This window comes from Vibrio sp. 1F253 (assembly GCF_041439295.1).
GTDB classification, from domain to species: Bacteria; Pseudomonadota; Gammaproteobacteria; order Enterobacterales; family Vibrionaceae; genus Vibrio; species Vibrio tasmaniensis_A.
On record NZ_JBGONU010000004.1, the window covers coordinates 115344 to 173014 of the forward strand.

The 57671-nt window shown below is 43.5% G+C and carries 49 protein-coding genes and 3 pseudogenes (2 of these 52 cut by a window edge); 21 read left to right on the forward strand and 31 right to left on the reverse strand.

The annotated features are described in order from the left end of the window. Together ACED28_RS03540 and ACED28_RS03545 are read left to right on the forward strand one after the other, a co-directional pair. On the forward strand, positions 1–1651 hold the 3' portion of the coding sequence (locus ACED28_RS03540) for a chitinase C-terminal domain-containing protein (protein ID WP_371709297.1). Its footprint begins 1517 nt before the window's first position; 1651 of the gene's 3168 nt are visible here — the last part of the coding sequence; its start codon lies beyond the left edge, outside the window; the stop codon is at positions 1649–1651. 292 nt (positions 1652–1943) lie between these two features. Then, positions 1944–3407 carry a diguanylate cyclase domain-containing protein gene (locus ACED28_RS03545; RefSeq protein ID WP_371709325.1) on the forward strand — a complete coding sequence of 488 codons (1464 nt, stop codon included), beginning with the start codon at positions 1944–1946 and terminating at the stop codon, positions 3405–3407. Between the two features lie 90 nt (positions 3408–3497). Here ACED28_RS03545 and ACED28_RS03550 read toward each other — a convergent pair whose 3' ends face one another. After that, entirely contained in the window at positions 3498–3752 is a 255-nt protein-coding gene (locus tag ACED28_RS03550) for a YgjV family protein (RefSeq protein ID WP_009845500.1), read from the reverse strand. Positions 3753–4020: 268 nt separating this feature from the next. Between ACED28_RS03550 and ACED28_RS03555 the strand changes: the two genes are divergently transcribed. The 3 genes from ACED28_RS03555 (at position 4021) to ACED28_RS03565 (ending at position 6436) form a co-directional block, all read left to right on the forward strand. Continuing rightward, complete coding sequence (locus ACED28_RS03555) at positions 4021–4605, forward strand: DUF4136 domain-containing protein (RefSeq protein WP_371709298.1); 585 nt, start codon at positions 4021–4023, stop codon at positions 4603–4605. 178 nt (positions 4606–4783) lie between these two features. Beyond that, positions 4784–5968 (forward strand): serine hydrolase, encoded by a 1185-nt coding sequence (locus ACED28_RS03560; protein ID WP_371709299.1) that lies wholly within the window; start codon positions 4784–4786, stop codon positions 5966–5968. Between the two features lie 174 nt (positions 5969–6142). Beyond that, a complete protein-coding gene (locus ACED28_RS03565; protein ID WP_012600484.1) occupies positions 6143–6436 on the forward strand; it encodes a YkgJ family cysteine cluster protein in 294 nt (97 codons plus the stop codon). 51 nt (positions 6437–6487) lie between these two features. On the opposite strand, the gene ACED28_RS03570 is transcribed toward ACED28_RS03565, so the two are convergent. Continuing rightward, positions 6488–7384, reverse strand: coding sequence for a LysR family transcriptional regulator (locus tag ACED28_RS03570; protein WP_009845496.1), 897 nt, complete (start codon positions 7382–7384; stop codon positions 6488–6490). Between the two features lie 116 nt (positions 7385–7500). Between ACED28_RS03570 and ACED28_RS03575 the strand changes: the two are divergent. Then, positions 7501–7882: pseudogene (locus tag ACED28_RS03575) on the forward strand (DoxX family protein). Positions 7883–7962: 80 nt separating this feature from the next. Here the strand turns inward: ACED28_RS03575 and ACED28_RS03580 are convergent. From ACED28_RS03580 to ACED28_RS03605, 6 genes are all read right to left on the reverse strand, one after another. Next, a complete protein-coding gene (locus ACED28_RS03580) occupies positions 7963–9645 on the reverse strand; it encodes an RluA family pseudouridine synthase (protein ID WP_371709300.1) in 1683 nt (560 codons plus the stop codon). 150 nt (positions 9646–9795) lie between these two features. Beyond that, the gene (locus ACED28_RS03585; RefSeq protein WP_009845492.1) at positions 9796–10416 is read right to left on the reverse strand and encodes a glutathione S-transferase family protein; all 621 of its coding nucleotides are present in this window, start codon (positions 10414–10416) and stop codon (positions 9796–9798) included. A 34-nt stretch (positions 10417–10450) separates the two neighbouring features. Continuing rightward, entirely contained in the window at positions 10451–11482 is a 1032-nt protein-coding gene (locus tag ACED28_RS03590) for an NADP-dependent oxidoreductase (RefSeq protein ID WP_371709301.1), read from the reverse strand. A 137-nt stretch (positions 11483–11619) separates the two neighbouring features. Further along, positions 11620–12210 (reverse strand): TetR/AcrR family transcriptional regulator, encoded by a 591-nt coding sequence (locus ACED28_RS03595; protein WP_009845490.1) that lies wholly within the window; start codon positions 12208–12210, stop codon positions 11620–11622. A gap of 162 nt (positions 12211–12372) precedes the next feature. Further along, on the reverse strand, positions 12373–12846 hold the full coding sequence (locus ACED28_RS03600) for an FKBP-type peptidyl-prolyl cis-trans isomerase (RefSeq protein WP_012600489.1): 474 nt from the start codon (positions 12844–12846) through the stop codon (positions 12373–12375). A 42-nt stretch (positions 12847–12888) separates the two neighbouring features. Continuing rightward, positions 12889–13515 (reverse strand): thiol:disulfide interchange protein DsbA/DsbL, encoded by a 627-nt coding sequence (locus tag ACED28_RS03605; protein WP_017097500.1) that lies wholly within the window; start codon positions 13513–13515, stop codon positions 12889–12891. Positions 13516–13786: 271 nt separating this feature from the next. Here ACED28_RS03605 and ACED28_RS03610 point away from each other — a divergent pair, with 271 nt between their 5' ends. Further along, on the forward strand, positions 13787–14380 hold the full coding sequence (locus tag ACED28_RS03610) for an OmpA family protein (protein WP_032499738.1): 594 nt from the start codon (positions 13787–13789) through the stop codon (positions 14378–14380). A 108-nt stretch (positions 14381–14488) separates the two neighbouring features. Here ACED28_RS03610 and ACED28_RS03615 read toward each other — a convergent pair whose 3' ends face one another. Both ACED28_RS03615 and norR read right to left on the reverse strand, forming a co-directional pair. Next, on the reverse strand, positions 14489–14848 hold the full coding sequence (locus ACED28_RS03615; protein ID WP_371709302.1) for a glutaredoxin family protein: 360 nt from the start codon (positions 14846–14848) through the stop codon (positions 14489–14491). Positions 14849–14937: 89 nt separating this feature from the next. Next, positions 14938–16530: a nitric oxide reductase transcriptional regulator NorR gene (gene norR, locus ACED28_RS03620; RefSeq protein WP_371709303.1), complete on the reverse strand. Its 1593-nt coding sequence runs from the start codon at positions 16528–16530 to the stop codon at positions 14938–14940. Positions 16531–16879: 349 nt separating this feature from the next. Here norR and hmpA point away from each other — a divergent pair, with 349 nt between their 5' ends. Continuing rightward, positions 16880–18076: an NO-inducible flavohemoprotein gene (gene hmpA / locus ACED28_RS03625; protein ID WP_371709304.1), complete on the forward strand. Its 1197-nt coding sequence runs from the start codon at positions 16880–16882 to the stop codon at positions 18074–18076. 140 nt (positions 18077–18216) lie between these two features. Here hmpA and ACED28_RS03630 read toward each other — a convergent pair whose 3' ends face one another. Together ACED28_RS03630 and clcA are read right to left on the reverse strand one after the other, a co-directional pair. Then, positions 18217–19197 (reverse strand): TDT family transporter, encoded by a 981-nt coding sequence (locus tag ACED28_RS03630; RefSeq protein ID WP_371709305.1) that lies wholly within the window; start codon positions 19195–19197, stop codon positions 18217–18219. Between the two features lie 301 nt (positions 19198–19498). Beyond that, complete coding sequence (clcA, locus tag ACED28_RS03635) at positions 19499–20905, reverse strand: H(+)/Cl(-) exchange transporter ClcA (protein ID WP_029225590.1); 1407 nt, start codon at positions 20903–20905, stop codon at positions 19499–19501. 540 nt (positions 20906–21445) lie between these two features. On the opposite strand from clcA, the gene ACED28_RS03640 reads away from it, so the two are divergent. From ACED28_RS03640 to ACED28_RS03650, 3 genes and pseudogenes are all read left to right on the forward strand, one after another. Further along, positions 21446–22429, forward strand: coding sequence for a GTP-binding protein (locus ACED28_RS03640; protein ID WP_102249993.1), 984 nt, complete (start codon positions 21446–21448; stop codon positions 22427–22429). 182 nt (positions 22430–22611) lie between these two features. Further along, positions 22612–23898: a DEAD/DEAH box helicase gene (locus ACED28_RS03645; protein ID WP_012600498.1), complete on the forward strand. Its 1287-nt coding sequence runs from the start codon at positions 22612–22614 to the stop codon at positions 23896–23898. Between the two features lie 136 nt (positions 23899–24034). Next, positions 24035–24654, forward strand: a pseudogene (locus ACED28_RS03650) (LysE family translocator). 264 nt (positions 24655–24918) lie between these two features. Here the strand turns inward: ACED28_RS03650 and ACED28_RS03655 are convergent. Continuing rightward, complete coding sequence (locus ACED28_RS03655; protein ID WP_371709306.1) at positions 24919–26946, reverse strand: PhoX family phosphatase; 2028 nt, start codon at positions 26944–26946, stop codon at positions 24919–24921. 252 nt (positions 26947–27198) lie between these two features. Between ACED28_RS03655 and ACED28_RS03660 the strand changes: the two genes are divergently transcribed. Then, positions 27199–27540: a YggL family protein gene (locus ACED28_RS03660; RefSeq protein WP_371709307.1), complete on the forward strand. Its 342-nt coding sequence runs from the start codon at positions 27199–27201 to the stop codon at positions 27538–27540. 267 nt (positions 27541–27807) lie between these two features. Here ACED28_RS03660 and ACED28_RS03665 read toward each other — a convergent pair whose 3' ends face one another. Together ACED28_RS03665 and ACED28_RS03670 are read right to left on the reverse strand one after the other, a co-directional pair. Further along, positions 27808–28263, reverse strand: a complete 456-nt coding sequence (locus ACED28_RS03665; protein WP_029222913.1) for a hypothetical protein — start codon at positions 28261–28263, stop codon at positions 27808–27810. A 158-nt stretch (positions 28264–28421) separates the two neighbouring features. Beyond that, on the reverse strand, positions 28422–29351 hold the full coding sequence (locus tag ACED28_RS03670) for a DMT family transporter (RefSeq protein WP_371709308.1): 930 nt from the start codon (positions 29349–29351) through the stop codon (positions 28422–28424). Between the two features lie 149 nt (positions 29352–29500). On the opposite strand from ACED28_RS03670, the gene ACED28_RS03675 reads away from it, so the two are divergent. Further along, the gene (locus ACED28_RS03675; protein ID WP_102250017.1) at positions 29501–29959 is read left to right on the forward strand and encodes an Lrp/AsnC family transcriptional regulator; all 459 of its coding nucleotides are present in this window, start codon (positions 29501–29503) and stop codon (positions 29957–29959) included. 236 nt (positions 29960–30195) lie between these two features. Here the strand turns inward: ACED28_RS03675 and ACED28_RS03680 are convergent, their stop codons facing one another. Together ACED28_RS03680 and ACED28_RS03685 are read right to left on the reverse strand one after the other, a co-directional pair. Next, positions 30196–30438 (reverse strand): hypothetical protein, encoded by a 243-nt coding sequence (locus tag ACED28_RS03680; RefSeq protein WP_009845471.1) that lies wholly within the window; start codon positions 30436–30438, stop codon positions 30196–30198. 260 nt (positions 30439–30698) lie between these two features. Then, the gene (locus ACED28_RS03685; protein ID WP_012600510.1) at positions 30699–31274 is read right to left on the reverse strand and encodes a hypothetical protein; all 576 of its coding nucleotides are present in this window, start codon (positions 31272–31274) and stop codon (positions 30699–30701) included. A gap of 96 nt (positions 31275–31370) precedes the next feature. On the opposite strand from ACED28_RS03685, the gene ACED28_RS03690 reads away from it, so the two are divergent. The 6 genes from ACED28_RS03690 to ACED28_RS03715 all read left to right on the forward strand — a co-directional run bounded on the left by ACED28_RS03690 (position 31371) and on the right by ACED28_RS03715 (position 38184). Continuing rightward, positions 31371–32051: an SH3 domain-containing protein gene (locus ACED28_RS03690; protein ID WP_371709309.1), complete on the forward strand. Its 681-nt coding sequence runs from the start codon at positions 31371–31373 to the stop codon at positions 32049–32051. 567 nt (positions 32052–32618) lie between these two features. Then, positions 32619–33359, forward strand: a complete 741-nt coding sequence (locus tag ACED28_RS03695) for an SDR family oxidoreductase (RefSeq protein ID WP_371709310.1) — start codon at positions 32619–32621, stop codon at positions 33357–33359. A 26-nt stretch (positions 33360–33385) separates the two neighbouring features. Then, the gene (locus ACED28_RS03700) at positions 33386–34597 is read left to right on the forward strand and encodes an acetyl-CoA C-acetyltransferase (protein ID WP_371709326.1); all 1212 of its coding nucleotides are present in this window, start codon (positions 33386–33388) and stop codon (positions 34595–34597) included. Between the two features lie 132 nt (positions 34598–34729). Further along, positions 34730–35077: a phasin family protein gene (locus tag ACED28_RS03705; protein ID WP_012600514.1), complete on the forward strand. Its 348-nt coding sequence runs from the start codon at positions 34730–34732 to the stop codon at positions 35075–35077. Between the two features lie 73 nt (positions 35078–35150). Beyond that, the gene (phaC, locus tag ACED28_RS03710; RefSeq protein WP_371709311.1) at positions 35151–36962 is read left to right on the forward strand and encodes a class I poly(R)-hydroxyalkanoic acid synthase; all 1812 of its coding nucleotides are present in this window, start codon (positions 35151–35153) and stop codon (positions 36960–36962) included. Between the two features lie 259 nt (positions 36963–37221). Next, positions 37222–38184, forward strand: a complete 963-nt coding sequence (locus ACED28_RS03715; RefSeq protein ID WP_017101828.1) for a DUF2860 domain-containing protein — start codon at positions 37222–37224, stop codon at positions 38182–38184. Between the two features lie 181 nt (positions 38185–38365). Here ACED28_RS03715 and ACED28_RS03720 read toward each other — a convergent pair whose 3' ends face one another. The 12 genes from ACED28_RS03720 to napF form a co-directional block, all read right to left on the reverse strand. Then, a complete protein-coding gene (locus tag ACED28_RS03720) occupies positions 38366–39673 on the reverse strand; it encodes a sensor histidine kinase (protein WP_371709312.1) in 1308 nt (435 codons plus the stop codon). Between the two features lie 2 nt (positions 39674–39675). Further along, a complete protein-coding gene (locus tag ACED28_RS03725; protein WP_371709313.1) occupies positions 39676–40356 on the reverse strand; it encodes a response regulator transcription factor in 681 nt (226 codons plus the stop codon). After that, a complete protein-coding gene (locus tag ACED28_RS03730) occupies positions 40346–43501 on the reverse strand; it encodes an efflux RND transporter permease subunit (RefSeq protein WP_371709327.1) in 3156 nt (1051 codons plus the stop codon). Before ACED28_RS03730 ends, ACED28_RS03725 begins: the two co-directional genes overlap by 11 nt. After that, complete coding sequence (locus ACED28_RS03735) at positions 43491–44717, reverse strand: efflux RND transporter periplasmic adaptor subunit (RefSeq protein ID WP_371709315.1); 1227 nt, start codon at positions 44715–44717, stop codon at positions 43491–43493. The genes ACED28_RS03730 and ACED28_RS03735 overlap by 11 nt, the downstream gene beginning before the upstream one ends. A 1-nt stretch (position 44718) precedes the next feature. Then, positions 44719–45927, reverse strand: a complete 1209-nt coding sequence (locus ACED28_RS03740; protein WP_371709328.1) for a TolC family protein — start codon at positions 45925–45927, stop codon at positions 44719–44721. 406 nt (positions 45928–46333) lie between these two features. Further along, a complete protein-coding gene (locus ACED28_RS03745; RefSeq protein WP_009845458.1) occupies positions 46334–47533 on the reverse strand; it encodes an HD-GYP domain-containing protein in 1200 nt (399 codons plus the stop codon). Between the two features lie 409 nt (positions 47534–47942). Next, on the reverse strand, positions 47943–48080 hold the full coding sequence (locus ACED28_RS03750; RefSeq protein WP_009845457.1) for a TIGR02808 family protein: 138 nt from the start codon (positions 48078–48080) through the stop codon (positions 47943–47945). Positions 48081–48091: 11 nt separating this feature from the next. Next, positions 48092–48673, reverse strand: coding sequence for a NapC/NirT family cytochrome c (locus tag ACED28_RS03755; protein ID WP_009845456.1), 582 nt, complete (start codon positions 48671–48673; stop codon positions 48092–48094). Between the two features lie 29 nt (positions 48674–48702). Then, on the reverse strand, positions 48703–49164 hold the full coding sequence (locus tag ACED28_RS03760) for a nitrate reductase cytochrome c-type subunit (RefSeq protein ID WP_009845455.1): 462 nt from the start codon (positions 49162–49164) through the stop codon (positions 48703–48705). Positions 49165–49289: 125 nt separating this feature from the next. Then, on the reverse strand, positions 49290–51779 hold the full coding sequence (gene napA / locus ACED28_RS03765) for a periplasmic nitrate reductase subunit alpha (RefSeq protein ID WP_009845454.1): 2490 nt from the start codon (positions 51777–51779) through the stop codon (positions 49290–49292). Further along, on the reverse strand, positions 51776–52081 hold the full coding sequence (locus tag ACED28_RS03770; protein ID WP_009845453.1) for a chaperone NapD: 306 nt from the start codon (positions 52079–52081) through the stop codon (positions 51776–51778). The genes napA and ACED28_RS03770 overlap by 4 nt, the downstream gene beginning before the upstream one ends. 23 nt (positions 52082–52104) lie before the next feature. Next, the gene (gene napF, locus ACED28_RS03775; protein ID WP_017101835.1) at positions 52105–52584 is read right to left on the reverse strand and encodes a ferredoxin-type protein NapF; all 480 of its coding nucleotides are present in this window, start codon (positions 52582–52584) and stop codon (positions 52105–52107) included. 253 nt (positions 52585–52837) lie between these two features. Between napF and narQ the strand changes: the two genes are divergently transcribed. Further along, entirely contained in the window at positions 52838–54568 is a 1731-nt protein-coding gene (gene narQ, locus ACED28_RS03780) for a nitrate/nitrite two-component system sensor histidine kinase NarQ (RefSeq protein WP_009845451.1), read from the forward strand. Then, entirely contained in the window at positions 54555–55187 is a 633-nt protein-coding gene (locus ACED28_RS03785) for a response regulator (RefSeq protein WP_009845450.1), read from the forward strand. Before narQ ends, ACED28_RS03785 begins: the two co-directional genes overlap by 14 nt. A gap of 219 nt (positions 55188–55406) precedes the next feature. On the opposite strand, the pseudogene dcuC reads toward ACED28_RS03785, so the two are convergent. Both dcuC and ACED28_RS03795 read right to left on the reverse strand, forming a co-directional pair. Continuing rightward, positions 55407–56773, reverse strand: a pseudogene (dcuC, locus tag ACED28_RS03790) (anaerobic C4-dicarboxylate transporter DcuC). 566 nt (positions 56774–57339) lie between these two features. Beyond that, a protein-coding gene (locus ACED28_RS03795; RefSeq protein ID WP_004731293.1) for a GntR family transcriptional regulator crosses the window boundary here: on the reverse strand, positions 57340–57671 show its final stretch. The gene runs 385 nt beyond the window's last position; only the last 332 of its 717 coding nucleotides appear in the window; the start codon falls outside the window, past its right edge — the gene reads right to left on this strand; its stop codon occupies positions 57340–57342.

A 57671-nucleotide genomic window follows, 5' to 3' on the forward strand; every position in this document is an offset into this window, starting at 1 on the left:
TTACCAAGTGTTGATGAAAGTGTTGCGTGAGAAGCTTGACGCAGCCTCTGCGCAAGATGGCAATCACTACATGTTAACGATCGCGGCGCCTTCTTCGGGTTACCTACTGCGTGGTATGGAAACATTCGATGTAACCAAATATCTCGATTACGTAAATATCATGTCTTATGACCTTCACGGTGCGTGGAACGATCACGTAGGCCATAACGCTGCGTTGTTTGATACAGGTAAAGATTCAGAGTTAGCACAGTGGAACGTATACGGCACAGCGGCTTACGGCGGTATCGGTTACCTGAATACGGATTGGGCCTACCACTACTTCCGTGGTTCTATGCCAGCAGGTCGTATTAACATCGGTGTGCCTTACTACACACGTGGTTGGCAAGGTGTAACTGGTGGTGAGAATGGTCTTTGGGGCCGAGCAGCACTGCCAAACCAAGCTGAATGTTCAGCAGGTACTGGTGAAGGCGAGAAGAACAACTGTGGCCATGGCGCAATTGGTATCGATAACATGTGGCACGATACTGATCCGAAAGGCAACGAAATGGGTGCAGGTTCAAACCCAATGTGGCATGCGAAGAACTTAGAGAAAGGCATTTGGGGTTCTTATGCAGCAGCTTACAAGCTTGATCCTGTTAACGATCCTTCAGATGTTCTAATGGGGACTTACACGCGTAACTATGACAGCGTGGCTGTTGCTCCTTGGTTGTGGAACGCAGAGAAGGGCGTATTCCTTTCAACGGAAGATAAAGATTCTATCGATGTGAAAGCCGATTACGTTATCGACAAAGAAATCGGTGGCATCATGTTCTGGGAACTAGCAGGGGATTACAACTGTTACGTACTCGATGCGAACGGTAACCGAACTTCAATCGATACAACCGAACAGGCGTGTAATAGCGGAAACGGTGAGTTCCACATGGGTAACACTATGACGAAAGCTATCTACGATAAGTTTAAGTCAGCTACTCCATATGGAAACAAGGTTGCAACGGGTGCTATCCCAACGGAAGCATTAGATATTACTGTCTCTGTAGGTGGCTTCAAAGTCGGTGACCAAAACTATCCAATTAACCCTAAGATCACGTTTACAAACAATACAGGTCAAGCGCTTCCTGGTGGTACTGAGTTCCAGTTCGATATCCCAGTGTCTGCACCTGATAACGCAAAAGATCAATCGGGCGGTGGTTTGTCTGTGATTGCTTCTGGTCACACTCGTACCAATAATATTGGTGGTCTAGATGGTCCGATGCACAGAGTAGCGTTTGCATTACCTGCATGGAAAGAGCTTCCTGCTGGTGGTGTGTATGAACTCGATATGGTTTATTACTTGCCAATTTCTGGCCCTGCAAACTATACAGTGAATGTGAATAGTGTCGATTATGCATTTAGCTTTGAGCAGCCGGATCTACCACTGGGTGATATCAGTACTGGTGGCGGTAATCCTGGTGATGGCGGTACCAACCCAGGTACATGCGATACTGCGGGTTTAGCTGTATATCCCGACTTACCTCAGAAAGATTGGGCGGGTAACCCAAGCCACGCAAACACGGGCGACCAAGTGGTTCATAACGGTAGTGTTTACCAAGCAAACTGGTGGACAAGTGCCGAGCCGGGAAGTGACGGCAGTTGGACCAAAGTGTGCTCTTAATTTAATGCTAAGCAATGTATTTATAGACAATAGAGCGTAGTAATAGGTAATAAATGCGAATGCTTTTAAGTCGATTTATCAGGGCTTTAGTATAAATTAAGTTATCAATTTAAACGTAAAATCAAAACGCCGAACTGAATCCAGTTCGGCGTTTTTGCTATAAGTCACAGATTGCACATGAAGAGCGCTATTAATATCGACTATCGTTCAGTAAAATCGATAGATGTGATATAAAACAATCTACTTATAAAAACAATAGCGTTACCTAAAATTTAAAAGCTATGAGGTGATTTTGAAAGTAAGACGTAAGTATATCCTCAACTTTTCCATCGTGTTGGCCCTCGTATCTTTGGTCCTCTCTGCTATTCAATTTAACCGAACCAAAGAATCACTTTTAGAGTCTAATCAATTCTTCTTCCGTACTATTGTAAACGCAAGCTACGACATCGTAGATACTACCGTTAACGAAGCTATTAAAACCTATCTCAAAGGTGTGACTGATACTGTCGCTTCTCACACACTAGGTGTCACTCCAGAACAAGAAGTTAAAGAAGTCATCCGAATTGCTAACGAATTGGTGATTGGAGAGTCAGGTTATATCTATTTGATGTCACCACAAGGTGTCCACCTGTATCATCCGTTTTTACAAGGGCAAAATCGCGCGCATTTAACCCATATTCAAACGCAACTGACCTCAAAGTCTGGAATGACTCAGTATTCTCATGCTAATCCACATGAAGTCGGCAAGCGTGCGAAGGTCGCGTATTCAGTGAGGCTACCGAGTGGTAATACATTGGTGGCGACCACTTATAAAGATGAACTCATGTACTTGGTCGATCTCGAAGCGCTTAAAGATAAACTAAGAAAATATTCATATGGCGATAGTGGTTATGTATATATTGTTGATTTGCAAGGCGAGCTAGTCCTCCGACCCAATTTTGAACACGAACACTTGAAAGCCTTAATTGGTTATTCATCAGAGTTGCTCATCGATAAGGTCGTTGCTGAGCCTGAAGGGCATTTTAGTTACTCAATTTCAGATGACAACGGTACGACAAACAAAAACATTTTCTATAAGTTCTACCCATATCTGAATTGGATCATTTCTGCTGGAGTTTTGGAGCAAGAGCTCAATAAGAACCACAGTTTATTGCTAGTTAGTTTGATGACCTTGGTTATAAGTTTGCTTAGCATCATCGCCGTTTTGGTGCTTTACCTGCGGCACCGTCATTTAAAGATCTTAGATGTAGCTAGCTTAGATTATCTTACGGGGTTGAGTAATCGGCGGGACTTTATTTCTCAGGTTAAGGTGAGAATTTTAGAGTGTTCGCCTTATCCGTTAAAAGGTGTTGGTATCATTCTTCTAGATATTGACCATTTTAAATCGGTAAACGATCTACACGGGCATAATGAAGGCGATAGAGTGATCTGTGCCGTTGCAAAAGTATTGAAGCAATTTGCAAATGAAAATCGTCTAATTGCTCGCTATGGCGGTGAGGAATTTATCTTTGTGACTTTTGATTGCAATGAATATCAATTGTACGAGTTGTCGGAAGAGCTTAGGCGTAGCGTCGAAAAAATTGAGGGGTTAGTGTTACCTGTAACGGTCAGTGTTGGGTGTCGCTATGCAAATGCACTGTTCCACATAGAAGGCACGAGAGACCAAGCTGACAAAGCACTTTATCAAGCGAAAAAGAATGGACGCAATAACACACAGGTATACAGAGAGAGTCAATATCGTATTGTCTGTCATTGAAGTTTTCTAAAACTGATAAGCATGAAAAAGCCCAAATAGAACGTTCTATTTGGGCTTTTTTAGAATTGTTTGAAAGTGCTAGCCGTTAATCTAAGCTTTTGCTGCTTTCATCGCTTCATTTTTTTTTTCCTTTTGCATTTTTGCAAGGAAGTAGATGTTCACACAAGCGATGAAACCGTTGGTTGCAACCACTGGCCATGCATCAATCATAACGCCGTATGCTGTGAATAGAGTACAGCCAACAAAGTTAAGGACACGCAGACGCACGATATCTTTCATTGTTAATGAAATTGCGACCATAATAGATGCCGCGTAACCTAAAATTTCAACCATATTGAATTCCATTGTGTGACCCTCTTAAATTTGCCGATGCTTTATCGGTACCAATTCTTCTCTTCATGAGATGATTGAGGAAGCTCCGTGCCCCGAATGGTTTGGTTATGTTTAACTAAGTTTACTATACCGAGTCTATTTCTGTGGTTAAACCCCCAAAATGAGTAGAAGTGAAGGTTAGCGATTACGCAAACGTTTAATGATCTTTCTATTAATATAATTACTGTTTATGTTGAAGGTCAAATTGATAATTATTCTTGTATAGGAAAGGAAGCCGCGCATGATAAAACGATTCATATGTGCAACAAAAGGCGTAAATAAAGTCGTGTTGTTGGCTTTGATAGCGATTGGACTGACAGCGTGTACAACCAATGAAACGACTCCAACTCACAATTATGGCGTGGTGACCAGTGGTGACTTTGATTTCATGAAACATGAGGTAGTCACGTACTCATGGCATCCCGAATCAGAGCAAGTGTACCTTTCTGAAAAATATGACAAGACGGTCGTCACTGATCTTGTACGCGAAGCGATTAAAGAACAACTTTCATTGAAAGGTTATCAGTTGAAATCCGGGGCTGGTGATGTCGTAGTGGGTTTTGGATTAGCTGAAGAATCTGAACTGAACGATGAATCGATCTTTGATGCGATTCAGCTATCTACAGGTGTGCCATTTTATAGTGATGATGGAAAGGTAAGCGAGAAAGGGTCTTTGTATATTGCTTTTTTTGTTCCTAATTCAGAAGTTATTCAGTGGCAAGCACTGGCGCAGTCTGGTATCCAACCTGATTTAGAGCCGAGCGAAAGCAAACAGCGGGTTATGGGCTTTGTTGAAATGTTATTTAGACGTATGCCCGAGAGGTAAAGCGAAGTGTTGAATGTATTCATTGAGTCAATCGTTCTTGTGTAAAAAACGGACAGGTCGCAGATTATACTTTTTTATTTGTAACGAACCGTACAAATACGTAAAGCAACGTAAAGTTCGCGCTTCTTTTGCTAGCATTTGTCTATACTGAACAAAACGTTAACTTAGGTTTGATTCAATGAAACGGTTCTCAAAATACTCTCTCCCTCTATTAAGTATGTTCATTGTAAGTAACGCAGCGATTGTAGCAAATACTGCTGTCGCGGCACCTTCTATAGTACCAAGCCCACCTAGCCTAGGCGCAAAAGGGTATGTGTTAATTGATTTTAACTCTGGTGATGTGCTGGTAGAAAAAAACGCACACACTAAGTTGAACCCAGCGAGTTTAACCAAGCTTATGACCAGTTATGTGGCTGGACAAGAGATGAAACGAGGTAACATCTCTGCGGATGATCAGGTGCGAATTAGCGAAAACGCATGGGCGAAAAACTTCCCTGATTCTTCAAAAATGTTCATCGAAGTGAACACTGATGTCGCGATGATGGATCTTTACCGCGGCTTGATTATTCAATCAGGGAACGATGCGAGTGTTGCGATTGCTGAACATGTTGCAGGTTCACAAGATGCATTTGTTGACTTGATGAACTCTTGGGCGGCTTCGCTAAAACTGGAAAATACCCATTTTGCGAATGCACATGGCTTAGATGCGGACGATCTCTATTCAACGCCTTATGATATAGCTCTATTAGGCCGTGCAATTATTCGCGATTTACCGGATGTGTATGGTTTATACAGCGAACGCTCGTTTAGCTACAACAAGATTACACAACACAACCGCAATGGCTTATTACGTGATAGAAGCTTGACGGTCGATGGCATGAAAACAGGCTACACCTCTGGTGCAGGCTACAGTTTAGCGAGTTCGGCGACACAAGGTGAGATGAGACTTATTGCGGTTGTGATGGGCGCATCAAGCGTTAAGAGCCGTGAGTCAGACAGCAAACAATTGTTGAGCTATGGTTTTCGTTTCTTCGATACGTTAAATCCTCATCAAGGCGGTGACGAAGTCGCTGAAGAGAAGGTGTGGTTTGGTGCCCAAGATACGTTGAAGCTAGGCGTTGCAGAAGATACGTTTATTACGCTGCCTAAGTCAGACAGTAAAAAGTTAACGGCATCGATTGAACTAATATCTGAACTGAAAGCCCCGATTTCAGAAGGCCAAACCATAGGCGTTGTTCATTACACCGTTGATGGTGAAGATGTTCAAACTCAACCTTTGATCGCGTTGGAAGCGGTAGAGCAGGCCGGCTTGTTCAAACGCTTGATGGACTACGTAAAGCTATTTTTTGCTAGTCTGTTCTAAATCGAGATAGTGACGATAAGTCACGATGGAAAACCTAAATAGTATGGGCGTTGTGAGTAAATCACAGCGCCTATTTTTTTTCTACATCAACGAAAACAACGTGCCGCACTATCTTTATTAGCCGTAGCGGTCGGTTTCGATTACTATACGCAAAATTTAGCAGCGTAGTCACTTATGACGATTGAGATAAAGAACGTAACCGAACCCGAAGTAACATGTGCTAATTGTCAGGCATGCTGTTGCCGTTTAGAGGTTATGATCATCACAGATACAGGCGTACCTGAAGAGCATATCGCTTATGATGAATGGGGCGGCGAAACGATGTTGCGGCTCGACGACGGTTGGTGTTCTGCTGTAGATAGAGAAACACTGATGTGTACTATTTACGAAAACCGACCTTGGATCTGTCGTGAATTCGAAATGGCCTCTTTTGAATGTGTTGATCAGCGCAAAGATGTAATGGGTTAAGACTTTATCTTAGCTATCGATGTTAGTTGAGCTCTAACTGTTCTTAGAGCTTTAACTATTCCTTGCGCTCAAATACTTCGCAAGAAAATCGATAAACACTCGGATTCTTTGGGGCAAATAATCGCTCGCATGATACACCACGTACATTGGTAGCTGGTTATTACTCCAATCTTCCAATAACCTTTTTAGTTCTCCTTTCTCAACATACTCTTTGCCCATCCAATCCGGTAAAGCAACAATACCTAAACCTTGTCGAGCCATTTTAAGTAGCATATCTGGGCTATCTGAAGTGAATATTTGATTTACTTTAATGGTATTAGTTTTGTCGCTCTTGTCGGTAAAACGCCATTCATTCGCAGGGCTCATCAGGGAGTAGGTTAAGCATTGGTGTTCGCTCAAATCTTGTGGATACAGAGGAATCCCTTGTTTTTCTAGATAATCTGGTGATGCGAAGTAGTGAACTTTGTTGTTAAACAAGAAGCGTGCTTTTAGCCCTGAGTCTTTGAGTTGTGACGCGCGGATGGCAACATCAATATTGTGTTCATTAAGGTTGACGATGCGGTCATCGATGCTGAGGTTAATGCGGATACCTGGGTGCTGTTCAATGAAAGCTTGAAGCGGCTCACTGAGTAACATCGATGAAAAAGCACTTGGCGCAGATATCTTAAGCTCACCTTCCACGGATTCTGTTTCACGCTTGAGCCTACTTTCTATGGTAGACATCTCTTCGAGTAAACGGGAGCAATAAGTCAGGTAGTCTTTGCCTGCATGGGTTAGGGATATTTTGCGACTGTTTCGCTGAAACAGCGTCATTCCTAAATCACTTTCTAACCACGCAATCTTTTTACTTACGGCACTTTGTGTCACGTCGAGTTTATTGGCAGTAGCAGTAAAACTGTTCAGCTGCGCAGTTTCCACGAAGATACGAATACACTCAATTTTATCCATTCTAGTTGTCCTATATCTTGTACCTAAACCCAATCATTCCAAATTGGAATCCTAACTATCATAAAACTAGCATTTATCGTTCTATTTATGAATGGTTAAATGATTCCACTACGTTAATGATTCTTAAGAAAGGTGGCAACATGAGTACAGTAGTGAGTGTATTACTAGTGGTGTTCTTTTTATTGGCGAGTTCAATCAAGACAATTGCTTTGGCAAAAGAAAGTGTTTGAAATCCAGCTTGGCTTTTTTAAAAGCTATGGATTAAATCGCGTCATCATGTTTCTAGTTGGCATGGTTGAGTTTACTGGAGCTGTATTGTTGCTCTGTGCTTTGGTTGGTTTAGCACCTGAACATACGCAACTGATGGGAGGTTTGATATTAGCGAGTACTTCACTAGGGGCGATTTACTTTCATTTGAGATTCGATACGTGGAAGGATGGTATTCCCGCGATGGTTACTCTGTTGGGTTCTGGCTTCTTGGTCATTGCATCGTACTAAGTTTATTCGACATGTAGCGATAGCTATGAGAGGCAAAGGAAATAAGAGTAGGGCACGAAGCCCTACCAAATGGAAACGGTTTAGAACTCAGAAGGCACTTCAAACTCGAGCCATTCACCGGTTGTTGGGTGAATCAGTTTTAAGTAGCCAGCGTGAAGGTGTAAACGCTCACGTTTGTATCCGTATAAGTCGTCACCACGAATCGGTACACCAAGGCCTGACGGGTGAGCACAGTGTACGCGCAGCTGGTGGGTTCGTCCTGTTTTAGGGTACAAGTGAACCTTGGTTTTGCCATTGTTGGTGCTGACCGCTTCCCAATGAGTTTCAGCATTACGTCCATGTTCATGGCAAACCAATTGTCTTGGTCTGTCTGTTATGTCGCCGCGCAAGGGCAAGCTGATATCGCCAGATTTGCCGTCGATTTCACCATCTAACAGAGCTGTATATCGTTTCTCTACGGTTCTATCAATGAACTGCTTCTGGATGTGTTTATTGGACTCTGCGGTCAGCGCCAAGATCAATAAGCCTGACGTCGACATGTCCAATCGATGGATAATCAAAGGGCCTGTTGCGTCGGGGTAGCGCGCTTTAATGCGGGTATAAACAGAGTCCTCGATAAACTTACCAGGAACCGATAAGAACTCCTCGGGTTTATTCACCACCACGATCTCGTCATCTTCATAGACAATATCAAACGACTTACCAACCGCAGGGTTCACGATAAGAGGGTTATCTTCTAATTCGATGCCGTTTAGCTGGTGGTCGAGGATCTCGAAGCTTTTGCTTTGGCAAACCGGGTACAGGTTTGCGTGCTGGCGAATGACAGCCGTTGGAGGCAATCCCCACCAAAACTCAGACAATGCTAATGGCTGAAAGCCGTGTTCAAAAGCAAAATTAAGCAGCTTAGGTAGGCAGCAGTCGCCAGAGCCTTCAAGAGCGTCTTTGCCATCTAACAATTCAAGCAGGTTCTTTGATTCGAGAGCTTGGTTGTTAAAGCGATAATGAGACAACCGTTGCGCTTCTAATTCGGCTGAGATCGCTTGGTACTCTTGCTTGCGGCTCGTGAGTTCGCTTTCGATAGCATCAACTTGCGACTGGCGTTCTGCGATCTTTTGTTTCCACTCGATACGGAGCGCTTTTAGGTCGCGCTTCTCTTGGCTGCTTTGATTGCCTAACTGTTTAAGCAGGTCAGCGGCTGAATCAAGATTCCCCAACGCTTTCTCTTGATTGGCTTTTTCTCTTAGAACCGTACGCTCAGCCTTGTTGGCAGCCATTGCGATCTGAAATGCTTCAACTGCTTTACTCGCATCGTTTTTGAGTTCATTTAGGCTTGACGTCAAATCATCTAGGTTATGAGTTTGTTCTAGGTTCGTAATGTCATTAATCAAGGTTGCTTGCTTGACTAAGCCTTGCGTGTTTTGGACTTGAAACTGTTGCCCATCAAAAGCAGAAGGAACAAAGGCGATACTTGTTAGCTGAGAGGAGAGTGAAGAATCTAACTGCAAACCTGAAAATGCAGAAAGGTAGCCTAGCTCTTGAGTTGTCGGATCCTGAACAAGAAGCACTGCATAGAGGTTGCCTTGCGATGTTTCATTCACACCGCAGTCGAGCAATGACTGCTGAAGTTGCTGCATGGCAAGCTCACACGTTGGATGCGGTGTGTAGTAGTACGGAAACGTAAAGTGAGTCGGTAGCGGTAAGTCTACATTCGTATTGTCGTTTTTTAGGTGCAGTGGTGTGTATTGAGCAAGGTTTGCTGACATGAAGATCAAACTCTATGGCTGTTCAGTTAGAGTTCGGTATTGTTGTCGAAATGAAGGCAAATGAGAAGCCAAAGCGAAAGATAAATCGGCTTTGGCTTCATTTAGTTGCTTGTGCTTATCCTAAGCGCGCAGAGCTTGATTGAAACTCGATCAGTTCGAGTGTTCTAGCTCTAGTTGCTCGGCTTTTTGGTAAGCAGGGTGGCTCGTTAAAAGATCACCGTATTTAGCAATGTTAGGGTAGAGCGCAGTGGCACCGAAGTTACCCACGATTTCTACGATGAACGACATCATGAAATCGGCACCCGTCAGAGTATCAGCAACAAGGTAAGTTTTACCTTCAAGCGCTTCGTTGACAAAGGTTAGGATCTTTTGGTTTTCATCATCAGCGTAGCCGCCAAGGAAATTAGTCTCGCAACCGTCTTTCATCACAAAGATTTTAAGTAGCATTGGCAGAATACCAGAGCTTTCAGCGAAGTGAAGCCACTGTGAGTATTCCACGTAGTCAGCGGTGCCGCGCACTGGTGCGAACTTACCTTGACCGTATTTGTCGATTAGGTACTCGGTGATAGCACCAGATTCGCTGATCACGACGCCATCGTCTTCAATAACCGGAGATTTACCAAGAGGATGAACGGCCTTCAATTCTGGTGGCGCTAGAAACGTTACACTGTCTCGTTGGTATGGTTTGATTTGGTAATCTACTCCAAGCTCTTCCAATAGCCAGATGATGCGTTTTGAGCGAGATTTGTTTAGGTGATGCAAAGTAATCATGATTTTACCTAGTTAACTGGTTCAGTTTTTGAATTTATTTAGCTTCGTTTGTTTTGATAACAAGCTTACCGAAGTTTTGGCCTTCCAATAGACCCATGAATGCTTGTGGCGCCTCGTCTAGGCCTTCAACTAGGTGCTCACGGTAATGCATCTTGCCTTGAGACAACCATTCTGTCATTTGAACAGCAAACTCATTGTAACGGTGTGCGTAATCATCAAAGATAATGAAACCTTGCATCTTAATACGCTTGACCAAAAGAGTGCCCATAAGGCTAGACATGCGATCTGGGCCTTCAGGAAGTGATGTCGCATTGTATTGTGAAATAAGGCCACAAACAGGAATGCGAGCACCAGTGTTAAGCAACGGCATTACCGCATCGAACACCTTGCCGCCAACGTTTTCAAAATAAACGTCGATGCCGTTGCTACATGCTTTAGCCAGTTGCTCCGCGAAGTCGTCGGCTTTGTGGTCGATACATTCATCAAAACCAAGCACTTCTTTCGCGTACTGACATTTCTCTTGACCACCAGCAACGCCAATGACACGACAGCCTTTTAATTTTCCGATTTGGCCAACGGTTGCGTCTACTGCACCTGTTGCAGCCGCAACGACTAGAGTGTCGCCTTCTTTAGGTTGGCCGATATCAAGTAAGCCCATGTACGCAGTAAAGCCTGGCATACCCATGATGCCTAGTGCGTAAGAAGGGTGTGTTGGCTCTTTACCTAGTTTGATTAGGCCTTCACCATCAGACACACCAAGATCTTGCCAACCGGTGTAAGCCAGTACCCATTCGCCAACTTCAAAATCGCTATTGTTTGACTCTTCAACCTGACACACGGTTGCACCGACCATCACTTCATCAATCGCAACAGGGTCTGCGTAAGATTTAGCATCGCTCATTCGGCCACGCATGTACGGGTCTAGAGAAAGGTAAACTGAGCGAAGTAACATCTCGCCGTCTTTAATTGTTGGTGCGGCTACTGTCTCCAAACGGAAGTTATCTTGAGTCGGTGCGCCTACTGGGCGAGAAGCCAATACGATGCGGCGGTTGTCTTGTTGAGTCATTGGGTATCTTTAATTTTATATTATGTTTATTTATAATTAGACCAGTCGTCTAGTCTTGTTGTCTAAAAATCCCGCCGTCATCAAATGATAAGAGGGCGGGTTATCTGTCGTTAGTAAAGACTAAACACAGTACGTGGTTAGTTTTTACCTTTTAAAATCTGTTGGGTTAGGTTTAAAGCTGATTCTAAGCTACGTGAACTCTGGCTTAGTTTGCTTAATAAGCTTGCGCCTAACCACATAGAATATAGATTTTGAGCGGTTTCTTGGCTCTCTTCAACCTTTATCGAGCCATCATCAATACCACCGACAATGCACTGCTCGATGGTATGCGTCACTTTCTCAGCACCTTTCAATAGCGCTTGGCGCATAGGATCAGAAAGATCAGAAACTTCGGCGCTGAGCTTAACGACTAAGCATTTATGAGCGTTACAAGTACCGTTTTCAATCTGTGACCATCGAGTGAAATAACTGATAATTCTCTGGTAATGGTTGCCTTCACCATGAACCAAAATAGTTTCAACTCTGCTGATGTAGGTCTCAAAATAGTGCTGGATCAGAGCCTCGCCAAATTGCTCTTTAGATTTAAAGTAGTGGTAAAACGATCCTTTTGGAACATCCGCTTCTTTAAGCAATTGCGATAAGCCAACGCCGTTAAAGCCGTTGTTCACTATTAATTGGTAGCCAACATCTAAAACATGCAGGCGTGTGTCGTTCGTTTTATCGTTCATGGGCTTACTATAAGTTAAATTAGACCAGTCGTCTAGTCTTCGGCTTTTTGAGGTATATTCCGTCGTTACAAAAGTGGCTTCAACTATTCAATTATTCAAACGTTCACATATAAAAAAGCCCCAATATAGCTCGTATGTTAGGGCTTAAATCAGTCTCTTCAATTATTTGATAGAGATTAACTCAACATCAAAAATCAAAGTTGCTGATGGTGGGATAGGGCCTGAACCACCTTTACCGTAAGCCAATTGGCTTGGGATAAACAGGCGAACTTTTTGGCCTTCGACCATGTAAGTCAAACCTTCTTGCCAGCCTTTTATCACTTGTTTAAGAGCAAATGAGATTGGCTCACCACGATCAACAGAGCTGTCGAAAACAGTGCCGTCGATAAGTGTACCGTGGTAATGAACCGTTACTTTGCTGTTCTTAGTTGGGTGCTCTGTACCAGTACCTTCTTCAAGAACTAGGTATTGAAGACCACTTTCAGTCGTAACAACCCCTTCTTTAGCGCCGTTTTCGATAAGGAATTGTTGGCCTTGTTCGATATTTTCTTCGCCAGATTTATGGTTCATCCAAGTGCGGTAGATCATGAAGCCAGCCAAAATAAAGACAATGACCGGGATGATAAATTTAGACATAGTAAAACCTATTTATTGTTGATTTTTTATAGAGAAAAGCCGTTAAGGCTGAGTCAAAAGGTAGTTGATCGTTTTTGCGATACCTTGAACATCTTGGTGACCTGCTGTGAGTACTTGGTATTTACCGTTGATGATAAATGTTGGTACTGAGTTGATTTGACCTTTTACTGAGATCTCTTCAGCTTTCTTTACGTAGTCAAATAGAGCGACTTGCTGTTCTTTGTTCAGTTGGTATGGGCTAACCAGACCACGAGAAGTGAACGCAGTCTCTAGAGCTTGTTGACGTTGTTCAGGAGTCGCATCTGCACCCATTTGAACCGCAGCAAATAGGTCGTCCATGAACGCGTGGTCAGGTGTCGCATCAAGTTGCATTACTGCTGTGTAGTAGATCATTGCGCTGATTTGAGCACTTTCATTGAACGTAACGTGCATCTTGCCAATAGTTTGGTCTGTTAGAGATTCGATCTCTGGAATTGCACTTTCCATTTGACGGCAGTGACCACAATTTAGAGAGAAGATTTCAGTGATCGGAGACAGGTTAAATTCAGTTAGAGCAGTAGGCAGCGCTTCGTATTGAACGCCTTTCTGTGGCTCGTCTGTTTCACTACAACCCGCGATAATCAGTACGGCAGCAAGTGCTGTGATGAATTTAGTAAATGGTTTAAACATAATGTTTGCTCTAGCGTTGAGAAGTCGTGAGATTCTAACTATTTAGTACGAATTGGAAAACAATTATAAGGTAAATAAATGCAAACAGTTGGAACGGGCGGGCGATGACAGGCGAGTTGACGGTTAACTGTGATCAAAAACACTTTTTTGGGACGTGCTTTCTTTTCGTATAAAGTTTTTGTCTAAAGTTTTTCTCTCAGTGCCGATATAGACATTAGTGAATGGTTTATCTGCATAAGTGGTTGGTGAAGTAATGAGATATTTAGCGATAATGTTAAGCATAGCTTTGGCTGGGTGCGAAACTACGTTACCAACGGGGTTATTCGGTGAGGATATGTTACAAACTGCACCGAAAACTGATTACGACATTATGTACCCTGAATGGGGGGTGGTTCAAACCACTCATCAGCAAGGAACTATTACCACTAACTACGGACGTGGCGTTTCGACCAATGATCCACTGGAAGTCTTTTTAAGACAAAACCGTATCGATTTTGAAGTTTTACCTGGCAACCATGTGATGGTAAAGCTTGTACAGCATGTGAACTTTAAAACAGGTTCGACATCTCCTGAACCCGCTTACAACAATTGGTTGGACACGTTAGGCAGCTATCTTTCTCGACGCCAAGACATTGATGTCGTCATTGAAGGGCACACGGATAATACAGGCAGTGATCGTGTTAATGATCCGCTCTCTGAACAGCGCGCAAAAGAAGTGAAAGCTCGCTTAGAAAGTAACTATGTTTCGAGTCGTGCTATTTACACCCGCGGTTTCGGTGAGTACGTTCCCGCGTGTAACAACGCTTCAGTACAAGGTAAAGCCTGTAACCGCCGTGTAGAGTTGATGCTGATTGTGGCGAAATAGATGCGAGAAGCTTGATTCTTTGAATCGAAAGAGCGTATCGATTACAGACATAAAAAAATCCCTCATGAAGAGGGATTTTTTGTATTTAGCTTGTGTTGCTTTTTCCGCTTATGCGAACTGATTTTCTAAGTAAGATACGATATCTGAAGATTCGTACATCCACTCAGTTTTACCGTCTTTCTCGATACGTAGACAAGGAACTTTCACACGACCGCCGCCAGCTTCAAGCTCTGCACGGTGTTGTTCGTTGTTTTTTGCATCACGAAGTTCAAACTGAACAGACTGACGTTTCATCGAGCGTCGTACTTTTACACAAAATGGACATGCCTCGAATTGGCACAACGTGTGCGTTTTTGCCTGCTCGTTCACTTTGCTTTGTTCTTCTTGAGAACGCTTCACACCGCGTGGGCTGAAAACAAAATTCAACAACAAGATGACGCGACCTAAAAACCAACGGATAAACTTCATAACTCTCTCTACATATTTAAAATTAGCGTTACAATTTGCAGCATTATATACACAAGTTTTGTTAGATGCTCGCAACAAACCGCTAATATCTATTTTGTCCGTTCGATCGTGTGAGACTTCGCCACATTTAGCCCTAAACGTTTGGACAGTCGAGTCAGGTTTGCTCGGTCTGTTTTCAGAACTCGCCCTGCTTGCGCCCAGTTAAAGTTGGCATCCTCCAACACCTCAGTGATGATGCTGCGTTGAAAATCATCGGTAGCGCCACGTAAACCTGCAGATAGGTCGATCGTTGGTGTTGATAAAGGTGTGTTTTTTACCTGTGTCGTCGCTATAGGCTGATCTTGGTCGAGTGGGCCACAATCTTCTTTAGTGATTGTCACGAGGTTTTTGTTGGTGCTACGAGCTAATGCTTTTAGTGCTGAGCGGCTAATCACGTGCTCAAGCTCACGTACGTTACCTGGCCAACCGTAACGGTTTAAAAATACCAGTACATCAGAGCGGAATTTAACTTGGTTGATACCAAGTTTACGACGTGCCTGTTCTAGGAAGAAGCCTGCTAGCAAGCTGATGTCGTCACCTCGGTCTTTCAGAGCTGGCACTGCGATAGGGTACACACTCAATCGGTGGTATAAATCGGCTCTGAATCGACCGTCTTCAACTTCTTGCTTTAAGTCTCGGTTGGTTGCAGCTAAAACACGAACATCAATAGTTTGAATGTTGTCTTGGCCTACAGGTTGGATTTCGTTGTTTTGCAGTGCACGCAATAGCTTACTTTGTGCTGCTAAAGGCAATTCACCAATTTCATCTAAGAATAGCGTGCCGCCATCGGCTAGAGCAAACTTACCTAAGCGGTTTTTGTCTGCACCAGTAAACGCGCCACGAACGTGACCAAATAGTTCACTCTCTACCAAGTTCTCAGGAATAGCTGCACAGTTGACATAGACGAGTGGGTTACGTTTACGCTGCGATTGGTGATGCAGGGTTCGAGCAACGAGCTCTTTACCAACACCTGTATCACCATGAATCAGAATATTAAATTCAGAGGGTGCGACAACCGCGATATCGTTTTTAAGCGCGACCATGGTGTCACTATTACCAATCAATTCGCCGCCGTCACGTTCCCACGCTTCAACATTCAGCTCTTCCAGTAATTGCTTTGACTGTTTTGCTTGATGTTCAAGTTGCGAGAAAGTCATCGCCATTTGCATCGTAGAGGCAGCAATAGCAGCGAGAACTTCTAGGTTCCGAGCAGGAATATTCGCGAAGACATCAGGTTTTAGGCTGTCGAGGGTTAGTACCCCTAACAATTTGTCACCAAAAAGAAGAGGCAAACCCATACAGGCATGCATAGGCAAATCGCCGTCGTGGTCGATCAGTAAGCCATCGAAAGGATCAGGCAATGAGCTATCCGCATCAAAACGAACTGGAGAACGTGATGCGCAAATCTCATCAAAACGAGGGTGTTCTGAAATGATAAAGCGGCGACCGAATGTATCTCGACTGAGCCCTTGCATTGCGATGGGTACTAGCGTGTCGCCTTGAAGGCTTAAAAGCGCGACGCAATCACACGTTATGGTTTTACGAATGGCATCGATTAGGCGATTAAAACGGTCTTGATCGTTCACACCGCTGGCTAAACCAATGGTCATTTCCATGAGAGTGGATGCTGAGATATCTTGCATAAAGGGCTCATACTGTTTGTATTTTTATACATGGTAGAGTCTTTATGACATAAAAAAAAGGTCTTTTTGACTAAAGTTTGAAGAGGTTTTTTGAAGGGATGCTAGGCACAACAAGCTTTCGCATGTTGGCACCGTTTGTGCAATGTGTCCATTGCGTGTTGTCTATATGACTGAATATCTGACCTATCATTGATTTGAATCAATTAATGCGAATTTATCAGTCCACGTAATTCTCATAAAAATAGTAGCCAAAGAGCTCATTGAGAAAGAATTAATATAAAGTCATCTTTAAATAAAATTAGTCAATTTGACATGAAAGGTCAAAAGACTAAGTGTTCGGAGTAAATCAATGCTAAACAATCTACATATCAACATCATCAAATCGACGATTCCTCTTTTAGAAAGCGCAGGCCCTGCTTTAACTCAACACTTCTATCAACGCATGTTCACGCATAACCCTGAATTGAAAGATATCTTCAATATGACTCACCAAAGAACAGGTCGCCAAGGTGTCGCACTGTTTGAAGCTATCGCGGCTTATGCAAAGAACATCGAAAATCTAGCAGCGTTAACCTCAGCGGTTGAGCGTATTGCACAGAAACACACAAGCTTTAATATTCAACCAGACCATTACCAAATCGTTGGTCTTCACCTAATTGAAACACTGCGTGAATTAGCTGCTGATGCATTCACACCTGAAGTAGAAGAAGCGTGGACTGCGGCTTACCTATTCTTAGCGCAAGTATTCATCGACCGTGAAGCAGAACTTTACCTACAACGCAAGCAAGCTGTTGGTGGTTGGGAAGCTGCACGTGCATTCGTAATTGCAGATAAAATTGAAGAATCAGCATTAGTAACAAGCTTCATCCTACAACCAAAAGATGGCGGTGACGTTCTGGATTATACGCCAGGACAATATATTGGTATCGAAGTGAAACCTGAAGGTGCTCAGTACAGCGAGATCCGTCAATACTCACTATCAGACAAGCCAAACGGCAAGCAGTACCGAATTTCTGTGAAACGTGAAGGCCAAGGTCAAGAAACTCAAGGCGTAGTATCTAATCACATGCACGATACTGTTGCTGTCGGTGATGAAGTTAGCCTATATGCCCCAGCGGGTGACTTCATGTATCAAGAGCGTAGCAAGCCAGTAACGCTTATCTCTGCAGGTGTGGGTGTAACACCAATGCAATCAATGCTTGAGTTCTTAAACAACCAGCAGAAAAACGAACCTGTACTGTACCTTCACGCTTGTGAAAACGTAGGTCAACACTCTTTCACGACTCGCGTTAAAGATATTGTTGCCGATAAAGGTTGGGAAGCGAAAACGTGGTACATGAACAAAGGCGAGTCTGCGTGTGAGAACACACATCAAGGTCAAATGGATCTAGCGTCTATCTCCGATACTAAAGGCTTTGAAGAGAGTGATTTCTATATCTGTGGCCCTGTTGGTTTCATGAAGAACATCGTAGAGCAGTTAGACGCACTTAAAGTCGATCGCTCACGCGTACACTACGAAGTCTTTGGCCCTCACGCCGATTTCTAATCGTAGTCGCCTGATCTATTAATTCCTTGCCTATTCAAAGGCCTCACAGTGTGAGGCCTTTTTTCGTTTGGTTTGTCCAGCGAGAGACAATTGGATATTGGAGTAGGGGGTGATCAAGGTAAGATCTTATGGCGTTCGTTTTAAGAACGCTTAACCTTTTTGGACATGTAATCAGAATCAAAAAACTCAGGCCAGTACATTTTCACATAACCGCCTGCCACCCAAATCACTAGGATGGTCGCGATGGTTAATTCAAAGAAGCCGAATTTATGCAGCCAATACCATTGTGGGTATTCAGCACCGAAAAATGTGGTTAAGCGGTGCATAGCAATGGCGCTGATCACGGACGGGAAGGTGACGGCTGCAATCGAAGGTTGGAACTTCAGACGCATTAGACGGATGTAACATAAGTAAATCAATAGAGTCATGGTGATAGCAATGCCAGCCAATGCTCCTGTCAGAATCGGATCTGGGTTGTCGAAGTTCACCAAGTAAGCGGCTAAAGATAAGTTAACCGGAGCCGCCATGATTGCGAGTGTTGGTCTTGCTCGGCGTGGCAGGTTTCCTTCGAACACCAAGCGATACAACACCACTGGCAGCATGAGGAAATAGATACCGATACAAGTGGCCGCCAGTGTCTCTGAAAAAACGGTGTGTCCAAACTGTGTACCTGCTAAGGAACTGCTGATTAACCCCACGGGATACAGGAACCAACTCGGCACAATGTTCGACATTTTGAAATTGAGGATCTGGAAACTAAAGAACAACACCATCATGGTAAAATGCAACAACAACGCGCAGAACCAGACTGGATAGGCGATTATTGGAGATATCTCGGCCAGATAGTCACATAGAATCAATAACGCCATGCTCATCGGCGCCATCAAGCTTCCACTAAGCGGGTGACGAATGTCATTGATGAAAGTATTAAAGCTGGTGAGATAACGAAGTAAAACGGGCAGCAATAACAGTGCGCCAAACGCAGCAAGGTAAGAACGAATGAGCTCACCAACCCCTGGAAGATATAATGCCCAAGCTTGCCCCAGCCCTATAACGCCAAGTGCTAAAGATGCCTGAGATGGTGGAACATTCTTTACTTGGGTTAATCTTCTCCAGTTCAACGACTTGCTCCACTCAGTTAAATGTAGAACGTATACTCTAATCAAAACGTTCAGTCATGCTCACAATCGGTGTTGTTAGGCATGTAAATAATTTCGTGGATAATAGCAAGTTTAACGTTTGCTTTTAAGGTTTTGATTCGAAATTGATATATAAAGCGCGATGAAAGTGTTTTTGATTTTCTTGAGTGTTCTATAAATATTGAGCTTGGTTTGCTTATTGTAGTAGTGGAATTTGACTGTATTAGTGGAACTTAACGAGTTACGTTTAAGTCCCACATTTGAACTGACGTTTTCAATGCAATTAACGAACTTCCTCTTGCTGAGGGAGATCTTGCTGTCTTAGTTTCTCGTTTTTCAGCGTACGGTTAAGTAGTTGGCTGTAAATTGGCTGACCACCTAACATCTGAGCAATGATTACCGCGCCCAAGCAGGTGATTATCAACGGTAAGATGAGGTAGTAGTTATTGGTCATTTCAATAACCAACAGTATGCCAGTGATAGGCGCTCGCACCGTGGCGGCAAATAAGGCGCCCATGCCGGCAATCGCAAACATACCCGGCTCTATGTTCAGTTCAGGGAAGAATGCAGCCGCGATAAGCCCAAACGCGTATCCAAAGAGTGTTCCTAAGGCAAGCATTGGTGCAAAGATACCACCCGGTGCACCAGAGCCGAAACAAAGTAGCGTGGTGAGCACGCGCCCTAAGAAGATTAACAGCAGCACGTTTGCGCTGTAGTTGCCATTCGTGATGTTCGGGATGATACCAATACCACCGCCAGTCAACTCGGGTATATAGAGCAGCAATAAGCCAAAGCAACCGCCCAGCAGGGAACCTGTCATTAAGTAGCGTTTACGGTCATTCTTGTGTATTGCCACAAACAGGTCTTGCGAAAGTGTAATCAGCTTATTGAAAATCACACCAAACAGGCCGAACAACACGCCTAACAACAAGAATAACCACAGAGCATCCAGTTCAGGCGGTTGGTATTGAGGCATAGTGATAACGGCAGATTGTCCGTTGATTGATCGAAAAACGATGTTGGCTGAAACCGCGGAGATGATGACGGCTTTAATTGATATGAGTGAGTAGCGAAACTGTGGTCTCATTTCTTCTACTACAAACATGATTCCGGCGAGTGGTGCGTTGAATGCTGCGGCCAAACCACCTGCGGCACCCGAAGCCAGTAGTGAATGTCGGGCGTCGTCATCTTTGACTCGAAAGATATCGGTGACCATGCGACCAATACTGCCGCCCATTTGAACGGTTGGTCCTTCTCGTCCTAAAACCATCCCAGAACCTAAGGCGCCCATACCGCCAAAGAATTTTACTGGCAATACTCTCCACCATCGAACAGGGCGCATACCGTCCATCGCCCCTTCAATTTCGGGGATGCCTGAGCCTGCAGCCTCTGGAGCAAAGCGGTGAACGAGGAAGTAACCAATAAAGGCAAATGCAGCACTAATAAGGAAAGCGGCCAGCCAAAGAGGTAAATAGCTACCTATTTCATCTTTAAGCCAATCGGTACGAGTTTCGGTGATGAAATGAACCGCGACTTCGAAATAGGTACCTACCACGCCAGCAAGTACACCTACAATACAAGAAAGAAAGAGAACGGAAGCGGGTGTTTTATCTCTTGAGAGAAATTGATTAATAGCATCCCTTGGCATTTTGGCGAGTAGGGACTGCTTAATTTTCTCTCTTCTGGTCATTGAGATAAGGCTCCTGAATGGGTTGAGGCGGGACTGCAATAAATTATACGCGTCCTCTGCATATCCTATAGCAGCAAAGATGCAAAGTTGAATTTCATTTATGGAATATACGTGTTACATAAATGGAATCTATAGGCAATAGTTGAATCGCCGTCACAATTTTGATCGATTCTCCGGTGGCGGCTTGAATATCCCCAAAAATGAACCATAGTTAAATCGTAAAGCAACATAACGAACCGCAAGGAGAAGTGAGGTTTTACACACAATTTGGATGGATTCAGAATAAAGTTTTAGTTCCTCGTTAAATGTTCAGGTCGATATTTAAGGCTTCCTGATTCGCGAACTCACGATTGAGTAACGAGGGTGAGGCGTACTGAGTAAGTACGCCTTTAGTTCGTCTGGAGCATTCCTTTTTCATAGTTCCCCCCTTTCTAGTGACACTCATACAACTTCTGGCTTAAATCATTCTCCGTATAAACAAGCGATTGGGGTCAATTTCTCCGTGATTGTGTATATACTCCTAAAAAAAGGAGAACTGATATGACCAAAAAAGTTCCTACAAACATAATTACGGGTTTCTTGGGTGTTGGCAAAACGACAGCTATTTTGAACCTGCTCAAAAATAAACCTGAGAATGAAAACTGGGCTGTTCTGGTTAATGAGTTCGGGGAAATTGGCATCGATGGCGCATTGATGACAGATCAAGGTGCTTTGATTAAAGAAGTACCGGGTGGCTGCATGTGCTGTACCGCTGGTGTGCCTATGTCAGTGGGTATTAATGCTTTACTACGCCAGAAGCCGGACCGTTTATTGATTGAACCTACAGGGCTTGGTCATCCAAAGCAGGTTATTGCGACGTTAACTTCAGAGCAATACACACCTTACGTTGACCTAAAAGCGACGCTAGGTTTGGTTGACCCAAGAAATCTGTCGATTGATAAATATACGTCTAATCAGAACTTCAATGATCAATTAGATAGTGCTGACGTGATTATCGGAACCAAAGTAGATTTGGTTCACTCTGAAGATATCGACGCATTCAATGATTGGGTGACGGATCAAACACCTGCAAAAGTGTTCCATAAGCTGATTCACGATGGTGAAGTGCCATTGGAAGTGTTGGACATTGAAAGAGTATACGGCAGTGCTTCCTCTCATATTGAAGCGCATCATCACGATCACGCTGAACAAGAGCCTCAATTCCAACTGCCTCCCGGTGAAGCTTTCATCCGTAAAGAGAATAAAGGTCAGGGCTATTTCAGTTGCGGTTGGCTATTTGGCGCAGAGCATAAGTTCGACTTTGATGCACTATTCTCTATGTTATCGGATCTTACGGCTGAGCGTGTAAAAGCCGTGGTGAATACTGACCAAGGTTGCTACGCGTTCAACGTGGCGAATCAAGTGGTGTCAGTGAACGAAATTACACTGGATGGTTTTGAATCAAGACTGGAAGTGATCGACTCGCAGTTAATGCCTTGGGACGATCTCGAGCAGATTCTACTCAAGCTGTGTGGCATCAAATAGCGCCATTTTTACTGTTTGAACTGATGATCTCGGTGTTTACTTCGTTGAAGGTGGGGTAAACACCAGATTAAATGAGAAAGTTTGCGTCATATCACGATAAATGTGAGATAAATCACTCTAATTACTTTATAGTGCTCGGCTGAAATAAGAATGTAGGCTGTCTGCTTAAGGAACCCGTAACAATGTCATTTTCCTCTCAAGGTTTTGCTCCTGAATTAGTCAAAGCGTTGACTGAGTGTGGTTATGAAAAACTCACTCCAATTCAACAAAAAGCGATTCCAATGGCTCGTAAAGGCCATGATATTTTTGCTACTGCTCAAACCGGTACGGGTAAAACAGCGGCATTTTCATTACCTGTTATCCAACACCTTTTGAACAGCGGCAAAAAGGCGTCTAGAGGAACGGCTCGCGGCCTTATTCTTGCTCCAACTCGTGAGCTTGCTGCGCAGATCGCTCAAAACATTAAAGACTACGTTAAATACACGGAACTAAGCGTTTCTGCGGTTTACGGTGGTAACAAGATGTCTTCACAAGTTCGTCAACTAGAGCTGGGTGTGGATATTTTGGTTGCAACACCTGGCCGTTTAGAAGAGCACTTAGAAGCGGGTAACGTGTCTATCGCAAACCTAGAATTTCTAGTATTTGATGAAGCTGACCGTATCCTTGATATGGGCTTTATCAATGCCGTTCGTAAGATCATGCTAGATGTAGAAACATCACCGCAAATCATGATGTTCTCTGCAACGACTTCTACTCAGTTAAACCAACTGTCTGTTGATATTCTGCGTAAACCAAAACGTATCAGTGTTGAGCGTGAAAACTCAACGGCTGCAACTGTTGGTCACGTGGTGTATCCAGTTGATCAAGAGCGTAAAACAGAGTTACTTTCTGAGCTGATCGGTCGTAAAAACTGGCGCCAAGTGCTTGTTTTCGTGAACTACAAAGAAACAGCAAACGATGTAGTTAAAGAGCTCAAGCTTGACGGCATTAAAGCGGTACTTTGTCACGGTGATAAAGCGCAAAGTGCTCGTCGTCGTGCGTTGGATGACTTCAAAGAAGGCAGAGCGCGCGTAATGGTTGCAACCGACGTTGCGGCACGTGGCCTTGATATCGAAGACTTACCACACGTAATTAACTATGACATGCCTTTCCTAGCGGAAGACTACGTTCACCGTATTGGTCGTACAGGTCGTGCTGGTAAACAAGGTCATGCAATCTCTTTTGTTAACCGCGAAGAAGAGCTGACTGTTGTTCAAGTCGAAAAACTGATTCAACAACGTATTCGCCGTGTTGAACAACCGGGTTATGAACCGAAGAAACGTGATGCTTACATCGAGAAGCTGAACACTAAATCGGCGTACAAAAACCGTCAGGGTCGTAAGAACAACGCGAACGAAGAGCCACAAGATCAAGCAAGCGCTGAACGTCGTTTGACTATGATGAAGCGAATTAAAAACCGTCGTAAGTAAAATTACGGTTGGTAATGGAAAAGAGCCACTGTATTGTGGCTCTTTTTCGTTGTGTCGCTAAATATAAGGTAGCTCCTTAGAAAGACAGCTCAACAAGCTAAACACTTAAATAAAAATAAGTCGATAAGGTAATAATATGGATAGCGCACTACTTTGGGCTTTTATTCCCACATTTTTTTTTGTGTCAATCACGCCGGTATGTGTATGACCTTGGCTTTGACGCTAGGAATGAGTGTTGGATACAAGCGTACATTATGGATGATGATCGGTGAATTGGCTGGTGTTGCGGTGGTTTCCATTGCCGCGGTATTAGGTATTGCATCTATTATGTTTAACTACCCGTGGCTATTTACGGGCTTCAAATTTGTTGGTGCAGCTTACTTGTTCTATCTAGGCGTTCAGATGTGGCGTTCGAGAGGCAAACTGGCGATCAGCACTGACAACCAAACAACAAAAGTCAGCAATGATTGGGACTTGGTGGTTCAAGGCTTCGTGACAGCGATTGCGAACCCGAAAGGCTGGGCATTCATGATTTCGTTACTGCCTCCTTTTATTAACAGCAATAAAGACTTAGCACCGCAGTTGTTGATTTTAGTGTCTATTATTCTGGTTTCTGAGTTTGTTTGCATGACCTTATACGCGACAGGCGGTAAGAGCCTAAAACATATGCTGGGTAAAGCCGATAACGTTAAGTTGATGAACCGTATTGCAGGTACGTTAATGATGGGCGTTGGCGTGTGGTTGTTCGTGAGTTAGCTATGGCTAACGGTATTGCGAACAACGATAACGGTTGAGATCCCCGACTCAGTCGTTCCTCCTTCTCGAGGATGACGGTGCGTGATTTGGTTTGGGGTGAAGAGCAGTTTACAAAGTCGCAGATCATTAGTTGAATCAAAGATCGTATAGAATTTAAAAAAGAGCGATAGGGCATTTGGCCTTATCGCTCTTTTTTGATTTTACTTAACTAGCGAACAGAAACTAGATAACAGTAAGGTTGCTGATCTTAGGTAGATTTGCTTATTAAACCGCGATTTCACCGCCGTCTTCACGACGAATCACAACGGTAGATGCTCTTGGGCGAACATTGCCTTGAGTTTGTGCAGTTGCATCGTCTGATGATGGCCAGTTTGCAGGGTGTTGAATGTTCACGAATAGTGATTTGAAATCTGGGCTGATGGTAAAGCCAGTCACTTCACAACCGTTTGGCCCCACAAAGAAGCGTTTAAGCTGTGCTTGGTTATTTACGTCAATCACCGCGCTGTTGCCTTTGTCATCCGTTAACTGAGATGGAACAACAGCCAGCATTTGATCGTTGGTGTAGCCTGTAACTTCGTCTGCGCCGTTATCTGTTTGAATCCATAAAATACCACGAGCATCAAACGCTAAGCCATCAGGGCTCGCGAATTGGTTCATGTCTGTTAGACCTGAGCGGTTAATTGACTTGTCTTCCACTGCTGGAGAACCGAAGACAAAGATATCCCAATCGAACTCGCCTGCTGTTTTGCCTTCATCCCAACGAATTACATGACCGAACTTGTTGTCTACGCGAGGGTTCGCAGAGTTCGCTTCTTTACGCTTGTTGTTATTAGTCAGCGTAAGGTAAGCCGTCCCCGTCATTGGGTCAACAGAGCACCATTCAGGGCGATCCATTGGCGTTGCGCCTACAAGGTCGGCTGCGCCTGCTGTATTGATGATAAGCGCTGCTTGAGAATCAAATGAATCACCAAGTTTGCCGCCGTTCGTGGTCTTGCTACTCAGAGTTAGCGGTAGCCAAGTGCCTGAACCATCATCGTTGAACTTAGCCACATATAGTGTGCCTTTGTCCATGTACTTGTCACCCGCACTTAGACGGTTACTTGGCTCAGCGTCACGCGGGTCCCATTTCTCTTCAGAAACGAATTTGTACAGGTATTCAAAACGAGAGTCGTGGCCAGAATAGAACACGATTGGCTCGCCTTCGGTCAACTTACCAAACGTACAACCTTCATGACGGAAACAACCCAATGCTGAACGTTTCTTAGCGCGAGAGTTCGCTGTGTATGGGTCGATTTCAACAATGTAGCCGTGACCATGTGCTTCGTTACGGTAGTCATCAATCGGCGAATCAGCGCTTGGTGTTACGTCAAAGCGTGCAAACTCGTCTAAGCGTTCTTGTTGGTTGCCAGAAAGCGTGTCCCAACCGTAACGTGTTTTGTCGGTTGCGATGCCAATACGTTCTTGTGCTGGCGTTGTCTCGCCTTTATTAACAAAATAACCCGGCCAGCTCTCTTCACATGTTAGGAAAGTGCCCCAAGGTGTGTAGCCATTACCACAGTTGTTCAGCGTGCCGCGAGCTTGGCTGCCGTCTTGTGAGAATTTGGTTTTAGTAAACTCACTGTGAGCAACAGGGCCAGACAGGTCCATTACTGTTGCGCCTGTGTAGCGGCGGTTCAGTGGATCGTTATCGACCATCACCCATTGGTTGCCTTCAAGTTTTACTCGAACAACACTCACGCCGTGCGCGTTGATCTCTTTACGTACTTCATCAAGGCTAGGGCGAGCGCCTTCGTTGTATGTTGGGCCGTTGGCGTGCAGCGCTTTTTGGTCGATGTATTCGTGGTTGATCACCAACAAACCGTCGTTACTGTTGCCATCAAGCGGGAAGAAGTGCATGCCGTCGTGGTGCATGCCCAGTGAGTTCGCTTGATCTTGTGCATTGTTGGTTCCATCTTTTAACCAAGCCTTGCCTTGCTTGTTTAGTGGGGTACCCCAAGGAACCAATACTTGTGCTGTATAGCCTTTTGGTACGATGACACTGTCTGTCAAAGAGCCTTTAACCGATTCGAAGGCAAGTGTTGCGGTGCTTTTGTGCGCGCCCGTTGCTTGCATTGTCGTAGCGTTAGCCGTGCTGTGACCCGCTAAACCAAATGCGCCAAAGGCGGTCATTGCACTGATGCCAAGACCGCCTTTCAGAACGTTTCTTCTTGAAAGGTTCGCATCTAGAACTTCTTCGAAGGGCTTGTTGTTACTCTTGTTAAAACGAGTGCTATCAAATGTTTCCTTGCTCATCGGGACTGCTTCCTGTTGGCTGACTTTATTATTCGTTATTCACGTGTAACCAAGCTATTTCTAATGAGTTAATAGTTGGTTCAATGTGTGACCAATCGTGAAGCAGTTAAGTGACAGATTTTTATAGTTTTGATTAAGGTTTTGTTTCTGCAGCACGATTTTTCCCGTTAAGCCTCTCGTGTAATACAAAACTCTTGGGAATTAACGAGGAACTGTGTATAAATGCTTTATCAAACGAAAAGAGAGACAGTTATGAAATTAGATAAAATCGAAAACAAAAATCGTCGCCTACGCAAGAAATTATACCTAGGTGAATTCTCTATTTTAGGTTTTGAAGTAAGCTGCACGACTTCGATTGCTGATTTTGACCAATACGATGTGTTCATCGATGAATTTATCGATTTTATCGACAGCATCGGCCTGTGCTTTGGTGGCGGTGGTTTAGAGCTGTTCGAAGGTTTCTTATGTTGTATTGAGCGCTACCGTTCAGTGACAGAAGCAGAGCAACTGCAAGTAGCGCAGTGGCTTGAAGCTCGCGCAGAAGTAAGCAAAGTTGAAGTAAGCGAACTTGTTGACGCAAACTACGCATTCTAAATTGGTGTTGTTCGGCTAGCTCAGTTGGAAGCGAATAGAGCTTTCCTGAGAGAAGTTTTATACATCAGTGAAAGGCCCAGTCGGTATATCGATTGGGCCTTTTACGTTTGGTCAGCTCAACACCAGACCTCGGGTTTCGAGTGTTGTAGGTTTCTTCGATTTAGAACCTGTACGACTTGTCCAAGGGGGAGCGAGCAACTTGTTGGAGTGTTTGAAGCAGAATTGGAAATATGCGCTTTTTCAATTCGTCCCGTGACTTAGTGCTCTTTACTTAGCGTCGTTTTCTTCGTTCACTTTTGCATAGAAGTGCAGCAACTCTGTGAGCTCTTTAACCCAACCAAATGCTTCTGTCGGTGCTTTCGACAAAATCTTCTCGACTTTGTCACAGTGAGTTTCAAGGCTGATCGCTTGTTCAAGGTTGAACGACATTGCATAGAAGTGCCAAAGCAACAGTCGAGTCATGCGCTCGATGTTTTGCTGTGAGTTATCCGACTCACTAAACGCAAGATTCACTTCACTCAGCGCGATTGCTGTCATTCGCAGCATCGCATCAAACTTCGCTGATTGCATACGCTCTTCATTGGTCACTTCTTCCTGTTCGAACGTAAACAGTTCCGTCATTGCATCTTCAGGGACAAGGCGATGAATCATTCTTAAACTAAATTCTTCTAGTTCTTCACGAGGCATGTTGTTTAAGCAAGTTAAAGTGTAATCGCGTTGCATGGTGTTCTCTTGGATCTGCAAAAAGGTCAGACAGTTTAATGGAGAAGCGAGTTCAGAAAAAGCAGATTTTAGATAAGCCTACGTTTGTAGGCTTATCTATGTACTACAAGCCCTAAAATTGATGTTTAGGGAAACTGTATTTAGGTTTGAACGCAGTATCAGGCTTTGCTATGGCTTGGCGGTTGATATTGCATAGACTGGTCGTTTCTCATGAAAATGTTACTCGCGACCAAGCTGCCAATACAAATTGAACCAAGCGCTAACCAAGTCATCGTATCTGGAATCTCGTTAAACAGTGGGATCGCCAACAAAGTTGCAACGGCGGGTGTTGCACTGCCAAAGGCGGCTGAGCGCTCTGCTCCTAATGTATTGACAGCATAGAGATAAGTGAATGCCGCTATTAAGCCTGCACCGACGCCTTGCACCGCTGAATGTGCGGCAAGCTCTGTGACTGGCCATTGAGCAATTGGTGTGCTCATTAAATGGCTAGGGAGGGTTCCTGTAAGGATAAGGACCAGCAACAGCAAGGTGGAACAGAATGAGATAAAACCTGCACTCACGAGCGCATTAAGGTTGGCAACACGTGCTGAGATGGTAAAAGTCGCCCACATCAAGCTGCCAAACAAAAACAACACGTGACCTTTGGTATATTCAAAGTTGAAGCTGCTTAAGCTACTTCCCAGAAACAACAATATCCCAAGCGAAACCAGACCTAAACCAACGACACGGTGTCGGCTAAGCGGCTGCTTAAAAAAGAGTACCGCGATCCCTGTTACGAATAGAGGAAGCGTTCCCGGAACTAAAGCACTCCCGTGTGATACCGGAACGAACTGCATGGCTGTTCCTGCAACGAGTAAATAAGGTAACCCGCACCCCACAAACATACCGGCCAAGTATCGATTCGGGACAGCAGCGATCGTGCTACGTGCTTTCCACACCAAAGGTAATAGCGCCAATGCTGGTATGAGGAATCGAGTCAGTGCGATGTCTGCAGGTGTTAAGTCTGAATTTGCGCCGCCTTTAAGAGAAAGGAAAAAGCTCGCCCAGATGAGCAGAGTGACAATAATAGATAGGTAGCCAAGCTTCATAATAAACAAGGAAAGTGAATGATGATTAATTATGGGGTACTTGGTGTGCCATAGGTTGGCAAGTTTTGTTCTAACTTGAGTTGTAGTTGATGATTTCTGCTAATATCTTGCCAATTGTTAACGAATTTAACCAATAATTGGTATTTGCTATGGATAGGATTGATAGACATCTTCTTGAGTTGCTTCAGAAAGACGGCAGGCTAACCACCGCTGAGTTAGCTGATGAAGTTGGCTTATCGGCTTCACCGTGCGCGAGGCGCATCAAAAGACTGGAAGAAAAAGGGATTATTGATGGCTACCGTGTGAGCCTGTCACGGGAACAGGTCGGCATCGCAATGAGCGTGTTTGTTGAGGTGAGCTTGAACAACCACCAAGAAGTGTCGATTGATAAATTTGAAAGTGCGGTTGTCGAGATGGAAGAGGTCATCAGCTGCCACGTTGTATCTGGGGCTTATGATTACTTGTTAGAAGTTGTCAGCCCTAACTTGATGGCTTACGAAGCATTTACCAGAAAGCTACAGCGACTCTCCAACGTAAAAGACATACATACCCATCTTGCGATTAGGCAAGTGAAAGGCAATGCGCCACTTCCGGTTTATACGAGCTAACGGTTTATACGAGCTAACGGTTTATACGAACAAACTGTCTATACGAACTAACAGTTTACACCGACTAAGCCGTAGGTAGGTGACACGCTGCCCGATGACATGAGCTGAAAAAGAAATGATTTTATGACTAATAGGAAGTACGGTCGCTATTAACGGCTATCTGACGAATGCGGATACGCAACAATAAAAAACGGAGCACCTCGTGAAAGGTACTCCATATATGATAGGTGCAAAACTTAGTGATACTTAAAGTTAGAGATTGAACAATCCCCGGTTTGAGCGTTGATTCTGAATGAAAAAGCATGTGAATGATAATCCACACCGTCATTCCAAATCGTCTCTCCAAATATCTTACATAGCTCTAGCTCACTTACTGAACCGAACTCTTCCATGTGTTTAGCGACAGATAAAAGTTTACCTCTTATCTCTGCAGTCCCTTCCGTGTTACTCAAGCAGTTGAAAGCCATAGTTTTTTGCATATTACCTAGCCAAAATATTTCTTGTTATTAAGTTATATGAATAATCATGATAACAATTTTCTGGCGTTTGTAAATCTATTTTGTGATGAATATCTCACATAGTCGCTTGCATTGGTCGGAAATTGAACGTCATTGTTGATAGTTACCACATTAGTTTTACAACTTATTGATAAAGCTTTGACTGATTATATTTCTGAATGTGTTGGTTTGTTCGAACTATGATTATTGGGATAATCAAGTTAAGCAAGTGAGTAATCATTTCAGTTTTGTACATCGTTTATCGGTTGGTTTGTGTGGCGAGCTTCGTCAATCATCGTCGCTTCTTTACGGTATTTTGAAGAGAGCTGACGAAATTTTTTACTGAGTGTATAAAGATCTTGCGAGAGTGATTGTGAGCTTTGTACGTGTACCTGTGCACTTTCTGTTTGACGCGGTAGTCTTGCTTTAGCGCAGTGTTTAGCTATGGTTTGCCACGAATGCGTTAGAGACTCCGCTCCATCTAGTTCTGTAGACACAATATACGCCTGTTTTAATAGAACCTCAGAGACATCATAAGCGGTATTCATATGACTATTGAGCTGCACATTAAATCTTTGTTCGTACTTTGCCCAAAGCCCAATGATCTGCTTTTCGTTGAAATGTTTAGATAGCAACGTTTGTGATTCATAGGTCGAGAGAACTTGGTTAAATTCTTTGGTGTATTGATTATAGCGTTCTTCAAATGATAACTGGCGATCTAACAGTGTTTGCCAGTTTTCACGGTCACAATGGTCTGCTAACGCGATATCGGCACTCAGAGGTACACTTATAATGACAACCTTCACCAAAAAATTCATGATTTACCTCTACTTAACTCGCTCTCTATTAAGAGTATAGATGAGCAGCAACATGAGTTGATGTACACTTGAAACATACCTAAAACGGAAGAGCTGGTGGATTTGATGAAAAAAGCGCTGATCGCTTTACTTGTGTTATTAATATTGGGCGGAGGAGGGGCTGCATACTATTTCTTCGTCATGAAAAAAGACCCCACTCCGCCAGAGAAAGAGGAAGCGTCGGCTGTTGAAGTCGCGGCGCAATCTGAATCTGACCTTGCATCCCTCACTACTACTCAGCCTGAGCCAGAACAGACTGAGTTCTACGTTTTAGATAGAAAACTAAAAGTAGTCGAGCAGCCCGAAATTGATGGTTTGATAACCGACTATCTTTATAAGGGTGAAAAGGTCGAACTACTAGAGAAGCAAGGCGAATGGGCTCGTATCTCTGACTATATTGTTTTAAAGGAAGGCGGACCACAGACGGCGGAATGGATTTCAATGTCTGGGCTATCTAGTGATGAAGTGATTATCTCTGAGCAAGAAAACAGAGAGATACTAGATTCATACTTATCTAAATCCGATGATCTGAAGCTCCATCAAGAGAAGTTCCGCAACACGGTAGCTAAACTTATCTCTGAAGGGGAGTGCGACCCAAGTGATTTTGAAGAGTTAGGCGGTTGGGTTAAATCAGTTAAATACAGTAACCGAGATGTTTATTTTATTTATTGTGGTGGGTTGTCTCTTGAAAACAAAATTTATCTAGATGTAAATACTAATGAAACATTCACGAAGTAGGAGCCGACTCCCATTTAATATGGGTATTCGTCACTGACTTTTAATTACTCTATTTTTCCAAGATATTAACTAAAGCCTACTCATAGATTGAGTGGGCTTTTTTATGCTACCTATAATGCTTGTTTTTCTATTTACCCTGCAATTCATATTGAAGATTATATATAACCATCATTAAATATTTATTAATGAGTAATAAGGTCTTTCCTATTATTCTCATGATCAATCATTTCAAATTCCCACATTGCATTCTTCTTGAAATAAGCTGAGAGATATAGGTTTATCTCATATTAACAAAGGCTTATCTGCTTAGTGATAAAACTGAAATTAAATAAACTTTATTAATATCAGAGTTTTGCATTTGTTTACATGTATTTAACATTTCATTGGTTTTGGGATGTAAGTCTAGTTTTTAATCATAATGCGAAAATATTATCTATTTGTAATAATACTTTTTGATTTTGAGTTGTAGGGTTTAATTAAAGCAAAACGTAAAGTTTAATTATCAACTAAGACATTATCTTATTAACATCATTGTTATTTAATTGCTTGTAAGGGATGGAATCATTAATGAAAAAACTTGCTTTAATTACAGGGTCAAAAGGCGGTATCGGCTCAGCAATTTCCTCTAAGTTAGTTGCAGACGGCTATCGTGTTATCGCGACTTATTTTACTGGGAATTACCAATGTGCCTTGGATTGGTTTAACGAAAAACAATTCACCGAAGATCAAGTGAGATTGTTTGAATTAGATGTTACCAATACTGCGGAATGTGCGCTGAGCTTAAGCAAGTTGTTAGAAGAAGAAGGCACGGTGGATGTGTTGGTCAACAATGCGGGTATAACGCGTGACAGTGTTTTTAAGAAGATGGATGCCGAAGCATGGAAAGACGTGATTGAAACGAACTTAAACAGCCTTTTCAATGTTACTCAACCACTGTTTGCGCCTATGTGTGAAAAGGGTAACTGCCGAGTCATCAACATCTCTTCCGTCAATGGTCTTAAAGGTCAATTCGGACAAACTAACTACTCAGCAGCGAAAGCCGGGATGATTGGTTTTTCAAAAGCGCTTGCCGCTGAAGGCGCTAGGAGTGGTGTGACGGTAAATGTTGTTGCCCCTGGCTACACAGGCACGCCTATGGTTGAACAAATGAAACCTGAAGTCCTTGATTCTATAAAGAATCAAATTCCAATGAAACAGTTAGCGACGCCTGTTGAAATTGCCGATGCAGTTGGCTTTTTAGCGAGTGAGTCTGGGGCGTACATTACAGGTGAAACATTGTCTGTGAATGGCGGCTTGTACATGCACTAATTGGCGAAACTGAAGGGATTGGAATGATGGAAAAAGTATTTATGGTTGCGGCTAAGCGCACTCCTATTGGTGCATTCACCGGGTCGCTAAAAAACGTATCTGCGGGCGAGTTGGCTGGCGTTGCGATCAAAGGCGCGTTGGAGTCTGTCGATCTTTCGTTGGATGCGATTGATGAAGTGATCGTTGGTAATGTGATTTCGGCAGGTCAAGGTATGGGGGTTGCTCGTCAGGCTTCCATCTATGCAGGGTTACCTGAGGAAACACCTGCATACGGTGTGAACATGATTTGCGGCAGCGGCATGAAGTCGGTGATGGACGCAGCGTCGCACATCAAAGCACAAGATGCTGAAGTGGTTATTGCTGCTGGCGTTGAAGTGATGTCCCAAATCCCTTTTGTAGTGCCCGCGAGTGTTCGTAATGGTCACAAAATGGGTGACATCTCGATGAAAGACTTGTTGGTTGGTGATGGCTTAACCGATGCGTTTAATCATTATCACATGGGCATGACGGCTGAAAATATCGCGAACACGTTAAATATCTCGCGCCTAGCTCAAGATAACTATGCCCTAGAAAGCCAACAGAAAGCCGTCGCAGCGATTGAGGCGGGTAAGTTTAGCGGGCAAATAGTGCCTGTAGAAGTCAAGCAGCGCAGACAAACCGTCATTTTTGATACCGATGAGTATCCGAAGTCAGACGCGACATTCGAAGCTTTGCAAAAGCTTCGCCCAGCCTTTGACCGTGAAGGTTCGGTTACGGCAGGTAACGCTTCGGGCATCAATGATGGCGCAAGTGCCATTATCTTAGCGTCTGAATCGGCGGTAGCGAAATATGGCCTGACACCTTTAGTGGAACTGACCAGTTACGCACAGTCAGGTTTGGACCCAAAGATCATGGGGTTAGGACCTGTAGAAGCGGTTTCTAAAGCGCTTGATAAAGCGAATCTCACCCTCGAAGAAATCGATTTGTTTGAATTGAATGAAGCGTTTGCAGCACAAGCCCTTGGCGTAATGTACCAATTGTCAGAGCAGCATGATTTACCGCTTGATGCGTTCAAGCCAAAGGTCAATGTGAATGGTGGTGCAATCGCGCTTGGTCACCCTCTAGGTGCGTCTGGCAATCGAATTATTGTTTCACTCATCTATGAAATGCTTGAACAGAAAACGACTTATGGCGTTGCTTCGCTCTGTGTGGGTGGAGGAATGGGAACCGCTGTTTTGCTAAAAGGTATTGAAGGTTAGAGCCTAAGGTATCGGTAGCAAGCTTAAAAACATCGGATCAGCTTTTCAAAGCATCGCGAGCTCATAGATGAATGTTGGCTGAAACGATGATTATACAAATTTATTAAACTATGTATTCATCAGGAGTTACTTATGTACACGGATATTTTCAAAACAATTACTGACCAAACAGAAAAGCAATTTGAACCGTACTTAAAGTTCAACAAGTTGGTTGCTAAGAACATTCAAACGATGACAGAACTGCAAATGAATGCGATGCAGACTTATACGGATATGGGTCTTTCTCAAATGAAGGCAGTAAGCGAAATCAAAGACGTAAACAGCCTGACCGCTTTCAATAGTCAACAACTCACGGCATTAACTCAACTGTCTCAGCAAATGATGAGTGACAGTACAAAATTGCAAGCGGCTGCCAAAGAATTCAAAGACGATGTTGAAACACTAACAACTGAAAACTTGAAAACAGTCACACCTGCATAAATTTAATCGCCATCGAATGAGGCAGTTTTACTGTGACATTCGGTGGCGATTTTCCGATTATTGGGGTCATGTTATGTTTCAACACTTCTTTTCGGACTACCTTGTTAAACTTCAACAAACAAACCAGCAATGGTGGGATAACTTTGAACAAAACAAGGAAGCCGCGCAATCTCCCCTAAATCAAGCGATGCAAGAATTGAATTTTGATGATGCATCAAAAATCTTCGAGCAAGCCGCCAACCAACCTGCCGTCCTGCTTCAGCTGCAATCTCAATGGTGGGAACAGCAACTGCAAATCTGGCAAAACGCAGCACTGATGGGCAACACTGAAAGTGTCATCTCAGAAGATCGCAGTGATAAGCGCTTTATCGATGATGCATGGAAGAACGACCCTTTCTATAGCTTCATCAAGCAATCCTATTTGTTATTCAGTAAAAGCTACATCGACACCATCAATTCTATCGAAGGCATCGACGAGAAAACCAAAGAGCGTGTGGCGTTCTTTTCACGTCAGGCAATCAATGCTCTCTCTCCTAGCAATTTCATTGCGACTAACCCAGAGTTGATGAAACTGACGCTTGAGCGAAATGGTGAAAACCTGCTTGATGGGTTAGAGCAGTTACAAGCAGACGTTGAAGCGAGTGCTGATATACTCAAGATCCGCATGACCAACAACAACGCTTTTCGATTAGGTGTTGATGTTGCTAACACGGAAGGTGATGTTGTCTTTCAAAACGAGTTGTTTGAACTGATTCAATATTATCCCAAGACGCCGCAGGTCAATGCGACGCCTTTGCTGATCGTCCCGCCATTCATCAACAAGTACTACATTCTTGACCTTCGTGAGAAGAACTCGATGGTACGCTGGTTACTTGAGCAAGGACATAGCGTATTCATGATGTCTTGGCGCAACCCAGGTGAAGCGCAGAAGGATACTGAGTTTGGTGACTATGTCACGGAAGGCGTGGTTAAAGCCGTTGCTGCGATTGAAAACATCACAGGCAAAGAACAAATCAATGCGGCAGGTTATTGTATTGGCGGCACGGTACTCGCATCTACGGTGGCTTACTACGCTGCGAAGCGCATGAAAAAGCGCATCAAAACAGCGACCTTTTTTACCACCTTGTTGGATTTCTCGCAGCCGGGTGAGGTGGGCGCGTACATCAATGAGACAATCATCAATGCTATTGAGAAGCAAAACGATGGCAAGGGCTATATGGATGGTCGTTCGTTGAGCGTGACGTTCAGTTTGCTTCGAGAGAACAGCTTATACTGGAACTACTATATTGATAACTACCTCAAAGGCAGTAGCCCGATGGAGTTTGATCTTCTGTACTGGAACAGTGATAGCACTAACGTGGCGTCTAAATGCCATAACTTCTTGCTGCGAGAGCTTTATCTTGAAAACAAACTGGTTCAAGACAAAGGCGTGAAAGTGGGCGGCGTATGGATTGATTTGAATAAAATTAAGATACCAAGCTACTTCATCTCGACCAAAGAAGACCATATCGCGTTGTGGCAGGGGACTTACCGTGGTGCATTGAACACTGGTGGCAACAAGACGTTTGTTCTGGGCGAGTCTGGTCATATCGCAGGCATTGTTAACCATCCAGAGAAAAAGAAATACGGCTACTGGTTGAACGACAACTTAGATGACTCTGCTGACGAATGGCTAAACAACGCAAGTCACAACGAAGGCTCATGGTGGACACACTGGGATCAATGGTTACAAGGCTTTGAAGCTGACGAGAAAGTCGAACCTTTCAATCAAGGTTCCGAGCTACACCCTGTGATTGGCAAGGCTCCGGGTAACTATGTAAAACAGGTACTTCCTATCGTCGATAAAGAAGTCGTTGATGTACAGGCTCCGAAAAGCGACGCTTAGCTTGTTTAACGTGAGTGGTTGATACCTATTTCTACTAGGGTATTAGCCACTTATATCAGAGGTGCACTTATCAAGCGCCTCAATACCCAAACGCCGAATACCACTTGAGGTGTAACAATACAAATCGTCGTAAAAAAAACGGCCGTCTAGAGTTGTTGCATATGCCGTCAGTATGCTCCCACTATGAAATATCTCTATTCACCCTAAATTTACCTTCGAGTTGGCAAACTATTCGCTACTTTCATAAGGAGAAGTAGCGATGAATTACCGCATGTTAATGACTCTAGGGGTTTTGTTTAGTGCAAATGTATTGGCTGAACTTGATGAACCAGGCTGGGGAGGCGAAGTTGGAGTATTGGTCGGCTTTGGTAGTGAAACCGATGACTCAGAGGCTGTAAAAAAAGGCAGCTTGAACAGCAAGGGAGAATCGGATTCGAGTGCGCTTGTTGTACCACTGGGACAGTTGCGCTACACGTTTGGTTCAGATAGCGACCAGCAGGTCTTTATGGGGACCTCGCGTGGCGATATCATTGAAGGTGTTTTTGCTTTTGAATTTGGCTACGCACTGGAATATGGCAATGAATCGGTTGTATCGTTCTCTTACCTTCCAACAATCGCAAATGGTGAAGTATGGGAAGACCCGTTCATAGCCAATACTGCGAGGACTAAAACCGATATCTCTGGTGATACCTTTCGTGTACAACTCGACAACTTATTAGATATTGGTTTATCGGGTGATTTCGCTGTCTACAAGCAAGACATTAAAAATGACAAATCGGGCGTTCACCTAGGAGTGCCAACAGGTGTACTCCAACGTGACGCTAAAGGCTATTATGCAAGCCTATCTATGGAGATGCCTGTTAGTGGGAGCTCTTTTATCGAACCATCGTTGTCTTATCAAAAACATCTTGCAGACGGTGAAGCAGTTTCTTTCTCTTATTACTCTGGCTCGTTGACCTACATAATGATGGTGGATGATCATGCATTCTCGGTCAATGCAGATTACAGCCACCGCTCATATGATGCATCCAATCCAGTATTCAAGAAAACACGTGAAGACAATGGATATAGCGCAACGCTTGGCTATGAATATATGGACGTTATGGGTTGGCAAGACTGGGGATTCAACGCATTAGCGGGTTATTCTAGTAACAATTCCAATATCGCATTCTATGATACCAGCGGATATTTGATGAGTGTTGGTGTTAGCTATCACTTTTAAGTAATTGACTACTTAATCACGATGAGTTGAGGGCTAGCATATTTGTTAGCCCTTTTTACTGTTTACTTTTTCGGCTAGAGGCTGCGACTGAATATGAGTGATGAAGCTTAAATTCAGTCAATGGCGACCCAAAATGTCCGGTCGGACCGCCATGAAGCTTGGTCATTCAACTTAAACGAAGTTAAGTATTGGTATTTGATTTTTCTTCGACCGGCAAATGAAGCCGAGCCAACAAGCCTCCCTCTATTTCCTCTGCTTCAAGGTGCCATCCTAGCTTCTTACATATTTTCTCGGTTAAATCCTGCCCAAGGCCAAAGCTATCTTGAAATGGCAGATCAAGTTCCTGTGTGTTTATATTCTTGATGACTATGCTGTTTTCTTCGAAATAGATATAGATAGTGCCGCTATGTGTGTATTGGAAAGCGTTACGAATGAGGTTACCAACGACAATTTTGATTGGAGTCTCTGGAAGTTCCACTGTTGGGGCATGAAGGTAATTGCGGATGATGTCGATCTCTTTACCTTGAATTAAATACTCCAACTCTTCTATCAAATTATCTAATAAAGCGACGACCGAAACTAAGCTCTGATTCGGTGGCGTTTCACTCTTTCGGACTAGCCAGAGCATGGTTTCGGTAATTTGCTGCATGTTGCTGCTCGCGCGGTCGATACGATTGATCGGGCGCTGTAAATCTGAGGGCAGGGAGATGCGCTCTAAGATCTCCATATTTGCTCGTATGATTGCAATAGGCGTTCTCAATTCGTGACTAGCATGAGATAGAAAACGTTGTTCTCTTTCTACCAAATGCGCATTCTTACTGAGTGCCTTTTCTAGATAAAGCGCAACTCGATTGTATTCACTGAATTTAAAGTTGGGAGCGGGGTTCGCCAATAGGTCGTTGGACGCGCTTTCTGACCATTCGACGAGTTGTTCGGTTTTTTTTCCTACTCGGTAACTGTAGAGCCAAAGCGCTAATACAATAAAAAATATATAGCCAAGAGCAATGTAGATAATAAGGTTGAAGCGATGATCGAACCACACATCTATTGTGTCGCCAATTAGGCGGTAGTCGTACCTAGCGACTCCGAATACCAATCGTCCGTCTTCGAGAGCAAAACGGTAGACACCAAAGACAGCCTCTTTCTTGATGTCGTTGGTAACCGTTTCATCAACGAAGACGACAGTGAACTCATCATTAATAAATGTCACATCCCGAAGTACGTCTTTACCGTCGACCTTTATGTTAGGCAATTGGTCATAATAAAATGACACTACGTAAGATTTAGGTAGTTTGGCCTCTGGATTTATAAGGCGCACTTCGTTAAAGCTCAACCATTCACTGGCGAGTCGCATTTTTACTGAATCTTCTATTCCATATTCAAAGTGACGGATTAAAAGTTCTCCGAATAGTAAGGCTGTCAGAAGTGACAAGCCCAAGAAAAAGGTAGTAAGGTGACCCCGTATTGGGAAGCTCTTTTTCATGCTCATGGTTACTCTTTTATCCTCAGACCTTGGCCAACGACGGTTTCAATCAACTTAGATTCAAAAGGCTTATCGATTTTTTGTCTCAGTTGATAAACCTGTACTTTTATGTTGTTACTTTCTGGTGCGTCATTTGGCCACAAACACTCCTCTATTTCTCTACGAGTAACGACTTGTGGAGTTCGGCGCATGAGGAGTTCTAAAAGCATTAGATTGAGTCGATTTAAGTCCAAGACTTGTCCTGATCTTGATACTTGCTGGCTTTCTAGGTCATAGACTAAGTCACCTTGTACTAACCTTTTTTGTTGGCTACTTCTTCGCTTAGAGAGCGCCTTGATACGTAAGGCGAGCTCTTTCATTGCAAATGGCTTGATTAAGTAGTCATCAGTGCCAGCATTGAAGCCAGCTTCTTTGTCTTGCAGCGTATCTTTTGCTGTCAGCATCAAAATAGGCGTATCGTCACCGTCGTCTCGAAGTCTTTCACAGACAGTAAAACCATCTATTTTAGGTAACATTAGGTCAAGAAGAATAACGTCATAGTAGTTTTGTTTTGCGAGTGTAAAACCGCTTAACCCGTTGTAAGCATGATCGCATTTGATGTTTTCAAATTCGAGAAACTCTGCAACAGAAGCGGCGAGATCCTTGTCATCTTCAACTAATAACACGTTGATAGATAAGTTAGATTTCATTTTTCTTAACCCCAGTTAAAGAAGCGGATCTTTGGGTAATTATGTTGTGATACAGCCGCTTGATATCTTGTTGAACCATTAGCAATACGGGTACCAAAAGAAGTGTTATTACCGTTGCGAATAAGATTCCATACCCCATTGACGTAGCTGCTGGTATTAAAAACTGAGCTTGAGGAGAGGTCTCTGACAGTAAGGGCACTAAGCCAAAATACGTGGTTGCAGAAGTCAGCATAATAGCCCTTAAGCGTCCTGTTCCTGATTCAATTAACGCCTCGTACACGGTATCACCACTCATTATCTTGGTATTAAAGCGTGAGATCAGTAAGAGGCTATCATTCACGACGACCCCGGTTAATGCAAGCATTCCAAACAGAGAAAGTATACTGATGGGTATCCCTTGGATTAAGTGTCCCATCAAGGCGCCCACAATACCAAATGGAATTGTGCACATGATCAGCAGTGGCTGGAAATATGAGTTGAGTGGTATTGCAAGCAATGCGTAGATGCCGATAAGAGCGATAGCAAACACGCTATACAGTGAATTTGATATTTGTTCCTGCTCTTGTTGCTGTCCAGAAAGGACAATGTTTAGGTCACGATACTTATTCTGTAATCTTTTAAACAGGTCGCTATCTAACTTATCAATGATCTCTTCTGGAGAGGCGATAGTTTTATCAACATCAGCTGATATCACATTGACTCTGTTACGATTCATTCGTTCAATGTTTTTGGACACATATCGAGTCGATATATTGGCTACCGCATTGAGTGGTACTAACTTACCATTGCCCAAGCGAATTTGTGCGTATTTGAGATTATCCAGTGTTTGTCTTTTTGCCCGCGGATACTGAATTTTGACCTTTATTTCATGCGAACCTTCTTGAAATTGCTGCACTTCATAACCTTGATAGGCCATGTTGAGTTGTTGTAAGAGGTTCGATGTAGTAAGCCCCATCGTTAACCCCATATCGTTAACTTTAATATCAACTTGGGCTTGTGTATTCGCGAGGCTACTTTTTATGCCATGCACACCTTGTACATTACTGAGATGCTCAGTCAGTTCGCGAGTTGCGTTGCTGATCGTTGCTTCATTTTGACTTCTTAATTCTATGCTTATTGCTTTATCGCTGATCATATCGGCTAAGAAATTGGCGCTGTCTATGCCTTCAAGTGTTGGGGCCATGGATTGCCATTCTTTAGCGATAGCACCCGCGCTGATTGGGCGTTGAGTGTTGCTCGAAAGGCCAACAATGATTTGCGAACTGTTATTGGTGGTTTCTACCAATACACTTTGGATTGGTGGTACAGACAGCGCATATTGCTTCACCAACGAATCATTCAATGATGCCGCCATTTGTTCAACTTTAAGTGTTTCACGTTGTACTAATCCGTAGCCAGTATCATCTTCGAATGCGAGCTCGATCGTGATGAAGTTAGTAGAAATCTCCGGGAAAAATACCGACTTAAGTTTGCCGGTTATTAGCGAACCGCCAACTAGAATACACAGGGAAAAAAAGCCACAAATTACAGCATAACGGTAGCGTATAGCCAGTTGTAAACAGGGTTTGTAGAGATGCCAAGTGATGTATTTGAAACCACGTAGAACACGCTGTTGAATATAGTGCCATACGGCAGGGATACCCCATGCTGAAGTCGGTTCCATTTTGACTCGGGCAAGGTGAGCTGGGAGAATTAATTTGGACTCAATGAGTGAGAAAATCAGACAGAAAGTTGCAGCCATGGCAAATTGCGCAAAGATCTTACCGAGTTCCCCTTCGATTAAGCTGAGAGACATAAAAGCCACGATGGTGGTCAATACACCAAATGTAGTTGGTGTAGCCACTTTTTGTGCGCCGGCGATGGTCGATTCAACGGAAGCTCCATGTTTCTCTCTTTGTTCGTAAATGCTTTCACCAATGACGACGGCATCATCAACGACAATACCGAGTGCCATGATGAAGCCAAAGGTGGTTAGCTCATTAAGGGTAAGCCCAAGAAATGTATCTCCCATAAGTACCATTGCACCGGAAAACGTAACAGGTAGGCCCACGGCGACCCAAAAAGCAACACGTATGTTTAAGAGTAGCGCCAGTAAAATAACAACGAGAACGACACCTTGAGCACTGTTCTTGAGTAGCAAGGATAAACGGTTCTTAATCGGCTCACTTTGATCATTCCATTGGGTCAGGTGGATACTGCTCGGCAGTGTCAATTGGTAAGCATCAACGATGGTTCTAGCCTCTTGGGCTAGCTGGCTGATGTTTGATTGACCGTACATTTTTACTGCCAAACCTACAGATGGCTGACCGTTATAACGAGTAATTATACCATCTTCATCAAACCCTAATTCAATGTGTGCAACGTCGGATAATAGAATGGTTTGCCCTGATGCTGTGCGTATAATGGGAATTGAAGCGAACTCTTTCGCACTTCGGTGTTGTTGGTCCGCTTTAAGAACTAACGTCCCTTGAGAACCTTTGAGCTGGCCGGCCGTTTGGGTTAATGATTCTGCTCTAATTTGGCTGACAATTTGCTCCATCGTGAGACTGAAAGCTTGCAATTTGGCCTCGTCAATTTCAATCGAGACCTGCTGAGATTTTCGGCCAATGTAATCAACCTTTTGTATCAAAGGAGAGTTTAGGAGCTTGTGTCGTAACTCGTCTAAATAACGATGTAATGCACCGATAGGCACGTCACCAAACAGGTTAATTGAAACTACCTCTTCAAGGTCGGCTTGACGCGTGATCACTGGTTTTTTTGCTTCACTAGGTAAATCGCCAATAGCATCAACCACACTTTTTACATCTTGTTGCAGTTTGTCGAGTGAATAGCCACTCGACTTAGTGATGGTTACCGTTGCACCGTCACTATTTGAACTGCTGTGTATTTGTTTGATGCCTTCTACACCTAACAATGAATCTTCGATTTTTATCGCAATGCTTTCTTCAGCCGAGCGGGCTGAGCCACTTTGATATTCGACACTTACCGTAATATTGGTTGGGGGGAGTGAGGGGAAGCTTTCTACCCGTGATTGGATAACCGAAAAACCGCCCGCGACTATGATCAAAACCATTAAAAGATTTGCGGCAACTGGGTTGTGAACAAACCATGCGATAACGCCATGAGTTTTTAGGTTATTGTCCATCATTCACCTCTTTAAGTGATTTGTCCCCAGAGGCAGGAGTCGGGAGGCTCCGATTTAATGCGAGTTTTTCCGTGTCGTCTGCGTGAGAGCTATCCGAAAGTGCTAATACTTGCATTCCCTCCACGTAGCTGGACAACGGCTTTACAACCAAAGTGATGTGTTGATTTAGGTTGCCCTGTTCAAAACCAATCGCATCGATATCTTGAAACAGTGATTGAGTCTTGTGACGATGAAGTTGACCTTCTTTGACGTACCAAATATTGCCGTCTGCAGTAATGGAAGAGGATGAAACTACAAAACTATCTGAGTGGCTCTTACCTTGAATGACAACTCTAACAAAGCTCCCGATCAGCAAAGGATCTGGCTGTTGAAGAGGGGAGTCTATTTTTAATATGAGGTTACGCATACGTGTTGATTGTTCCACGAGCAGTGAAAGGTGACTCGCCCGTGCTGCCCATTGTTGCCCTGAATCTAAATCAGATGCTGACTGAATTGTCACCGACAGTGCACTCAAATCGGAGGGGAGCTGTTGCCAGTCGCGTTCTGTGAGCTGAAGATGTACTTCAGCAGTTTCTATGGATTTGATCTGTCCCAACGAGGTTCCGGATGCAACAACACTGCCTGTGGTGACGTTGCTTTGGCTGACAATGGCATTATAAGGAGCATGGATATTCGTGTTATTTAGTTGTTGCTTAGCATCTTCAACTGCTTGTTGTGCGGCGTTTAATCGTGCCTTTGCTGCTTTAAACTGAGGCTCTCGCAAAGCGAGGGGGCTCGGTGCCTCTTCTATACCTGAAGTTTTCCATTCTTTTTGAGCACGTTGATGTTTGCGTTGTTCTTGGAAAAATGAAAGTTGTGCGTTAGCTAGATCCTTTTCTGCGTTAGCCAGCAGTACTTGGTAACTGGAATCGTCAATGTGAAATAGCAGATCACCTTTAGAGATTTGTTCTCCTAGTTTAAATTTTTTTGCTTTCGAAAGAATCACTCCTGAAACCTGGCTCGTGAGCGTTAAAGTTTCTTCTGGAATTACCTGCCCGTAACCTTCAATGGTAGAGCGGTGTTGCCCGGCAGCAATGTCGACTGTTGTGACTTTGATATATTGTCGAGGCTGAGCTTCCAGCGCTAACGTTGTTTCTTCGGGGATTGACTTCATGATGTACATCGCGGTGGCAATGATACTGAGCAAGCCCAAAGCCGTAACAAGTATCTGTTTCATTTTAAACCCCCATTCCTAATGCTAACCCTAAGGTAATTCTGTTTGAGAGCCGAGTACGCTGAGTATTAAGCAACTGGATTTTAGATTGGTAAATAGATTGTTGGGCGATAAGCAGTGCCAAAACGTCACTGGCTCCTTCCTGGTAAAGGTTTTGATAGTTTTTCATACTAGCCTTGGAGAATGTAAAAGCATCTCGATAATGCTGTTCTTGTTGTTTGAGGTAGAACTCTTTGTCTAGTGCATTTCCTACCTCATTGATGGCAACCAATAGTTTCTTTTGGTAATCAACAAAGCTCTCTTCTGCTTGAAGCTGAGCTATTTTTGCTTGGGTTTGTAGTGATGATTGGTCAAGAAGAGGTGCGCGGATCCCCCCAACGAGATTCCACAGGGAAGGATTGTCGATAAGCTGGTTTGGTGTTGAACCGCTACGATAAACAGAGGCAGACAGCGTGAATTTAGGCAGTAGATCTTTGTAAGCAACTGCCGCGCTTTTGTCGGCGGCGAGCACTTGCTGATAAGCGGCAAGGAGGTCAGGACGTGATCCAATCATTTCTCCGGGAAGACGTAATGGCGGAGCTTCAACTTCTGGGATCGTGAAAATCATTCGGTTAAGCTGGGTGTCGCTCTTACCTCGTAAGGTATTAAGGCCTCTGATTGCGATAAGCTGATCTTGTTCTTTAGCCGCTAAACTCGCTCTTACTCTGGATGTTGCAGCACGAGCGGTGTCGAGGTCTGCTTGTTCTTTAAACCCATCGAGCACTTGCTCTAGTACAATATTCTCAGTGTTTGAAAGGCTTTGTAGCCAGCGTTGTTCAACCCCGATCACTCTTGCTCTGTAAGCAACATCAAGCCACGCCTCTATTACGCGAGCCGCGAGAGAGTTTTGTGCGTAAGCATAGTCGAGTTGTGTTGCCTGTTGTTTCGCGTTAGCTGCGCTTGCTGAGTCAGCTAAGCGTCCCCAAACATCAAACTCCCAACTTAAATTCAAAGACAGTTTGTGACTGTTCTGAATTTGACTTGTTTTTTGTCTAGAGGCTTGAAAGTCTGTATTTAAAGAAGGTTGAAGGTATTGATCACTTTGAGCCGCTAATAGTTCAGCTTGCTTCAAGCGAAGTGCAGTTTTATGTAGGTCGTGGTTATTGGTGAGGGCTTCTTGAACCAGATCGGCGAGAGCTTGATTGTTGAACAGCGAGAGCAATTGTGTCGACATCGTAGTGTTTACGTATCGTTGAGAGCTTTCCCATTGCTCGGGAATCTGGGTTGTATTGTTCAAACTGGCTTGCGGCGTTGGTGATAGAGAAGCGCAACCCGTGAGATAGGTCAGACTACCCAGTAGTAATAACGCGGATAGGGGGTGGTGTGTGTTCATGCTGTCTTACTCTAAGGTATTTATCTATAGATATACCTAACAGCGAGTAAATTGGAGGTGAAATGAGTGTTTGGTTATTGATTAAAATTGGATATGGATATGGATATGGGCTAGTAAAGGGTTTATGAAAGAACTTCTGAAAAAATAAAAGCCACTGAAATCAGTGGCTTTCTAGACTTGTCCGTTTTATCTAATCAGACCATACATGGAATGTGCTCACCTCATACCCCTCGAATAGCAGGCTCTATTAAAAGAAAGGGGTGACATCAATTTCAGCCTTCGTAGGAGAAATTGCTTTTACAATCGTATGCCAGCTGTGTTTTAAATCCACATACTTGACGTCAATGAAACGTTTATTCTTTCGTGAATAGAAGCACTTAACGACAGGCTCAACAGGAGCATCATCATTCGATGACCATACGATTCCAAGATGGCCATTGCTCAGCTCAACGATGGCCCCAATAGGGAAAATACCAATGCAATTAATAAATTTGTACACCAATTGCCGGTCTAAGTGATTAGGTGTCATACCTAACATTATTTTAAACGCTTCCGCTGGGCTCATTCCACGTTTGTAGCAACGGTCAGCCGTCAATGCGTCATAGATATCGACGATACAAGCCATTCGGCCGTGCTGCGGAATTTGCTCGCCACTCAATCCATTAGGGTAACCTGTACCATCTAACTTTTCATGGTGCATTAAACATACATCACGGCTAATTTGACTTAAGCCTTCGATTTTTTTGATGATAGGTTTAGCAAATACTTGGTGTTGCTTGATGTGAGCGAATTCCTCCTCGGTTAAACGAGAAGGCTTGTGCAAAACATTATCATCGATATGCACTTTACCGACATCATGAATAATCCCACCAATAGCCAATGGCTTTAATCGGTCTTTGCCAAAACCCAAATGCTTGCCAAATGTGACCAAAAGTGTGGCGACATTAACGGAATGTTCAAGCAAATAGGCATCTTTCTTACGTAATGCAGAAACACATTGCAAGGCATCTGAATTGATCAGTGCTGATTCAATCAGCTCATCCGCCCAACCATCCAGTTCATCCGCAACAAACGTATGCGAATCAAATGTTGCAGTAATAATTTTCTGAGCAAGACCGCGCGCTTCTTGGATGATTCGCTCTGCATTTTTTTGTCTTACTTCTCGAGAGACCAATTTACTTGGAGAATTTTTACTGCTCTTTTGTTGTTCCTCACTCGTTTCGTCATCAGGAACGGGGTGAAATTTACAACCTTTAGCAGAGAGCTTCTTGTCAACCCAGACATACTTAATGCCTTTATTAACTAATGTATCAATTCCTTTTTTTGAAGACACGCGTCCAGCGTTAGATAAATAAACACGCTCACTTTTCTGAATTGATGTAACAAACATTCCCACAACCAATGTGTTTATGGAAATTTTTACTGAGTCTTTAAGGTCGAACTGCATTAAATTCAATTAAGTGTTGTCAAAAACAGTGTGATTCTAATCCAATTTCGCGACGAATCTAGTCAAATTGTTGATTTATTTACTCAAAACACCTGAAATTAAAAACAAAAGGCCGAAATGTCACAGAGTTATGCTTCGATCTTAGCGATATTGTTTACAACGGTTAAGTGGCAGTGGTGTAGTAATAAGCGTTCTTTTCTAATCGAAGTGTCTATCTAAAGGGCTCTGTAGAAAGGTACTTTGTATTGTGGATGTGACTTAAGAGGTGAGGTAGGGAGGTTGCCACCTATTAATAAAAAGATAAAACGTTAGATATTAAAAAAGCCACTGAAATCAGTGGCTTTTTAGAGTCGACCCATATCAGAATGGATTAAAATTAGCTGATAAAAGTTGACGTACTCTTCGATTTCTAATCGATTTCTTTGTCTTTAGTCATAGATAAAAGCCAAAGAGATACGGCTGCAACACCTGCAAAGCCACCAAGAATGATAACTGGCATAGCGCTGTAACCTAGGATGTGCCAAATTACGTTCTCTAAAGTACTCATTCAATCGCTCCTTATTGCCAGCCTTCAACGCCGTGCATGTCTGGTAGTTTGTGTGCGATACCTTTGTGACAGTCTACACACGTTTTTTCACCAGAAGCTAGCGCTGTCGAGTGTTGTTTCGCACTACGAGGGCTCTGCTCTGAGAAGTCCATGTAATCGAACTGGTGACAGTTACGACACTCAAGTGAATCATTCTTTTTCAATCGAGCCCATTCGCGTTCTGCTAAGTGAGCACGACGTGCTTTGAACTTTTCTTCAGTATTGATGGTTTTCGCAATAAAGTGTGCGTATAGCTCTTTAGAAGCCTGAACCTTACGAACAATTTTATCTGTCCACTCATGAGGTACGTGACAGTCTGAACAGATAGCACGAACACCAGAACGGTTCGAGTAGTGAATTGTTTCTTGGATTTCAGCAACGATAGGTGCGTGACAACCAGAACAGAACTCTTCCGTATTGGTTGCTTCCATACCCGTGTTGAATGCCCCCCAGAACAAAAGACCACCCGAGAAACCCAAGAACAAAACAACGCCTACCGCTGCTTTACTTGGTGTCGCGAGTCTTTTCCAAAACGCTTTAAGTAATTTTATCATATATAGCCTCTCTTACAGTCCGGCTACGATTAACGCAGTGAATCTACAGGTTTGAACTCGTTCTCAACTAGCGGTTTAGCATTAGCTTGAGGTACGTGACACTGTAGACAGAAGTAACGACGAGGTGAAACATCAGCAAGTACCGCATCTTCGCGGTTCATGTAGTGAGTTACACTCACTTTAGTTGCACCCATTTCTTTTGCGTTTTTCCAGCTATGACAAGCAAGACACTTGTTAGCGTTAAGAGACACTTCATAGCTACGAATAGTATGAGGTACTAAAGGTGGTTGGTATACGTAGTCACTCTCAAGTACTTGGTCACGAGGAAACTTTTTGAAGTCATCTGCTGCGCGAGTTGCTTCAAGTTCACTTGCACCACGTAGAGATTCTACGCCACCAATGCCGCCTGGGTTATCCAGCTCAGCTTGAGCTTGAACTGCACCAGCTAGCAAAAGACCAGCTGATAGTAGGGCAGTAATCAGTTTTTTCATGGTTAATTTCTCCGCCTAAAGGCTAATTCTTTGAGTGGACTACTTCCTTCAAAAAGTGATGAAAAAAGTAGTCGCAATATTAAATACGTTAGATCTTGTATCTAGGTTCGAAAAGCGCTTGGCTCTTAAGAAACCTTAGTGATCTTAACTGGACACTTCTTGTAATCCGTCTGCTTAGACAGAGGATCCGTTGCATCCAAGATCAACTTGTTGATCAGAATTCTTGCATCAAAGAATGGTACGAATACCAAGCCTTGTGGTGGACGGTTACGACCACGAGTTTCAACACGAACGCGTACTTCACCACGTTTGTTTTCGATAAGAACTTCATCACCACGGCGAAGGCCACGAGCTTTAGCGTCAGCAGGGTGGATGTAACAAAGTGCATCCGGTACTGCTTTGTAAAGTTCTGGTACACGACGAGTCATAGTACCTGTGTGCCAGTGCTCAAGAACACGACCTGTACATAGCCACATGTCGTATTCGTCGCTTGGTACTTCTGGTGGTGCCTCGTAAGGAGCATTGATGATAAGAGCTTTACCATCTGGTTTACCGTAGAAATCCCAACCAGAACCTTTCTTAGCGTATGGATCTGAACCTTCTTTAAAGCGCCACAGTGTTTCTTTACCATCAACAACAGGCCAACGTAGGCCACGGACTTTGTGGTAAGTGTCGTAAGGTGCTAAATCGTGACCGTGATCGCGACCAAAGGCTGCGTATTCTTCGAATAGACCTTTTTGAACGTAGAAACCTTGAGCTTGAGCATCGTCGTTAAGCTCTTGTGCTTCAGACAGTGGGAATGCATCAACGTTGCCGTTTTTGTATAGCACGTCGTACATGGTTTTACCACGATACTCAGGTGCTTTAGCTAGAAGCTCTTCGCCCCAAACTTCTTCAACAGTGAAGCGTTTAGAGAACTCCATGATTTGCCATAGGTCAGACTTTGCTTCACCTACGGTTTTAACTTGTTGGTACCATGCTTGTGTACGACGCTCAGCGTTACCGTAAGCACCTTCTTTTTCAATCCACATTGCTGTTGGAAGGATAAGGTCAGAAGCTTGAGCTGTTGCTGTTGGGTACGGGTCAGAACATACAATGAAGTTGTCTGGGTTACGGTAACCTGGTAGACGTTCAGTGTTGATGTTTGGACCAGCTTGCATGTTGTTGTTACACATTACCCAGTACGCGTTGATCGTACCATCTTTTAACGCACGGTCTTGCGCAACAGCGTGTTTACCCGGTTTAGGTGGGATAGTGCCTTCTGGAAGCTTCCAGATGTCTTCTGCAATCTTACGGTGTTTAGGGTTAGCAACCACCATATCTGCCGGTAGACGGTGAGAGAACGTACCTACTTCACGAGCTGTACCACATGCAGATGGTTGGCCAGTAAGTGAGAATGGGCTGTTACCTGGAGTAGAAATCTTACCTGTAAGAAGGTGGATGTTGTACACAAGGCTGTTCATCCATACACCACGAGTATGTTGGTTCATACCCATAGTCCAAAGTGACATTACTTTGATGTTTGGATCTGCGTATTGCTTAGCCAGCTTGATAAGGTCATCTTGAGATACACCTGACATTTCAGATGCTTTTTCAACGGTGTATTCAGCAACAGAAGCTTTGTAGTCTTCGAAGCTGATATCAGTCATTTTACCTGAGTTAGGGTTCGCAGCGGCTTTCTGTAGTGGGTCATTGTCACGAAGGCCGTAACCGATGTCTGTTGTTGCTTGCTTGAAGTTCGTGTGTTTGTTCACGAATTCCCAGTTCACCGCATCGTTTTGAATGATGTAGTTAGCGATGAAGTTAGCAATCGCAAGATCTGATTGAGGTTCGAAGATGTAACCTGTGTCTGCAAGCTCGAAAGAACGGTGGTAGTAAGTAGACAGTACGTTTACTTTAACGTGTGGGTGGCTTAGACGACGGTCTGTAATACGAGTCCATAGTACTGGGTGCATTTCTGCCATGTTTGAACCCCACAGTACGAATGCATCTGCGTGTTCAAAGTCATCGTAACAACCCATTGGCTCATCGATACCGAAAGTACGCATGAATGCACCTACCGCAGATGCCATACAGTGACGAGCATTTGGATCGATGTTGTTTGAACGGAAGCCCGCTTTCATCAGCTTAACCGCTGCGTAGCCTTCCATTACTGTCCACTGGCCTGAACCGAACATACCAACGCCTGTTGGACCGTTCTTCTTCAGAGCGGCTTTCCATTTCTCAGCCATTACGTCGAAAGCTTTGTCCCAAGATACTGGTGCAAAATCACCATCTTTGTGGAACTCACCATCTTTCATACGAAGAAGAGGCTGTTCAAGACGGTCTTTACCGTACATGATTTTTGAAAGGAAGTAGCCTTTAATACAGTTAAGGCCTTTGTTTACAGGTGCTTCTGGGTCGCCTTGAGTCGCGACCACTTTACCGTTTTGAGTACCAACTAGTACCGAACAGCCCGTACCACAAAAACGACAAGGCGCTTTATCCCACGTGATTTTTGTTTGATCAGAGCTGGCAATCAGGTTGGTTGCTGTTGCTGGTAGAGTTACACCTGCAACGGCTGCCGCTGATGCAGCTGCGTTTGCTTTCACAAACGCGCGTCTTGTCATTTTCATACTTCACCCTCAAGTTGAGAATTGTTGCTTCCAGTTTCTAAATCCGTTTCGTCTAGTCCAGTCTCGATTTGGTGGTAAACCAAAGCTGTCCCTAAAACGTTCGTAATATTATTAATTTCTTCGATGGTGTCCGTAACAAAACCTTGGTTCTCGGTTTCTAGGACCACGATGATTTTGCCTTCAGGGCTACTGCCGTAGATTTCCGCATTATCGTATTGCTCGATTTGTGCTTTGATCTCGTCTAGATGCTCTGGACTCACATGCACGACTAAACTTGATATATGCACTTCATTTAGTGCCATAAATTGCTCTCGTTATTTTTGTTTTATGCATTACTCACAAGAATAGCCGAAGTAGGGCAAACTGCTACGCAGGCTCCACAACCGCTACACTCATCTAACTCGATTTTTGGTAGAGCAACACTGCCTGCTCTAAGTTGAAATTGAATCGCCATAGGTTCACACATGTCACCACAGCTTCGGCATTCAACATTTTGTTGGGCCAAGCATTTATCAGAGATAGTTGCTTTTGCCAGCCAAGGCGTTTCTTCCTTGGGTTTAAAAATTGGCTCTGGACAAACGTCTGCACATTGATAACAGAATGTACATTCGTCTTTTGAGAAGTCGACAGTAGGAAAACCACCGTCGCCGACAATGATGATGTGTGTCTCGCAACTTTCGATGCATTTACCACAACGTGTACAATCATCTGCGAAGCTTTCTAGACTTTTAATCCAAGGCAATCGAATCTGGCTTGAATCTACTTTGCGCCTAGAAAATAGGCGGCGTCTCGATAGGTCTACCACTAAATGCCTACTAATGTTGCTAAGATGTTGTAATTGTAGATCATTGTTTCGTTAATATCTTGTCATTTATCCTCACAAGTAGTGTAGTTTTAGAAATATTTGTATAAATACCCCTTAAGGGCTAAATAGGATCCTATATTGTCTTAGATCAATAAATTATGAAGGGTTTGGTCACATATTGAATGGAGCTCTGTTTTTTGATGTGTGACAATAGGTTCCCGATAGCCATTTTTATACCTTCAGGATATTAACTTTGCTTATTAAACCTGTTTCATCTGTGACGAGTACAATAGCTAAATCATTGCTATTTATATTGCTCCTTTCAGTTGCCACCACCGGTTTTGCTATTTTTACATTGGCGTCCAGCCTTAATGATGCCGAGGCGGTTAATGTGGCTGGCTCGATGCGCATGCAAAGCTACCGTTTAGCGCATGATATTCAAATAGAATCAGTGGATTACGATTCTCATATTCGTGAATTTGAAAGTTCCCTTTATTCCACATCGATGACTAATTTGGTGAGTTGGGAAGTGCCAACTGATATTACAAATGATTATTATTTAATAATTGGCCGTTGGCATGAATTGAAGCAGGTCTTAAATAGCGAAGATAGAAAACACTACCTGGTACTCGTTGAAAATTTTGTTATTGAAATCGACCGCTTTGTTTTTAAGTTACAAGAATTTTCAGAAAATAAATTAATTAAATTGGCATGGGCTGGTGGTATAGGTCTAGGTGGAATACTCGTCATATCTCTTTTTGTTGTTCATTTTGTACGTAAACAAGTTGTTAAGCCTCTACACGCTCTCGTTAGAGCTAGCCAGAGAATAAAAAATAGTGATTTCGAGGTTAAGTTGGAGGTTACCAACAATAATGAACTGGGCATTTTGACCAAAACATTTAACTCGATGGCGAAAGATTTAGGCGTGCTGTATCGAAACCTTGAAGATGTTGTCGATGCCAAGACGGTTGAGTTACAAAATGCCAACCAATCATTGCAAGCACTCTATTATTCTTCTCAAGAACTCACGGTAACGCGTGTTGCACCGGAAAATTTCCGAGCTATTTTGCAGCACTTGGTCAGCCTAGAAGGGATTGAATCGCTAAGGTTAGAAATAGTCGATAATTCGGGACGTTCTTTGATTATGGATGAAGGTTACGACCCAACTTGCGATTATGAAAAGTTTGAAATGAAACTGGATGATAACGAGCTTGTTTTGGGCTATCTGTATTGCTCATATCATCATGGTCATTCAACTAAGACGCTAATTGAGAGTTTTATTCAACTGTTATCGAGAGCTATCTACTATAATCGCGCTCAAAAGAAAGCTGAGCAGCTTATTATTATGGAAGAGCGAGCGACGATTGCGCGTGAACTGCATGATTCATTGGCCCAATCGCTGTCGTATTTAAAAATCCAAGTGACATTGTTAAAGCGTGTTATTGGTAAACTTCCGGAACACAAACATCGAGAGCAGTCTGAGCAGATAGCATCTGAGATAGGGAATGGGTTAGCCGGTGCCTATACTCAATTGAGAGAGCTACTCACCACATTTAGGTTATCCATCAAAGAGGGTAGCTTTGGAGATGCTTTGAGCACCATGCTAGAGCAACTTAGTGAAAGAACCGATGCGAAGATTAAATTAACTAATAACCTTTCATCGCTAGAGCTTGATGCGCACAGTCAGGTTCACTTGCTTCAATTGATTCGTGAAGCAACAATAAACGCAATAAAACACGCCAATGCCGACTTGATAGATGTATGCTGTATCGATGAGGACGGACAAGTATTAGTCGTGATTAAAGATAATGGAGAAGGCTTTGACCCAAGTAGTTCGAAGATGAACCACTACGGAATGAGTATTATGCAGGAGCGTGCGGCAAGACTGAATGGTGACTTAACGATTGAAGCGGCTCAAGGTGAGGGCTGTACAGTCATATTGAAATATAAAAGTTTAAAGGAAGTTAAAGTTGACGATTTGTAAAGTAATGTTGGTTGATGATCATCCATTGATGCGCAGAGGTATAAGCCAATTACTGAGCTTTGAAGATGAATTTGAAGTGATTGCAGAAGCAAGTAACGGTACTGAAGCGGTCGCTCTTGCCCATGAAGAAGAACCTGATTTGATCCTGTTGGATCTGAATATGAAAGGCATGTCTGGGCTAGATACTCTGAAAGCACTTCGTACTGATGGTTCAAGCGCTAACATCGTTATTTTAACGGTTTCTGATAGCCCTGCGGATATCGAAGCGATTGTTAAAGCGGGCGCTGATGGTTACTTACTGAAAGATACTGAACCCGATGAGTTGATTGAACTGCTTAAGCAAGCACATAGCGGCGATAAGGCATACAGCAGTGTGGTAGCTCGCTATTTGAATGATGCTGACAGTCGAAATGATATCTTCGACCAACTGACTGAACGTGAAATGCAAATTCTTCAAGAAGTCGCGAAAGGTTACCGTAACAAGCAGATCGCCGATCACCTGTTTATTTCTGAATCGACAGTTAAGGTACATATGAAGAGTTTGTTGAAAAAGCTGCAAGTGCCTTCTCGTACCGCAGCAACCGTTCTTTATTTAGAACGTTATGGTGACATGAAGTAGGGCTTGTTCTTTTTAAGTAATACTATTTAAAGCTGTGCTGTTTCAATCCCTTGTGACATTTTTAGTGTCATGCTCCAATAGATAGAGTTTTGAATTCTCTAATTAATATGACGCAAAAAAGGCGCTGAACTTATTAAGTTCAGCGCCTTTTTGTTAGGGCATTTTATATCGGCATCTCTATCTTAGCTTGTATCAGTCTAGATAGAGTGTTTCTTTAAGTTAAGCTGCCATTGGAACCAATACCAGCGTACCAAAGATAACCGTGATAAGACCACAGATTACTGGAACAGAAGTACGTTTTACAACTTCAAACGGGCTGATTTTACCCATACCCGATGTCGCAACAATTACGCCAGATACTGGAGAAATGGTACGGCCTAGGTTAGATGCTTGAAGCATAGGGATGATTAGGAACGCTGGGTTCAAGCCCATTTTCGCCGCTAGTGATGGAGCCAGTTCTACGAATGCATAGAAAGGCGCGTTACCAGAACCTGTCGCGATAGCTGCAGCAACCGTTAAACCTGTTAGGATAAGCATTAATGCGATACCGCCTGCGCCTGCCGATTCAGCAAGACCGATTAGGTTATCAATTGCACCGATAGACATTAGACCTTGAGCAAATACGCCCGCCGCAACCAACAACATTACTACGCCTTTGAACGCGTCAGCCATGCCTTGGTAGCAAGAATCTAAGTCTTCTAATGTTTTCTCGCCGTCAAACTTCTTAACAACGTAATCGATAACTGCACCCACGAAGATAGAACCTACGACAATGGTGTAGATATCAAGTGAAAGCCCGGGAATCGTACGACCGTTGAATATGAAAACACCGATGATAGGTAGGAATGGCAGTGCCGCGTAGAAAGCCGGTGCCGTTGTTTCGATTTCAGATACGTCTACTTTTCCATTGGCGTGTTTTCTTTCTTATCTAGATATTTGTTCCAGAAGAAAGCCGCGCCAGCCATCACGATGATTGCACAGATAGAAACAGGCAATACTGTTTGAACAGCAAACACATCAAGAGACATACCTGATTTTTCAGCTGCGATAACCACATCACCAGAGGTTGGTGAAAGAATGATTGCTGCAGGTGATGCACAAACGGCAACCGCTGCTGGGCGTGAAATACCCATCGCCGTCATCATTGGGAATAGTGTCGCCATCAGTAACACACCAAGGCCTGTTGCAGAACTTACTGCTAGAGACATTAGACACGCTACGATGTAAGCCGCAACAAGAAGTACATAGGGAGATTTAATAGCAGCAAGCGGTTTAGAGAACTGTTTCACTACTACGTTGTTAGCACCAATGTGCGTCATGTAAGAAGCAAAACCACAAAGAAGCATGATTTGCATGCCTAGGCCGCCTCCACGGTACTGAAGCATGTACTTAACAAATTCGAGTGAGTCGGTAACCATGTTACCTGTTGAAGCGACCTTAGCTGGTAAGACTGTGTGACCAATAAGGCCAGTAATAAGAAGTAGGGCAAGGCCAGCAGTTAGTAATACGCCTGCCGCTTTATAGCCTTTCACAATAAAGTAACCAACAGCGATGGTAATTACTAATCCGATCAAGAGCTCTAACATAGAAATCTCCACAAAGTTTAAAAAATATAAGAAAGTGTTTCAGAATATGACAATGAATGTACAGAAAACTGCACTGTGGCACGAGGCATAGTTGAGGTTGGTATGATCTAAGACAAACATTTTTTTCGATGTTAATTGTGGTTGTAAATATTGATTAACCACTGTTGTTTGGATGTTAATAAACAAATTTTGTGACTCCCTAGAATATAACTTGGATCACCTTTGCTTGTTTTAGTTTCATATGACAGGAAGGGTTGGATAACTTTAGCCGTTGATGTGCAAATGGTGATAATAGCGAGAAAAATAGAGTTATATGGGGCAAGAGACGAACGGGCGATTTGATGTGGGGAGCACAATCAAAGTGTTGCAGCCTTATGATGTTTTAGAGTGGTTTTAATGCTATCGAGCACTACGCGTTGAAGCCTGGAGGGAGATTTAATTCTCGGTGATCAAATCACACAACGCGTATCTGGTGTGTGATTTGGTATTAAAGGTAAAAGAAGCTCTAAGTGTGGAAGAGCTTCTTTGGTGCATTCGTTTAGGTAAACCAAAGCCTATAGTATTGCTTACCTTTGGCGTCTTGCGACCAAAGTAAATCGGTAATCGTTAGACGTGAAGTAGTTACGGCTGTATTCAAACACCGTGTTATTGGCAAGGTAACCACGAGTACGTTTTTCAATGATAGGCTGAGCTGGGTCAATACCTAGCTGTTTCGCAACATCTTCAGGCGGAAGAATCGGCACCAATTCTTGCTCACTTCTATCAATCACCATGCCTTTGGTGTTCTCAATAAAGTCGTACTTTGATGTCTGCATCACTTGATAGGTGAGATCTGGGAATAGGGCAACAGGTAACCAAGTTTCTTCAACCGTGATTGGATTGTTGTCTATGAAACGAA

Excerpts from the sequence above, each read along its gene's own strand:
- ACED28_RS03555 (WP_371709298.1), top strand. The coding sequence starts at position 4,021 with ATGATAAAACGATTCATATGTGCAACAAAAGGCGTAAATAAAGTCGTG.
- ACED28_RS03680 (WP_009845471.1), bottom strand. The coding sequence starts at position 30,438 with ATGCAAAAAACTATGGCTTTCAACTGCTTGAGTAACACGGAAGGGACT.
- ACED28_RS03580 (WP_371709300.1), bottom strand. The coding sequence starts at position 9,645 with ATGTCAGCAAACCTTGCTCAATACACACCACTGCACCTAAAAAACGAC.
- napA (WP_009845454.1), bottom strand. The coding sequence starts at position 51,779 with ATGAAAATGACAAGACGCGCGTTTGTGAAAGCAAACGCAGCTGCATCA.
- ACED28_RS03655 (WP_371709306.1), bottom strand. The coding sequence starts at position 26,946 with ATGAGCAAGGAAACATTTGATAGCACTCGTTTTAACAAGAGTAACAAC.
- clcA (WP_029225590.1), bottom strand. The coding sequence starts at position 20,905 with ATGACCAGAAGAGAGAAAATTAAGCAGTCCCTACTCGCCAAAATGCCA.
- ACED28_RS03615 (WP_371709302.1), bottom strand. The coding sequence starts at position 14,848 with ATGAAGTTTATCCGTTGGTTTTTAGGTCGCGTCATCTTGTTGTTGAAT.
- phaC (WP_371709311.1), top strand. The coding sequence starts at position 35,151 with ATGTTTCAACACTTCTTTTCGGACTACCTTGTTAAACTTCAACAAACA.
- hmpA (WP_371709304.1), top strand. The coding sequence starts at position 16,880 with ATGCTAAACAATCTACATATCAACATCATCAAATCGACGATTCCTCTT.
- ACED28_RS03585 (WP_009845492.1), bottom strand. The coding sequence starts at position 10,416 with ATGATTACTTTGCATCACCTAAACAAATCTCGCTCAAAACGCATCATC.
- ACED28_RS03705 (WP_012600514.1), top strand. The coding sequence starts at position 34,730 with ATGTACACGGATATTTTCAAAACAATTACTGACCAAACAGAAAAGCAA.
- ACED28_RS03610 (WP_032499738.1), top strand. The coding sequence starts at position 13,787 with ATGTTAAGCATAGCTTTGGCTGGGTGCGAAACTACGTTACCAACGGGG.
- ACED28_RS03700 (WP_371709326.1), top strand. The coding sequence starts at position 33,386 with ATGGAAAAAGTATTTATGGTTGCGGCTAAGCGCACTCCTATTGGTGCA.
- ACED28_RS03590 (WP_371709301.1), bottom strand. The coding sequence starts at position 11,482 with ATGACTCAACAAGACAACCGCCGCATCGTATTGGCTTCTCGCCCAGTA.
- ACED28_RS03640 (WP_102249993.1), top strand. The coding sequence starts at position 21,446 with ATGACCAAAAAAGTTCCTACAAACATAATTACGGGTTTCTTGGGTGTT.
- ACED28_RS03570 (WP_009845496.1), bottom strand. The coding sequence starts at position 7,384 with ATGGATAAAATTGAGTGTATTCGTATCTTCGTGGAAACTGCGCAGCTG.
- ACED28_RS03755 (WP_009845456.1), bottom strand. The coding sequence starts at position 48,673 with ATGATAAAATTACTTAAAGCGTTTTGGAAAAGACTCGCGACACCAAGT.
- ACED28_RS03715 (WP_017101828.1), top strand. The coding sequence starts at position 37,222 with ATGAATTACCGCATGTTAATGACTCTAGGGGTTTTGTTTAGTGCAAAT.
- ACED28_RS03740 (WP_371709328.1), bottom strand. The coding sequence starts at position 45,927 with ATGTCGACACAATTGCTCTCGCTGTTCAACAATCAAGCTCTCGCCGAT.
- ACED28_RS03550 (WP_009845500.1), bottom strand. The coding sequence starts at position 3,752 with ATGGAATTCAATATGGTTGAAATTTTAGGTTACGCGGCATCTATTATG.
- ACED28_RS03760 (WP_009845455.1), bottom strand. The coding sequence starts at position 49,164 with ATGAAAAAACTGATTACTGCCCTACTATCAGCTGGTCTTTTGCTAGCT.
- ACED28_RS03560 (WP_371709299.1), top strand. The coding sequence starts at position 4,784 with ATGAAACGGTTCTCAAAATACTCTCTCCCTCTATTAAGTATGTTCATT.
- ACED28_RS03600 (WP_012600489.1), bottom strand. The coding sequence starts at position 12,846 with ATGTCTAAATTTATCATCCCGGTCATTGTCTTTATTTTGGCTGGCTTC.
- ACED28_RS03605 (WP_017097500.1), bottom strand. The coding sequence starts at position 13,515 with ATGTTTAAACCATTTACTAAATTCATCACAGCACTTGCTGCCGTACTG.
- ACED28_RS03720 (WP_371709312.1), bottom strand. The coding sequence starts at position 39,673 with ATGAGCATGAAAAAGAGCTTCCCAATACGGGGTCACCTTACTACCTTT.
- ACED28_RS03565 (WP_012600484.1), top strand. The coding sequence starts at position 6,143 with ATGACGATTGAGATAAAGAACGTAACCGAACCCGAAGTAACATGTGCT.
- ACED28_RS03695 (WP_371709310.1), top strand. The coding sequence starts at position 32,619 with ATGAAAAAACTTGCTTTAATTACAGGGTCAAAAGGCGGTATCGGCTCA.
- norR (WP_371709303.1), bottom strand. The coding sequence starts at position 16,530 with ATGCAAGATATCTCAGCATCCACTCTCATGGAAATGACCATTGGTTTA.
- ACED28_RS03645 (WP_012600498.1), top strand. The coding sequence starts at position 22,612 with ATGTCATTTTCCTCTCAAGGTTTTGCTCCTGAATTAGTCAAAGCGTTG.
- ACED28_RS03770 (WP_009845453.1), bottom strand. The coding sequence starts at position 52,081 with ATGGCACTAAATGAAGTGCATATATCAAGTTTAGTCGTGCATGTGAGT.
- ACED28_RS03670 (WP_371709308.1), bottom strand. The coding sequence starts at position 29,351 with ATGAAGCTTGGCTACCTATCTATTATTGTCACTCTGCTCATCTGGGCG.
- ACED28_RS03725 (WP_371709313.1), bottom strand. The coding sequence starts at position 40,356 with ATGAAATCTAACTTATCTATCAACGTGTTATTAGTTGAAGATGACAAG.
- ACED28_RS03665 (WP_029222913.1), bottom strand. The coding sequence starts at position 28,263 with ATGCAACGCGATTACACTTTAACTTGCTTAAACAACATGCCTCGTGAA.
- ACED28_RS03660 (WP_371709307.1), top strand. The coding sequence starts at position 27,199 with ATGAAATTAGATAAAATCGAAAACAAAAATCGTCGCCTACGCAAGAAA.
- ACED28_RS03745 (WP_009845458.1), bottom strand. The coding sequence starts at position 47,533 with ATGCAGTTCGACCTTAAAGACTCAGTAAAAATTTCCATAAACACATTG.
- ACED28_RS03735 (WP_371709315.1), bottom strand. The coding sequence starts at position 44,717 with ATGAAACAGATACTTGTTACGGCTTTGGGCTTGCTCAGTATCATTGCC.
- ACED28_RS03595 (WP_009845490.1), bottom strand. The coding sequence starts at position 12,210 with ATGAACGATAAAACGAACGACACACGCCTGCATGTTTTAGATGTTGGC.
- ACED28_RS03685 (WP_012600510.1), bottom strand. The coding sequence starts at position 31,274 with ATGAATTTTTTGGTGAAGGTTGTCATTATAAGTGTACCTCTGAGTGCC.
- ACED28_RS03730 (WP_371709327.1), bottom strand. The coding sequence starts at position 43,501 with ATGGACAATAACCTAAAAACTCATGGCGTTATCGCATGGTTTGTTCAC.
- ACED28_RS03750 (WP_009845457.1), bottom strand. The coding sequence starts at position 48,080 with ATGAGTACTTTAGAGAACGTAATTTGGCACATCCTAGGTTACAGCGCT.
- ACED28_RS03675 (WP_102250017.1), top strand. The coding sequence starts at position 29,501 with ATGGATAGGATTGATAGACATCTTCTTGAGTTGCTTCAGAAAGACGGC.